48 protein-coding genes, 1 rRNA gene and 2 pseudogenes (1 of these 51 only partly in view) are annotated in these 57,671 nt (G+C 41.5%); 24 read left to right on the forward strand and 27 right to left on the reverse strand.

The genetic code is table 11. The annotated features are described in order from the left end of the window. The 5 genes from E0D95_RS02425 to pilG all read right to left on the reverse strand — a co-directional run. Window positions 1-4,557, reverse strand: partial view of a hybrid sensor histidine kinase/response regulator gene (locus E0D95_RS02425; protein ID WP_130802377.1) — the 5' portion only. Its footprint begins 93 nt before the window's first position; only the first 4,557 of its 4,650 coding nucleotides appear in the window; its start codon is at window positions 4,555-4,557; its stop codon lies off the left edge, out of view. Window positions 4,558-4,700: 143 nt separating this feature from the next. Then, the gene (locus E0D95_RS02430; RefSeq protein ID WP_130802378.1) at window positions 4,701-6,779 is read right to left on the reverse strand and encodes a methyl-accepting chemotaxis protein; all 2,079 of its coding nucleotides are present in this window, start codon (window positions 6,777-6,779) and stop codon (window positions 4,701-4,703) included. Window positions 6,780-6,833: 54 nt separating this feature from the next. Next, window positions 6,834-7,370 carry a chemotaxis protein CheW gene (locus E0D95_RS02435; RefSeq protein WP_130802379.1) on the reverse strand — a complete coding sequence of 179 codons (537 nt, stop codon included), beginning with the start codon at window positions 7,368-7,370 and terminating at the stop codon, window positions 6,834-6,836. Window positions 7,371-7,375: 5 nt separating this feature from the next. Further along, on the reverse strand, window positions 7,376-7,744 hold the full coding sequence (locus E0D95_RS02440) for a response regulator (protein WP_130802380.1): 369 nt from the start codon (window positions 7,742-7,744) through the stop codon (window positions 7,376-7,378). A gap of 30 nt (window positions 7,745-7,774) precedes the next feature. Beyond that, window positions 7,775-8,158, reverse strand: a complete 384-nt coding sequence (gene pilG, locus E0D95_RS02445) for a twitching motility response regulator PilG (RefSeq protein WP_130802381.1) — start codon at window positions 8,156-8,158, stop codon at window positions 7,775-7,777. Between the two features lie 367 nt (window positions 8,159-8,525). Between pilG and E0D95_RS02450 the strand changes: the two genes are divergently transcribed. The 4 genes from E0D95_RS02450 (at window position 8,526) to E0D95_RS02465 (ending at window position 15,256) form a co-directional block, all read left to right on the forward strand. Next, complete coding sequence (locus E0D95_RS02450; protein ID WP_228258823.1) at window positions 8,526-9,110, forward strand: hypothetical protein; 585 nt, start codon at window positions 8,526-8,528, stop codon at window positions 9,108-9,110. 64 nt (window positions 9,111-9,174) lie between these two features. Then, on the forward strand, window positions 9,175-10,308 hold the full coding sequence (locus tag E0D95_RS02455) for an efflux RND transporter periplasmic adaptor subunit (RefSeq protein ID WP_130802383.1): 1,134 nt from the start codon (window positions 9,175-9,177) through the stop codon (window positions 10,306-10,308). 26 nt (window positions 10,309-10,334) lie between these two features. Next, entirely contained in the window at window positions 10,335-13,436 is a 3,102-nt protein-coding gene (locus E0D95_RS02460) for an efflux RND transporter permease subunit (protein ID WP_130802384.1), read from the forward strand. 104 nt (window positions 13,437-13,540) lie between these two features. Next, on the forward strand, window positions 13,541-15,256 hold the full coding sequence (locus E0D95_RS02465; protein ID WP_130802385.1) for a proline--tRNA ligase: 1,716 nt from the start codon (window positions 13,541-13,543) through the stop codon (window positions 15,254-15,256). 130 nt (window positions 15,257-15,386) lie between these two features. On the opposite strand, the gene E0D95_RS02470 is transcribed toward E0D95_RS02465, so the two are convergent. The 5 genes from E0D95_RS02470 to E0D95_RS02490 form a co-directional block, all read right to left on the reverse strand. Continuing rightward, window positions 15,387-15,872 carry a DUF934 domain-containing protein gene (locus E0D95_RS02470; protein WP_130802386.1) on the reverse strand — a complete coding sequence of 162 codons (486 nt, stop codon included), beginning with the start codon at window positions 15,870-15,872 and terminating at the stop codon, window positions 15,387-15,389. Continuing rightward, window positions 15,865-17,508 (reverse strand): nitrite/sulfite reductase, encoded by a 1,644-nt coding sequence (locus tag E0D95_RS02475; protein WP_130802387.1) that lies wholly within the window; start codon window positions 17,506-17,508, stop codon window positions 15,865-15,867. The genes E0D95_RS02470 and E0D95_RS02475 overlap by 8 nt, the downstream gene beginning before the upstream one ends. Window positions 17,509-17,688: 180 nt before the next feature. Next, window positions 17,689-20,094, reverse strand: a complete 2,406-nt coding sequence (locus E0D95_RS02480; protein WP_130802388.1) for a glucose/quinate/shikimate family membrane-bound PQQ-dependent dehydrogenase — start codon at window positions 20,092-20,094, stop codon at window positions 17,689-17,691. Between the two features lie 37 nt (window positions 20,095-20,131). Beyond that, on the reverse strand, window positions 20,132-21,370 hold the full coding sequence (locus tag E0D95_RS02485; RefSeq protein ID WP_130802389.1) for a carbohydrate porin: 1,239 nt from the start codon (window positions 21,368-21,370) through the stop codon (window positions 20,132-20,134). Window positions 21,371-21,497: 127 nt separating this feature from the next. Then, window positions 21,498-22,616 (reverse strand): CaiB/BaiF CoA transferase family protein, encoded by a 1,119-nt coding sequence (locus E0D95_RS02490; protein ID WP_130802390.1) that lies wholly within the window; start codon window positions 22,614-22,616, stop codon window positions 21,498-21,500. Window positions 22,617-22,827: 211 nt separating this feature from the next. Here E0D95_RS02490 and E0D95_RS02495 point away from each other — a divergent pair, with 211 nt between their 5' ends. The 5 genes from E0D95_RS02495 (at window position 22,828) to E0D95_RS02515 (ending at window position 28,940) form a co-directional block, all read left to right on the forward strand. Next, window positions 22,828-23,838 carry an AraC family transcriptional regulator gene (locus E0D95_RS02495; protein ID WP_130802391.1) on the forward strand — a complete coding sequence of 337 codons (1,011 nt, stop codon included), beginning with the start codon at window positions 22,828-22,830 and terminating at the stop codon, window positions 23,836-23,838. Between the two features lie 165 nt (window positions 23,839-24,003). Next, on the forward strand, window positions 24,004-25,209 hold the full coding sequence (locus tag E0D95_RS02500; RefSeq protein WP_130802392.1) for an acetyl-CoA C-acetyltransferase: 1,206 nt from the start codon (window positions 24,004-24,006) through the stop codon (window positions 25,207-25,209). A gap of 277 nt (window positions 25,210-25,486) precedes the next feature. Next, window positions 25,487-27,622: a 3-hydroxyacyl-CoA dehydrogenase NAD-binding domain-containing protein gene (locus E0D95_RS02505; protein WP_130802393.1), complete on the forward strand. Its 2,136-nt coding sequence runs from the start codon at window positions 25,487-25,489 to the stop codon at window positions 27,620-27,622. Between the two features lie 158 nt (window positions 27,623-27,780). Further along, window positions 27,781-28,056: a hypothetical protein gene (locus E0D95_RS02510; RefSeq protein ID WP_130802394.1), complete on the forward strand. Its 276-nt coding sequence runs from the start codon at window positions 27,781-27,783 to the stop codon at window positions 28,054-28,056. Between the two features lie 14 nt (window positions 28,057-28,070). After that, window positions 28,071-28,940, forward strand: coding sequence for a patatin-like phospholipase family protein (locus E0D95_RS02515; protein ID WP_130802395.1), 870 nt, complete (start codon window positions 28,071-28,073; stop codon window positions 28,938-28,940). A 12-nt stretch (window positions 28,941-28,952) separates the two neighbouring features. Here the strand turns inward: E0D95_RS02515 and E0D95_RS02520 are convergent, their stop codons facing one another. From E0D95_RS02520 to E0D95_RS02530, 3 genes are all read right to left on the reverse strand, one after another. Next, the gene (locus E0D95_RS02520; protein ID WP_130802396.1) at window positions 28,953-29,327 is read right to left on the reverse strand and encodes a glyoxalase superfamily protein; all 375 of its coding nucleotides are present in this window, start codon (window positions 29,325-29,327) and stop codon (window positions 28,953-28,955) included. Between the two features lie 133 nt (window positions 29,328-29,460). Then, window positions 29,461-29,922 (reverse strand): GNAT family N-acetyltransferase, encoded by a 462-nt coding sequence (locus E0D95_RS02525; RefSeq protein ID WP_130802397.1) that lies wholly within the window; start codon window positions 29,920-29,922, stop codon window positions 29,461-29,463. Beyond that, the gene (locus E0D95_RS02530) at window positions 29,923-31,149 is read right to left on the reverse strand and encodes a class I SAM-dependent methyltransferase (protein ID WP_130802398.1); all 1,227 of its coding nucleotides are present in this window, start codon (window positions 31,147-31,149) and stop codon (window positions 29,923-29,925) included. It lies immediately after the preceding gene. Between the two features lie 101 nt (window positions 31,150-31,250). On the opposite strand from E0D95_RS02530, the gene trhA reads away from it, so the two are divergent. Then, the gene (gene trhA, locus E0D95_RS02535; protein WP_130802399.1) at window positions 31,251-31,892 is read left to right on the forward strand and encodes a PAQR family membrane homeostasis protein TrhA; all 642 of its coding nucleotides are present in this window, start codon (window positions 31,251-31,253) and stop codon (window positions 31,890-31,892) included. A 229-nt stretch (window positions 31,893-32,121) separates the two neighbouring features. Beyond that, complete coding sequence (locus E0D95_RS02540) at window positions 32,122-33,438, forward strand: MFS transporter (protein ID WP_130802400.1); 1,317 nt, start codon at window positions 32,122-32,124, stop codon at window positions 33,436-33,438. A gap of 69 nt (window positions 33,439-33,507) precedes the next feature. Here E0D95_RS02540 and E0D95_RS02545 read toward each other — a convergent pair whose 3' ends face one another. Then, a complete protein-coding gene (locus tag E0D95_RS02545) occupies window positions 33,508-34,518 on the reverse strand; it encodes a metallophosphoesterase (protein WP_130802401.1) in 1,011 nt (336 codons plus the stop codon). Window positions 34,519-34,658: 140 nt separating this feature from the next. On the opposite strand from E0D95_RS02545, the gene E0D95_RS02550 reads away from it, so the two are divergent. Beyond that, a complete protein-coding gene (locus E0D95_RS02550) occupies window positions 34,659-36,287 on the forward strand; it encodes a phospholipase D family protein (protein ID WP_130802402.1) in 1,629 nt (542 codons plus the stop codon). Between the two features lie 36 nt (window positions 36,288-36,323). Here the strand turns inward: E0D95_RS02550 and E0D95_RS02555 are convergent, their stop codons facing one another. Next, window positions 36,324-37,145: a lysophospholipid acyltransferase family protein gene (locus E0D95_RS02555; RefSeq protein ID WP_130802403.1), complete on the reverse strand. Its 822-nt coding sequence runs from the start codon at window positions 37,143-37,145 to the stop codon at window positions 36,324-36,326. A 171-nt stretch (window positions 37,146-37,316) separates the two neighbouring features. Between E0D95_RS02555 and E0D95_RS15800 the strand changes: the two genes are divergently transcribed. The 5 genes from E0D95_RS15800 (at window position 37,317) to E0D95_RS02580 (ending at window position 40,573) form a co-directional block, all read left to right on the forward strand. Continuing rightward, window positions 37,317-37,454: a hypothetical protein gene (locus E0D95_RS15800; protein WP_165443228.1), complete on the forward strand. Its 138-nt coding sequence runs from the start codon at window positions 37,317-37,319 to the stop codon at window positions 37,452-37,454. Between the two features lie 124 nt (window positions 37,455-37,578). Further along, window positions 37,579-38,913, forward strand: coding sequence for a ribosome rescue GTPase HflX (hflX, locus tag E0D95_RS02565; RefSeq protein WP_130802404.1), 1,335 nt, complete (start codon window positions 37,579-37,581; stop codon window positions 38,911-38,913). A gap of 44 nt (window positions 38,914-38,957) precedes the next feature. Next, on the forward strand, window positions 38,958-39,329 hold the full coding sequence (locus tag E0D95_RS02570) for a hypothetical protein (RefSeq protein ID WP_130804822.1): 372 nt from the start codon (window positions 38,958-38,960) through the stop codon (window positions 39,327-39,329). Between the two features lie 12 nt (window positions 39,330-39,341). Continuing rightward, a complete protein-coding gene (locus E0D95_RS02575) occupies window positions 39,342-40,010 on the forward strand; it encodes an LrgB family protein (RefSeq protein WP_130802405.1) in 669 nt (222 codons plus the stop codon). A 116-nt stretch (window positions 40,011-40,126) separates the two neighbouring features. Continuing rightward, on the forward strand, window positions 40,127-40,573 hold the full coding sequence (locus E0D95_RS02580; protein WP_130802406.1) for a DUF2147 domain-containing protein: 447 nt from the start codon (window positions 40,127-40,129) through the stop codon (window positions 40,571-40,573). A gap of 56 nt (window positions 40,574-40,629) precedes the next feature. Here E0D95_RS02580 and E0D95_RS02585 read toward each other — a convergent pair whose 3' ends face one another. From E0D95_RS02585 to pdxA, 3 genes are read right to left on the reverse strand one after another with little or no spacing between them, the layout of a single operon-like run. Beyond that, window positions 40,630-41,469, reverse strand: a complete 840-nt coding sequence (locus E0D95_RS02585) for a symmetrical bis(5'-nucleosyl)-tetraphosphatase (RefSeq protein WP_130802407.1) — start codon at window positions 41,467-41,469, stop codon at window positions 40,630-40,632. Window positions 41,470-41,477: 8 nt separating this feature from the next. Further along, on the reverse strand, window positions 41,478-42,290 hold the full coding sequence (rsmA, locus tag E0D95_RS02590; RefSeq protein ID WP_130802408.1) for a 16S rRNA (adenine(1518)-N(6)/adenine(1519)-N(6))-dimethyltransferase RsmA: 813 nt from the start codon (window positions 42,288-42,290) through the stop codon (window positions 41,478-41,480). Between the two features lie 23 nt (window positions 42,291-42,313). Beyond that, entirely contained in the window at window positions 42,314-43,282 is a 969-nt protein-coding gene (pdxA, locus tag E0D95_RS02595) for a 4-hydroxythreonine-4-phosphate dehydrogenase PdxA (protein WP_130802409.1), read from the reverse strand. Window positions 43,283-43,467: 185 nt separating this feature from the next. Between pdxA and rplM the strand changes: the two genes are divergently transcribed. From rplM to E0D95_RS02625, 6 genes and pseudogenes are all read left to right on the forward strand, one after another. Beyond that, a complete protein-coding gene (gene rplM, locus E0D95_RS02600; protein ID WP_130802410.1) occupies window positions 43,468-43,896 on the forward strand; it encodes a 50S ribosomal protein L13 in 429 nt (142 codons plus the stop codon). A gap of 12 nt (window positions 43,897-43,908) precedes the next feature. Beyond that, a complete protein-coding gene (gene rpsI / locus E0D95_RS02605) occupies window positions 43,909-44,295 on the forward strand; it encodes a 30S ribosomal protein S9 (protein WP_004992397.1) in 387 nt (128 codons plus the stop codon). A gap of 204 nt (window positions 44,296-44,499) precedes the next feature. After that, window positions 44,500-45,150: a glutathione S-transferase N-terminal domain-containing protein gene (locus E0D95_RS02610; RefSeq protein WP_130802411.1), complete on the forward strand. Its 651-nt coding sequence runs from the start codon at window positions 44,500-44,502 to the stop codon at window positions 45,148-45,150. A 12-nt stretch (window positions 45,151-45,162) separates the two neighbouring features. Next, a complete protein-coding gene (locus E0D95_RS02615; protein ID WP_130802412.1) occupies window positions 45,163-45,597 on the forward strand; it encodes a ClpXP protease specificity-enhancing factor in 435 nt (144 codons plus the stop codon). A gap of 16 nt (window positions 45,598-45,613) precedes the next feature. Then, complete coding sequence (locus E0D95_RS02620) at window positions 45,614-46,282, forward strand: hypothetical protein (RefSeq protein ID WP_130802413.1); 669 nt, start codon at window positions 45,614-45,616, stop codon at window positions 46,280-46,282. 266 nt (window positions 46,283-46,548) lie between these two features. Then, a pseudogene (locus tag E0D95_RS02625) lies at window positions 46,549-46,818 on the forward strand (DJ-1/PfpI family protein); the annotation flags it as partial. Between the two features lie 101 nt (window positions 46,819-46,919). Here E0D95_RS02625 and rrf read toward each other — a convergent pair. Further along, window positions 46,920-47,034, reverse strand: a 5S ribosomal RNA gene (gene rrf, locus E0D95_RS02630). Window positions 47,035-47,041: 7 nt separating this feature from the next. Here rrf and E0D95_RS02635 point away from each other — a divergent pair. Continuing rightward, window positions 47,042-47,254 (forward strand): annotated as a pseudogene (locus E0D95_RS02635) (transposase); the annotation flags it as partial. Here the strand turns inward: E0D95_RS02635 and E0D95_RS02640 are convergent. From E0D95_RS02640 to modA, 8 genes are all read right to left on the reverse strand, one after another. Then, complete coding sequence (locus E0D95_RS02640; RefSeq protein WP_130802414.1) at window positions 47,245-48,135, reverse strand: LysR family transcriptional regulator; 891 nt, start codon at window positions 48,133-48,135, stop codon at window positions 47,245-47,247. The pseudogene E0D95_RS02635 and the gene E0D95_RS02640 sit on opposite strands and share 10 nt — an antisense overlap. Window positions 48,136-48,307: 172 nt before the next feature. Continuing rightward, a complete protein-coding gene (salA, locus tag E0D95_RS02645) occupies window positions 48,308-49,579 on the reverse strand; it encodes a salicylate 1-monooxygenase (RefSeq protein WP_130802415.1) in 1,272 nt (423 codons plus the stop codon). A gap of 426 nt (window positions 49,580-50,005) precedes the next feature. Beyond that, window positions 50,006-51,196: an HlyD family type I secretion periplasmic adaptor subunit gene (locus E0D95_RS02650; protein ID WP_130802416.1), complete on the reverse strand. Its 1,191-nt coding sequence runs from the start codon at window positions 51,194-51,196 to the stop codon at window positions 50,006-50,008. Beyond that, entirely contained in the window at window positions 51,193-53,349 is a 2,157-nt protein-coding gene (locus tag E0D95_RS02655; RefSeq protein ID WP_130802417.1) for a type I secretion system permease/ATPase, read from the reverse strand. The genes E0D95_RS02650 and E0D95_RS02655 overlap by 4 nt, the downstream gene beginning before the upstream one ends. Next, window positions 53,346-54,845, reverse strand: a complete 1,500-nt coding sequence (locus E0D95_RS02660) for a TolC family outer membrane protein (protein ID WP_130802418.1) — start codon at window positions 54,843-54,845, stop codon at window positions 53,346-53,348. The genes E0D95_RS02655 and E0D95_RS02660 overlap by 4 nt, the downstream gene beginning before the upstream one ends. A gap of 546 nt (window positions 54,846-55,391) precedes the next feature. Further along, a complete protein-coding gene (locus E0D95_RS02665) occupies window positions 55,392-56,009 on the reverse strand; it encodes an ATP-binding cassette domain-containing protein (RefSeq protein ID WP_130802419.1) in 618 nt (205 codons plus the stop codon). 2 nt (window positions 56,010-56,011) lie between these two features. Next, window positions 56,012-56,701: a molybdate ABC transporter permease subunit gene (gene modB, locus E0D95_RS02670; protein WP_130802420.1), complete on the reverse strand. Its 690-nt coding sequence runs from the start codon at window positions 56,699-56,701 to the stop codon at window positions 56,012-56,014. 2 nt (window positions 56,702-56,703) lie between these two features. After that, the gene (modA, locus tag E0D95_RS02675) at window positions 56,704-57,483 is read right to left on the reverse strand and encodes a molybdate ABC transporter substrate-binding protein (RefSeq protein WP_130802421.1); all 780 of its coding nucleotides are present in this window, start codon (window positions 57,481-57,483) and stop codon (window positions 56,704-56,706) included. Window positions 57,484-57,671 lie beyond the last annotated feature (188 nt).

Genomic DNA, 57,671 nt, shown 5'->3' on the forward strand with positions numbered 1-57,671 from the left:
GCGTTCACGATGCTTTTCACCTGTACGCGAGGTAATCATGATAATTGGCATATCCTGATGCAATTCATGATGTCGTACCAAGTTGGTGACTTCAAAACCATCCATACGCGGCATTTCAATATCCAGCAACATCAAGTCTGGTTTGACATTTTCAAGCTGCTCGATAGCATCTACCCCATCTTTGGCCGTGACCACATCAAAGCCCTGACGCTCCAGCAAACGAGACGTAACTTTACGGACCGTGACTGAGTCATCCACAATCATCACCAAACGGCGTTCATCCGTTTGACGAGTTTTGTCTTTCGCATCCTGCATGTGTTTATTACGCTGGGTGGCCTGACTCTGACGGGCAATATTTTGTCCATCCAAAATCAGGCAGACATGACCATCACCTAAAATGGTTGCACCTGCAACAGCACCAATACTTGCAAACTGCTGCCCGATTGGTTTCACCACAATTTGTGCACGTGAACCCACCAGTTGGTCGACCAATAAGGCAACAGTTTGACCATGTGCCCCTTTAATTAAAAGCACGGGTAAAGAATGTGCCACGCCTGATAATTTTGGAACAGGTTGATTGTTCACAAATTCGGCCAGATAGCGTAAACGATATGCCGTATTGTCGATTTTAAAATAGTCATCCTGACTGTTAAAGTATTGCTCTAACATGCTTGGTGCAATGCGAACAATCCGGTCAATTTGTGCCAGTGGTAAAGCAAATTGCTGATCGCCAACTTTGACCATTAACGCATCGCTCACCGCGACCGTAGTCGGAACACGAATGGTAAACGTGGTGCCTGAACCAAATTTTGAATCCACACTGACATGACCACCAAGTGCTTTAATGCTACTTTGCACCACATCCAATCCAACACCACGTCCTGAAATTTGAGTCACAGTTGTTGCTGTACTGAATCCCGGATGGAAAATGTATTGCAATATTTCTTGTGCTTCCAGTTTTTGGTCAGCCGTCATCAACCCACTTTGTAAGGCTTTGGTCTTAATTTTTTCGACATCAATTCCTTTACCATCATCACTAAAACTGACCAGAACATCGGTACCTTGACGACTAATGTTAAGTTCGATTTTACCCGTTTCAGATTTACCCAGTTTCAGACGTTCTTCACGTTCTTCCAAACCATGATCGACTGCGTTTCGAAGCATATGTTCAAGCGGTGTGACCAAACGCTCCAGAATGGTTCGATCCAGTTCACCTTCCGTGTTATGTACCACCAATTCAGCTGGGCGGTTCAAACTACTCGCAGTCTGACGGACGATACGCTGTAAACGAGGTAATAGTCTTGAAAAAGGAACCAGTCGGGTACGCATCAGACTTTCCTGAATTTCAGCCTGAATGCGTGATTGTTGTAATAACAAGCCTTCTGTATCGCGAATTTTATCGGACAGTGTGGTTTTAAAATCGACCAAATCTGAGGCAGACTCTGCCAGTGATTTGGACAACTGGTTTAAAGATGAATACTGATCCATCTCTAGAGGGTCAAAATCACTATAACGCAGATTTTCGGTGCCATGTTTGGCAATAATTTGGCTCTCTAGTTCGCCTTCCATTCGACGCAACTGATCAGCCAAACGCTTAATCGCCAATTCCATTTCACTAAGCGTATTGCCTAACTGTCCTAAATCCATTTCAATTCGTGAACGGTTAATCGCGTTTTCACCAGACAGGTTGATCATTTTTTCAATCAGATCTGCTGACACACGAATCATTTCATTCGTATCATCAACCTGAACCGTATTGTCCCACTCGCCCAACATGGATGGTGGTTCAGTGCCATCGCCCTGTACAAATTCCATGACCTGCTCTTGTGAGAACAGATCTGTACGGGTAAGTTTAGCCGGAATTTGCGCACTGGTATCAATGAATTCAATATGTTCAAGACTGTGCTTTAAACCATCGTAATTATTATAAGAACGCTCAAAAATCGCATCTTTTAGCCATGCAAAAGCAGTGAATAATAAATGGTCGTAAACATTGGAGTTGAAATTTTTGACCGCAAATTGCTCAAAGGCATTTTCAAGATGCATGGCAATAATTGCGACTGGCTCTAAATCAGCCATTCGTGCACCGCCTTTCAAGCTATGCACACTCCGTTGTAACTGCAAAAGTAAACTACGGCTAGTACGATCATCAAACCAGCGTTTTAATAAAGCATCGGCATTTTCAAGAAGCTCCTCAGCTTCCTCACGGAATGTGCTTTCCACCAATGACTGAACATCATCCATTGCATGATCAGTATTTTGTTCAGTGTGCGCTGACTGGACTTGCTCAATCGGCAAATCATGCCCCTGACTTACACTGCTGAATTGAACATGATCCTTTACCATGATCTCTTCAGGACTTGATTTACTCTCTTGTTGTGTATCGAGAGCATCAAGAGAATGGTTTTCAACCGTATGTTCACTTAACTCAGTATGACCAAACTCAAGCTCATCTGCATTTATATCATCCAGTTCAAGTTCAACAGGGTGTTGAGGTTCTGATGGAGCGATATCAGACTGCGTCATTTCCGAAACTTGTGCTACAGCATCGCGTCCTTCAAGCACAGTTTCAATATTTTGTAGGAGCTGTAAGACCTGATTCGCAGGATAATCCAGCATACGATCCCGTAAGGTCTGAATACGATCGGCGATATCATCCTGAACCAAACGAATGCTTTGAATCAAATGCACCGATGGTTGCATCTGTTGATTAATCAGACGCTGATAAATTGTTTCTAACTCATGTGCAATCAGCCCCACATGGGTAGCCTGCACCATATTTGCACCGCCTTTTAAGGTATGCAAATAACGCATGAGGTTATTTAATGCGGTGGTATCAGTTTGTTGCTGTGACCAAGTATTCAGATCAGCATCCATACCTGCCAACAGTTCATCGGCTTCTTCCAGAAAAATATCCAGAAGGTCTGCATCAAAATGGCGATTGCTTTGTTCCGAATCGACTTGCTGATGATCCAACTGGATAAGTGCCGAGATTTGTGACAGATCAAACCTTGCCAAATCAGGCTCAGTCGTCGTGGATGCATCTGCCATATTTTGTGTTGATGCTAATGAATGCTCATCTAACAGCGTCGCGCTGCTTTGCTGTTCAAGTTCTGGAGTCTCCAAATCTTGCTCAACAAAGTCATGTAATTCATCAATAATACCCAGTTGATCCTGACCCAGACTCACACGTTGTCCTGCTGCCAAAAGATCAAAAAAATGAATGAGCTGTTGATGTGCCTTCGCAAAAACATCAAAAGCAAAATCAATATGAAGTAATGCAGGTTTATCTAACAAAGCGTTATAAGCTTGTTTAAGGTGTAACAGATAATCATGCAGCCCTTGTGCTGCACGGTTATTGCTATGTTCAATCAGGGACTGGCTTTCAGCAGTTAAAATGTGCAGATATTCAGGGAACTGTTGTTTCACCCGTTTTTCAAATTCTTCATCCGCATTGAGCAAATGGTCAATATTGAGCTGTAATAAGGCCGTTACGATGCTTTGCGGCTGCTCGGCGTCATGTGAAATTTCTTCAATATTAAAGCCATAATTATCCCACGCCTGATTGAACTTTTGATCAATCAGATCAAGCTGTTGTACAGAACCATGCTGTTGCAAAATATGCAAATAATCACGAACAAACTCGACATAATAGGTCAACAACCCCATCTCGTTCGAGGTGGAATGTAAATCATCTTGCATCAATGCTTTAAATAAGCTTTCTACTTTACTGCTGGCATCAAAAATTTGTTGAATATGTGCCATGGATGAGCTGCCGCGCAAAGTATGCAATGCACGAACAAGTTGATTGTAATCCTGATCGCTGGTCTCATCCTGTTGTAAAAATCGGTCAACGGTTTGTAAATGCTCTTCTGCTTCTTCAAAGAAAATAGCCAAAGTTTCTTCAATTAAACTTTCATCTTCTTTCGAATCAATTTCGACAGATGCTGCCTGAGTTGTTGGTTCTGTTAAAGCGGTGTGTGAAGAGTCGGTAAATTCAAGGGTTTCAGAAATCGGTGCTGCGCTTTCATCATCTTCTAAAATAGTCACCACTGTTGCAGTATTCAGATCTTCTGCCAATGAAAGCAATCCTTCCAAAGCTGGTTCGACACTGCTTTGCTGTTGCAGTTGTTGACCCAACATGATGAGAGGGCGAATATCAAGATGATGCGACTGAACCTGTTTAAAATCATCGTAAAATTTATAACGATATACATTAAAAGCCGCTTGCACATAACGCTGTAAGTCTGCGCTTAGTGGCAAAGTCGCGGCAATCACGCGGTTTAAGGTTTCTTCAACCGTCCATGCGAGCTCACTGGACGATTTTGCTCCCACCATTCGCCCAGACCCTTTAAGCGTATGGAAATGACGGCGAATATTGGCCAATAAACCAGACTCATCTGGTTGGAGTCGCCACTGAGGAATAAGCTGATCTAATTCCTGAAAAATTTCTTCTAGTTCTTCTATAAAAATTTCAAGAATTTCCGAATCCTGATCGCGATAACTGTCTTCAGGTAAACTTATGTTTTCAACAAGATGTTTTAATATTTCTTTCATAACGAAGGCTTCTTTCGTTGATCTACCCTGATGGTAAAACTTGACCTAGACCACCCTACAAATCATTGCTCTGGTCAGGTGTCATCTTGACGATGCTGTAACGGTAAGACAAACATACATGTGTCTTACCGTGGAATGAATGCTTACTCAGGGAGTTTAAAGTCAGATACAGACTCACGTAACGACTCTGCCATATTTGCAAGTTCAGAAACTGAGCGTGCCGTATCAAAAGTAGCAGTGGTCGTTTGTGACGTAATTTCCTGTACGACTGTCATGGTATTGGCAATATGGCTGGCAGATGCCGACTGAAGTTTTGCCGCATTGGAAATGTTGGCAATCAGTTTTGCAAGATTGCTGGATACATTTTGAATCTCATCCAGTGCAACCCCCGCATCTTTTGCCAAATTCGCACCACGCACGACCTCAGAGGTGGTTTGCTCCATAGAGATCACCGCCTCGTTGGTATCGGTTTGAATGGTTTTTACCAGACTCTCAATCTGTTTGGTTGCAGAAGCTGAACGTTCTGCAAGACGCTGGACTTCATCGGCAACCACCGCAAAACCACGACCGGCTTCGCCCGCCATAGAGGCCTGAATTGCAGCATTCAATGCCAGAATGTTAGTTTGGTCAGCAATATCGTTAATCAGTGAGACGATGTTTCCAATTTCCTGAGAAGATTCACCCAAACGCTTAATACGCTTCGAGGTTTCCTGAATCTGTTCACGAATAGTATCCATCCCTTCAATTGATCGGTTTACAACATCAGCACCATTCGATGCAATTTGTACAGAACGCTCCGCAACCTCAGCAGATTCGGCGGCATTGGCCGATACCTGATCAATCGACACCGCCATTTCATTAATCGCGGCTGATGCGCCTGCAATTTCCTGAGCCTGATGCTCAGAGGCTTCAGCTAACTGGTTGGTAATGGTTCGCGTATCTTGGGTATAGCGTGCAACTTCCTGTGAAGTATCGGTAATTCGTGAGACCAGATCACGTAATTGGTCAATCGCGAAGTTAATCGAGTCGGCAATTGCCCCTGTAAAATCTTCTGATACTGTCGCATAAGAACGTAAATCACCATCTGCCAAGTCTGCAATTTCATCCAGTAATCGTAAAATCGCATTCTGGTTACGGTCATATTCATCCTGCAAACGATTCACGCGCGATTTATCCATCACACGACGTAAAGACAGGAGTTTAAAGATCGTGAGCGCAAAACCAATGAGAAAGAGCAATAACAGAACCGCAGGAATGACATTTGACCAGTTTGAATCGGCTTTATCTGAAAGGTTGTTTAAAGCGGTTAACATTTCATCAGATTGAGAGAAAATCTGCGACGATGCCTGACGAACTTTTACAATCTGGTTGGCATTTTGGAACACGGTCGAGGATGCTGTTTTTAGTACTTCATCGTATTCAGTTTTAATACTTTCAACTGACTCACGTAATGAAGCATCACTCACGCGGTCTACACCCAAATCAGCACTACCATTAAGTTGCGCATTCAGATAAGCACCAAAGGTTTCAATGTCAGCACTAAAGTCATCAGCAGACGCACGTGCATTTTCTGTACCAATCAATACCGAACTAATCGAACGTAAAATACGTTCCGCAATAAACACTTGGTTTTTCGCAATGACCACCTGACTACTTGGCATATTCAGACGCGCCATTTGGTCAACCATCAGGTTATATTCAGCCTGAATTCCCGGAATCGATTCACCAATTGCAATATTGGTATCGTAGAGTTGATTAATCAATTTTTGTTGTGAGGTGATCATATCGACATTGGCCGATACATTTTTCCAAAGTTGATTCACTTTTTGATATTCTTCGGAAGATCCGCCATGCCCCTCTACAATGTCCAGATTCTCTGCAAATTGTTGTTTTGATTTTTTCAAATGTTCAATTGCGTCAGGAGAACCTGATGCAGTTGCATCCGTCGCCTGACGTGGAATGGTTTGCGATAATAGACGCAACTGTCCCAGACTACGCGTTAACTCATTATTTCTTGGGACGCTATAAAACAAATAAATTAACGTTACAACCGACAGAAATAAAAAGATGATCGCTGCATAAATAATCGGCTTGGTTTTTTCAGTTTCACCAAAGAGTCGCGCGAATTGATCAAGCTGAACCTGAATTTTGCTAAAAAAAGCAGAACCGTTTTTATGACTTACATTTTCAGTTGTGTTTTTCTTTTTGAGTTTAAAGCCCATGCAGCTTCTCCCTTTCCCCTGTATACACCCAATAAAATTAAAAGCGTACGGAAGTTAATTTATAAATCTGACTGAAGCATTCATATAGTGTGGATTTTTCAACAGCTGGCTAAATAAAAACACATGCCAATGCTGGTTATGTTGATAAAAATAACCTTGGCAATATGCTTTTAATTTTTGATCCAGCTCTTCACTTTTTGAAAAAAAACTTCGTTTATTAAAGTGCTGAATTCCCAGAACCTGATCCACAACCAAACCGACATAATGGTCATTGTGACTGATACATAACACTTTTTGACTGGGCGAAAACTGAGAACGTTGACCAGAGACAAAATGTGTTAAATCAGACACTGAAAGTAATCGTCCACGAATATTTGCCAATCCCTTTACCCACGGCTGAGCATTTGGAACAGGCGTATATTTTGGCGGATAAATCACCTCAGTGACTTCGCCAAGCGGCGCAACAAAATATTGCCCCATCATTTCAAAGGCAATACCTGACCATCGGCTTACTTCATTTTGGTTAGAGGCATAACTACGATTGCCTCGTTTTGCAAGTCGAAGTAACTCGATAAATCCATTTGCTGCCATGCCTGCTATCCTAGATTGAGATTCTGTTGAATCACTTCGATAAGCTTGCTTTCTTCAATCGGTTTGGTCAAATAATCGCGTGCTCCCTGACGTTTTCCCCAAACCCGGTCTGTTGCCTGATCTTTGGTACTCACAATGACCACAGGAATGTGCTTGGTATGTTCTCCACGACTGATTTCGCGTGTTGCCTGAAAACCATTCACGCCTGGCATGACCACATCCATGAGTACCAGATCAGGCTGCTCGGCTTGCGCCATTGTGACCCCGTCTGCCCCATTGGAAGCTTCTATCACCTCAAAACCGTGTTTTGTTAATATTTCTCTAAAGCGAAATGTTTCTGTAGGTGAATCATCTACAATTAAAATACGTGCCATTTTCTTCCCCAACGTTTTTCTTTAATTCATTTATGTATTTATATGATTTTTGATCGCATTTAATAATTCATCTTTACTAAATGGTTTAGTCAAATATTCATCCGACCCAACAATTCGGCCTTTGGCCTGATCAAATAAACCGTCTTTACTCGACAGCATAATGACTGGAATATTCTGATAATTTTGTGAATTTTTAATCAATGCACAGGTTTGATAACCATCCAGACGTGGCATCATAATATCAACAAATACGATATCTGGATTTGCTTCAGCAATTTTGGATAATGCTTCAAAGCCATCAACAGCGGTGATGACCTCAAATCCTTCACGTTGTAGCAGTGTTTCAGCAGTACGGCGAATGGTTTTTGAATCATCAATGACCATGACTTTGAGATTTTGAAATTTATCTTCCATTTAATGATCCTTTCCCCATTTTGAATATGGACGATAACAGAATATAGCCCATAACAGAGGCTTTCATTGTTTTTACAGATTATGACCTTTTTTAACATATTACTACTTGTGTGATCAATGAAGGTTTTTTGACGCTTAAACACACTTTTATTTAAAATCACCAAACCAATCACAATTTATGCCTTGTTATGATTTTTTTTTGAGTTTTTCCTATTTTTAATTGGATGATTTACAACTAATATAGGTCTGTGAAAATTTAAAAAATATAAGTAATTGAGTTGGCTTTTAATTTTTGGGGAAAAGCATGAACAATCGAGTGAATTGCCAAACGCTCGTCAAGCGATACAAGCACTTTAGCCATTTTAGCATGATCATACTCAGCTTTTTCTTTGGCTTCACTGCTACCCATGCGGCGACTGAACAACCGCGAGCTGTTTGGTATCGTTACTATGATCAAAAAGGGATCGCCAATATTAGTAGCTCGGTAACACCTGCCCATATTCGCTATGGTTATGAAGCACTTGATCGGAATATGCAAGTCATTAAACGTAGCAAACCCTACAATGTCGAAGCAGATTTACGCCAGTCAAGTCAGCGACAAGCAGCGGCACGCCAGCGTGAGCAAGATTTAAAACTCAAACGTGCCTATGGCAATACCGCCATTGCAACTGAAAAGCAGAATCAGGCCTTGCTTGGGATAAAAAAACAAATCATGGTGCAGCAAGATCAACTCAAACAATTGCAAAGCGATCGCATTCTGTTTAAACGTCAGGAAATGGAATATCTGCGTAAAGGCGAAACGACCATTCCGCAGCGTTTAAAAGATCAACTCAAACAGAATGAACAAAATATTGATGACATGAAACAAAATCTGACGGCCTTACAAAATAATTATCGTAGCACGCAAGAACATTATTCCAACATTATAAGCCGCTTAAAAGCACTGGAATAATCGCTATAATCCTGACACCAAATAAAACAATGAATGTCATTAGTTAATTTAAGGATGGGTCGGCATGCGTAGAGTGTCACGCACTACATTTTATTTTCCTGTACTGTGTTTGATCAGCTTCAGCTTTGTCTTGGCGGCATGCCACCGCTCTACACCGACAGAAAGCTCAAAAGCGGATACGACTGAGCACATTGACATGATCCAGCAGGATCTGGTTCACGTTTCAACAGGCGTTCTGGAACGTAAAACTGCCTTTACAGGTAGCATTCGAGCCACTCAACACAGTTCGATACAAGCTCAAGTTTCAGCCACAGCAACCCAAGTCAATGCCGAGGTCGGACAACAGATCAAAAAAGATCAGATTCTTGTGCGACTAAACAATCAGGATAACGCAGCCCGTTTAGCACAGGCGCAAGCCAATCTTGCCTCCGCACAAGCACAGGCCGATTTATCTCGCAATTTAATGCAACGTAAAAAAAGACTGTTGGATCAGGGTTTTATTTCACGTGTGGAATATGAACAAAGTCAGGTTGACTACAAAGCTCAACTGGAAACGGTCAATGCACAAAAAGCCAATTTAGATATTGCACGTAAGGCTGATCAGGATGGCATTATTCGCAGCCCACTGAATGGCGTGATCATCAAACGTGATGTTGAACCCGGTCAAACGGTTTCAGCAGGTCAAACCTTATTTGAAATTGTCAATCCTGAACGACTGGAAATTCAAGCCAAGCTTCCGATTGAACAACAATCTGCACTTGCGATTGGTCAAAAAATTCAATACACCATTCAAGGTCATTCAAGCCCCTTGTATGCTGTGTTAACCCGAATCTCCCCCGTTGCAGATCAAGTTAGTCGACAAATTGAGTTCTTCGCTCAACCGACCGAAAAAATTAATTCATTGAGTATTGGTGCATTTGTAGAAGGTTTTATCATCAATCAGAATCAAGTTCAGGGACAAATCATTCCTTTGGACAGCATTCAAAATATTGATCAATCCCCTTATGTGTGGGTGATTCGCCAGCAAAAACTACGTAAAATCAATATTCAGGTTTTAGAAAAACGTGTTGAAGACAACACCGCTGTCGTTTCAGGATTACAAGCCCAAGATACGATTAGTCGGGTTAAATTTGACAATGCTGATGAAAATAAGCGTGTCATCTTTTCAGATCAAACCGCTTCAAAACCAAATCCATAAGAAAGTGATTTCAGGACGCAATAACCATGTGGTTTACCCGAATTAGTGTCAAATACCCAGTCTTTACGATCATGATGATGTTTTGTCTCATGGTGCTTGGATTGGCATCTTGGCAACGCATGGGAGTAGAGGAATTTCCTGATGTCGATTTTCCTTTTGTGGTGGTATATACCAATTACCCCGGTGCTTCACCTGAAGCTGTAGAGTCTGAAATTACGAAAAAACTTGAAGATCAGATCAATACCATTTCAGGCTTAAAACAGATCACGTCACAATCCAGTGAAGGACTGTCGATGATTGTGGCCGAGTTCAATCTGGATGTTTCTTCAAGCGTGGCTGCACAGGATGTTCGCGATAAAATTGCAGTGGTCAAATCCAACTTTCGTGATGAAATACAGGATCCCGTGGTTGAGCGTTATGACCCTGCCAGTAATGCGATTCTGTCAGTGGTTTTTGAATCTGGTTCAATGTCCTTACGCGATTTTAGTTCCTATCTGGATCAACGAATTTTACCGCAACTCAGAACAGTGCCGGGTGTGGGGACAGTCAATTTGTTGGGGGATGCACAGCGTCAAATCCGTATTGAAATTAATCCACAACAGCTTCAAAGCTATGGAATTGGTATTGATCAGGTCATTAATACCCTAAAAAATGAAAATGTCGAAATTCCAGGCGGCACACTCAAACAGCCTGATTCTGAACTGGTCATCGAAATTCAATCCAAAGTGATTTATCCACATGGTTTTGGTGATCTGGTGATTGCCAATAAAAATGGCACGCCAATTTACCTAAAACAAGTCGCTAAAGTGGAAGACACTCAAGCTGAACTTGAAACAGGGGCTTATTTAAATGGTAAAGCCGCTGTGGCAGTTGATATTTTGCGAAGCTCCGATGCCAACGTGATTCAGGTGGTCGATAACACCTATAAAGTGCTGGATAAAATCAAAACCCAACTGCCTGAAGGTGCCAGTCTAAATGTTGTGGTGGATAGTTCCAAAGGTATTCGTGCTTCAATTAAAGATGTGGCTCGTACCATTATTGAAGGCGCACTACTCGCCGTTCTGATTGTTTTATTATTTTTAGGTTCTTTTCGTTCCACCATCATCACAGGTTTGACCTTACCGATCGCCTTGCTCGGAACTTTAACTTTTATCTGGGCATTTGGTTTTAGCATCAACATGATGACTTTATTGGCATTATCGCTGTGTATAGGCTTGCTTATTGATGATGCAATTGTGGTCCGTGAAAATATTGTACGTCATGCGGAGATGGGCAAAGACCATGTGACGGCTGCACTGGATGGAACCAAGGAAATTGGACTCGCAGTTTTGGCAACCACCTTGACCATTGTTGCGGTGTTCTTGCCTGTGGCGTTTATGGGCGGCATTATTGGACGCTTTTTCTATCAATTTGGGGTGACAGTCAGTATTGCAGTGCTCATTTCGATGTTTGTCAGTTTTACCCTTGACCCAATGCTATCTGCACATTGGCAAGAGAAAAAAACCAATAAGCCACCAAGTCGAATGAAGCGTTTTTTCAACTGGATTTCTCAAAAACTCGACAACTTAAGTCATGTCTATGAGTATTTGCTCAAACTTGCCTTACGCTTTCGTTTTATCACGATTTTAATTGCGATTGCATCGTTAATTGGGGCATTAGGATTATCTAAACTGATTGGTACGGAATTTGTCCCAACACCCGATAAAGGCGCAATTCGAATTAAATTTGAGACCCCTGTCGATGCTTCTCTTGAATATACGCAAGCCAAGCTCAATCAGGTCAACCAGATGATTCGTCAACATCCTCAGGTCAAATCGACCTATGGTGTCGTCAATGGCATGACGGATCGAGGGAAAAACCATGCCAGTTTAAGGGTAACCCTTAGTCCTCGAAATGAACGGAGCCAGACACTGACTGAGTTAAACAATGAATTTCGAGAACATTTAAATCGCGTGGCTGGAATCACCGTGACTTCAGTGGCGTCCGCAGATGAAACCGTGTCTGGCGGACAAAAGCCGATTATGATTTCGATTAAAGGTCCAGATCTGGATGAGCTACAAGGTATTTCAGATCGCTTTATGACTGAAATGGAAAAAATTAAAGGTGTCGTTGATCTTGAAAGTTCACTCAAGGAACCAAAACCAACCTTATCCATTCAGATTCGTCGTGTTTTAGCCAGTGATCTTGGGCTTTCGGTCAACCAGATCGCCAATACCATTCGTCCTTTAATTGCAGGTGATGATGTCACCACATGGCAAGATGAACGCGGTGAAACTTATGATGTCAATTTACGTCTGGCGGAACATAGTCGTGCATTGCCAAGCGATTTGGAAAATCTTTACCTGACCTCGTCTAAAACGGATGCCAATGGACAACCGATTTTAGTGCCTTTTGCAACTGTGGCAAAATTTGAACAAACCTTAGGGGCAGCGCAAATTAATCGCCGCGATTTAGCACGTGAAGTACTGGTTGAGGCCAACACGTCTGGTCGCCCTGCGGGGGATATTGGCAAGGACATTGATCAATTACAGAAGAACTTTAAACTGCCCGCTGGCTATAGTTTTGATACGCAAGGTGCCAATGCCGATATGGCTGAATCAGCCGGTTATGCACTTACCGCCATTACCCTGTCGATTGTGTTTATTTATATTGTACTGGGTTCTCAGTTCAACAGTTTTATTCACCCTGCTGCGATTATGGCATCCCTCCCGCTGTCTTTGATTGGGGTCTTTCTAGCGTTATTTTTATTTCAAAGCACCATGAATCTGTTTTCAATCATTGGCATTATCATGCTGATGGGACTGGTCACTAAAAATGCGATTCTGCTGATCGACTTTATTAAAAAAGCCATGGAGCGTGGAGAAACGCGTTACGATGCGATTATTCAGGCAGGCAAAACTCGTTTGCGTCCGATTCTAATGACCACCAGTGCCATGGTGATGGGTATGATTCCATTGGCTTTAGGACTAGGTGAAGGTGGCGAACAAAGTGCCCCAATGGCACATGCGGTGATTGGTGGGGTCATCACGTCTACCCTGCTCACGCTAGTCGTCGTCCCCGTGATTTTTACTTATTTGGACGATTTGAAAAATTTCTTATTGCGCCAAACCCGTAAATTAATGTCATAATCTGGGCTTTGTTGAATGAGGTGAAATCTTCATCTCATTTTTTATCGTATAATCTTGTGTTTTTATCGTGCTCATTTTAAGAGCCCACTTTTAGGACAGTTTCCATGCGCGCAAGCCGCTTTTTATTTGCAACGTTAAGAGAAACCCCAAATGATGCAGAAGTGATTTCGCATCAGCTCATGCTTCGAGCCGGGATGATTCGTAAATTGGCTTCAGGTTTATATACTTGGCTGCCGATGGGTGTACGTGTGTTAAATAAAGTTGAAGCGATTGTGCGTGAAGAAATGAACCGTTCTGGCGCGCTTGAAGTATTTATGCCCGTGACTCAACCCGCAAGTCTTTGGGAAGAATCAGGTCGTTATGTGCAATATGGCCCTGAGCTGTTACGCTTTAAAGATCGTCATGACAATCCTTTTGTACTGGGCCCAACCCATGAAGAAGTGATTACCGATCTAGCACGCAATGAACTGAAAAGTTATAAACAGCTTCCGATTAATTTCTATCAAATTCAGACCAAATTTCGTGACGAAATTCGTCCACGTTTTGGCGTGATGCGTTCGCGTGAATTCATCATGAAAGATGCTTACTCTTTCCATGTGGATCAAGCCTCTTTACAAGAAACCTATGACAATATGTATGACACCTATTGCCGTATTTTCACACGTCTAGGACTGGATTTCCGTCCTGTACAAGCTGACACAGGTTCAATTGGTGGTTCAGGTTCGCATGAGTTTCATGTACTGGCAGACAGTGGCGAAGATGATATCGTGTTTTCAACCGAATCCGATTACGCAGCAAACGTAGAAAAAGCCGAAGCCGTTTTAGTCGGTGAACGTGCTGCGCCAACACAAGCCTTGACGATTGTAGACACGCCAAATCAGAAAACCATTGCCGATGTGTGTGCCTTCTTAAACGCAGATCCAAAGCAATCGGTAAAAGCATTACTGGTACAAGGCAATGCTGATGAAACAGGCAAAGTGCCTGTGATTGCCCTGTTCGTACGTGGCGATCATGAGCTGAATGAAATTAAAGCTGAGCATCATGCATTGATTGCTGCGCCTTTAACTTTTGCCACTGAAGCTCAGTTGCAAGAACTTGGTCTAACTGCTGGCTATGTTGGCCCACAAGGTTTAGTTGAAAAAGGCGTGACAGTGATTGTTGACCGTGCTGCATCTGTCTTGTCTGACTTTATTGCGGGTGCTAACGAGACTGATAAACATGCTGTAGGTGTGAACTGGGAACGTGATGCACAATTGAGCGAAGTTTATGATCTGCGTAATGTGGTCGATGGCGATCCATCTCCAGATGGCAAAGGCGTATTACAAATCAAACGAGGGATTGAAGTCGGACACATTTTCCAACTCGGTCAAAAATACTCAGAAGCGCTGAACTGTACGGTTTTGGGCGATGATGGCAAACCGTTAACCGTCACGATGGGTTGTTACGGCATCGGGGTGACACGTGTTGTTGCTTCTGCAATTGAACAAAATTACGATGACAAAGGCATTATCTGGCCTTCTGCGATTGCTCCATTTGAAATTGCGATTGTGCCGATGAATGCACATAAGTCACCCAAAACACTGGAAGCGGCAGAAGCCCTCTATGCTGAATTACAGGCGCAAGGTTATGATGTGCTTCTGGATGATCGTAATGAACGCCCGGGCGTTAAATTCTCCGATCTTGAATTGACTGGGATTCCACATCGTATTGTGATTGGTGAAAAAGGCTTGGATGCAGGTACTTATGAATATAAAGGCCGCACTGATGCCGAGTCAGTCAATTTGTCTAAAGAAGAACTCTTGGCAAAGTTAAAAGCTTAATTTTATTTTAAAAACCAAAACCGTATCCTAAAATATCAGGGTGCGGTTTTTTTATGATCTAAAAACAGCTCAAACAAAAAAGCCAAACCGAAGTTTAGCTTTTCAATCAAATCAAATCAAATTGAATGGATTATGCGCCGGTTTGATATTCGGCTTGCGTTACTGCTGTTGAAGCTTGATACGGATGTTTAAAATCATTTAAACCTGCCGCAGCCTCATGAATATCTTTACCTTCTTTAACCACAAAGCTATCAAAACCAGAGCGTTTTAAATAGTTCAGGACATCTTTAAAAATATCCCCAACCGCGCGCAATTCACCTTGATAACCTTGACGGCGTAGCAACGCTGCAAAAGAATAACCACGACCATCATTAAAGCCTGCAAATTCAATCAAAATGGCATCTAAATCAGACAATGGAAATTCGTGTGTTTCAGGAGAATCATCTACGGTGATATACAGCGCTTTTTTGCCCTGAATATTGCTCAGTTGATCGAGTTGTGCGGTGGTAACCACCACATCACCTTGAGGTACAGTACCGTCCTCGGCGATGAGTTGGTAAGTATTGTCAGCAATCGTGCCATCTTTAAACAGCACCTGTAAGGCTGGATTAAGCATATGCACGCTCCTTAAATGGTTGAATGCCGACACGACGATACGTATCAATAAAACGTTCTTCGCTAGTACGTAAATCGAGATAGGTATTCAAAATTTCTTCAATCACATCAGGAATAACATCCGCAGCGAAAGATGGCCCTAAAATATCGCCAATCGAAGCATCATGATCAGAATTACCACCTAAAGTGATTTGATAGAATTCAGCACCTTTTTTATCAACACCCAAAATCCCGATATTACCGACATGGTGATGACCACAGGCATTCATACAGCCTGAGATATTTAAATCCAGTTGACCTAGATTATAAATGGTATCTAAATCTTCAAAACGGCGGGTAATTGCTTCTGAAATTGGAATCGATTTGGCATTGGCCAATGAACAGAAATCACCACCCGGACAGCAGATAATATCGGTCAAGAAACCAATATGCGCGCGCGCCATGTCATTTTGCTCAAGCGTTTGCCACAATTCAAACAGATCTTTTTGCGGCACATCTGCCAGTGAAATGTTTTGTTCGTGCGTGGTACGTAACTCACCAAAGGTATATTTGTCTGCCAAATCCGCAATCAGATTCATCTCTGCGGTGGTCATGTCACCCGGTGCAACCCCTGCACGTTTTAAATTAATGGTGACAATACGATAGCCTTTGACTTTGTGGGCATTGGTGTTGACATTAAACCATTGTTTAAATTTAGGATGTTCAGCAAATAACGCCGTAAAATCCTGATCTTCAAGATCTTGATAGTCAAACGGTGTAAAGACCTCATCCAGTTTTTTCAAGGTTTCTGGCTGGATTTTGAGGCTTTCACGGGTATGCGCAAATTCAGCTTCAACTTTTTCAGCGAAAACTTGTGGGGTTAAGGCTTTCACCAAAATTTTGATTCGCGCTTTATATTTATTATCACGGCGACCATGCAAGTTATACACACGCAATACCGCTTCTAAATATGCAATTAAATCTTCACGTGGCAAAAATTCACGAATAAAGCTACCAATCACTGGGGTACGACCTAAACCACCACCCACTTTGATTTTATAACCCATTTCCCCTGCTGCATTTTTAACAATATACACGCCAATATCATGAAATGACGTTGCGGCACGGTCTTTTTCTTCCAATGCAGACACTGCAATTTTGAACTTACGTGGTAAAAACGCAAACTCAGGATGGAAAGTACTCCATTGACGGATCAATTCACAGGTCGGACGCGGATCTGCAATTTCACCTGCCACTACCCCTGCATATTGGTCAGTGGTGGTATTACGAATACAGTTACCACTGGTTTGAATGGCATGCATTTGTACAGTAGCGAGTTCCGCCAGAATATCTGGTACATCTTCTAAAGCAGGCCAGTTCAACTGAATATTTTGACGTGTTGAGACATGTGCATAACCACGGTCATATTCGGTTGAAATTTCAGCAATTTTACGCAGTTGCGTAGAATTCATTAAGCCATACGGCACGGCAATACGAAGCATGGGTGCGTAACGTTGTACATAAAGACCGTTTTGCAGACGCAATGGACGGTATTCATCTTCAGTAAGCTTTCCAGCAAGATAGCGTTCTGTTTGATCGCGGAACTGAGCAACACGTTCATTGACCAGTTGTTGATCGAAATCAGTATATAAATACATGGCGTATGGCTAGTAGATTCATGGTAAAGGCGAATAGCATAACGAGCTTTGTTTCATCAACAAAATGCTTTTTTTGGATATTTAATAACGATTTTATTGATAAGACATTTTCTTAGTCGATTTTAATGAAAAAGCCCAGAATTGATCTGGGCTTTTCCGTTTATTTCAGATCGCTAAAGATTATTTCGTATCAGGTAAAGCATACGCCACCAGATAGTCACCCATCTTGGTGCCAAATGAACCATGCCCACCTGCCATCATCACCACATATTGCTTCCCATTGATTTCATAGGTCATGGGTGTTGCCTGTCCACCCGCAGGTAACCGCGCCTCCCAAAGCTTTTTACCATTACTCACATTAAATGCGCGTAAGTAATTATCCTGAGTTGCCCCCACGAACATGACATTGCCTGCTGTAGAAATAGAGCCACCTAGACCCGGCACCCCAATTTTCACAGGCGGTAACTGGAATAGATTTGGCAGACTGTCACGAATGGTACCAATCCGTTTTTTCCAAACCACTTGGTGCGTATTTAAATCCACACCCGCCACATAACCCCATGCTGGTTGCTTACATGGCAAGCCAATTGGAGACAGGAAGGCACTGATTTCAACACCATAAGGTACGCCATACATTGGCTGAACACCTTGTTCTGTTCCTGCACCTTTGGCAGTTTCTGCACGGTTTGGATCTTCTGGAATCAGACGACTGACAAATGGTAGACCAATCGGATTCATCACTGCGACCTGACGATCAGGGTTGACTGAAATACCGCCCCATTCAAATACCCCTAAATTACCCGGAAATACCAGCGTTCCATTTTCCGATGGTGGAGTATAAATACCATCATAATTCAGACGCTTAAACTGAATACGACACACCAGTTGGTCAAACATGGTACTGCCCCACATGTCTTTGTCTGTGAGTTTGTTTTGTGGCGCCAAATTTAGATCGGAAAAAGGTTGTGTTGCTGAATAATGTTCACCTTTGGTTTGTGGCCCACGTTTCACAGTCTGGGGTACAGGACGTTCCGTAATCGGTACAATCGCTTTACCATCACGACGATCCAATACAAAGACATTGCCTGTTTTGGTGGTGACATAAACCGCAGGCACCATTTGACCTGATTTGTCTTTTACATCGGCCAATGTCGGTTGTGATGGTACATCCATATCCCACAAATCATGATGGGTGGTTTGGAAATGCCAGATGAGCTTGCCTGTTGAGGCATTAATTGCCAGTACAGAGTTGGCATAACGCTCTTTCAGTGGGGTACGGTCACCGCCCCAGATATCAGGCGTACCGACACCGGTTGGAACAAAAACCACATCGGCTTTGGCATCATAAGCCAGTGGCGCCCATGCATTTGGTGAGTTATGTACAAAAGTCTGACCCGGTGCAGGAATGGCATTTGGATCTTCAGCACCTGTATCAAATACCCAAAGCAACTTGCCTGTATTGACATCGTAGCCACGAATCACGCCCGATGGCTCTTTGCTTGAGTAGTTATCAGTCACGGAACCCGCAATCACGATGGTCGTACCCGTCACCACAGGTGGTGAAGTTGGGTTATACCCCCCCGGATAGGCATAAGGCATATCTTTTTGTAGATCGACCTGACCATTGGTGCCAAAGTCAGAACACGCTTTACCTGTGTCTGCATTCACCGCAACCAGACGACCATCGTTGACTGGTAAAATGATTTTGCGTGGACATTCAGTTGAACTTGAGGTTTTATGTTGCAAACTGCTTGCAAAACCTTGGGTATTTGCAGCATCAAAATAAGAAACACCCCGACAAGTTAAATGCTGATAGCTTTTATCCGCTTTTAACTTCGGATCAAAACGCCATTTTTCTTTACCTGTTGCTGGGTCTAAAGCAATGAGCCATTGGTGTGTAGTACACATATACATGTCATTGCCAATTTTGATCGGCGTCACCTGATTGGTAGTTTCACCAGAATCATTTGCAGTTTTCAAATCGCCTGTACGAAATGTCCAAGCCACTTTAAGGTCTTTGACATTTTGTTCATTGATCTGATTCAGTGGTGAATAACGAACGCCTGCTTGAGTACGTCCATACGCTGGCCAGTCCTGTTCAGCCACGCCCTCCACTTTTTGTGCAGTTGCAGGTTGTTGATTTTGAATGATGCCATTAATTTCTTGTGGATCATTAAAAATCGAATATACCATCACCGCAATGGCAATCAGCAGTGTAGATGACAGGACAATCTTACTTGGCGCAGTATTCACCATACCGCGAGTAATGGCAGGAATCAGTAACCATAGACCGAATAAGCCTAAAATATCCAGACGTGGTGCCAATGCCCAGAAGTCTGTTCCGACTTCCCAGATTGCCCAAATGGTTGTACCCAGCATGAGTGCTGCATATAACCAGAGTGCTGAAGTGGAACGCTTGCCCAGCAAAATAGCAAAGGCAATGAACAATAGTCCTATTACCACATAATAAAAAGACCCACCTAAAAAGGTAAGCCAGAGACCTCCAGCGAGCAGAATCAACCCAAATACCATGGCAATAATCACGGTAAATGTTCTGAGTCCTGAGTGTGAAGATGGTTGAGTCATGATACCACCTCTATTCATTGATGTTTTTATAGAAAAATTAGAAAGCTGTTTGTAATTTAATGCCGGCTACCCATGTGTTATCGCCATTTTTATAAGCACCCACATGGCGTACATATTGAATATTGGGACGAATCGTCAGCCAGTTATTGGCATGAATACCGTAATACAGCTCGGTATTGTATTCTTCATCCTGATCGGTGTTTAAATCACCATTCACCTCAATCCGCGCAAACCCAATCGCCACATCATCCTGTGGACGTTGTTCAAATGGCCCTTTATAAACGAGGCCGATATTCTGCATATTTTTAACCGTATTGGTATCAGAATCATGCAGCGTGAGGTTAACAAACCCACTTAGCCCACGATCGGATTGATCATTAACACGAGTCAGTTGCTGTTTGGCAACCAGCCAACCGCCCTGTTTATGTGAAGTGTGTTGAGGATTGTTAATTTCTGCGGCATCTGCGGTGCTGTAATAATAGCCTAGACGATATTCGCCATTGAGTGCTTGCGCACCGAGTTTTGGCGACCAAACCACTTCAGCAGGAATAATGGCACCATGCGAACCATCAGTACTTAAATTAAAGCCTTTACCGCGTTCCAGATTTTCAGGATTGTATTCATACACGCCAATCTGGGTATATAAGTCGGGCTGCCAGTTATATTTGACACGTAATGCCCACTGACTGACAGGCCAGTTATACCATTGGTCACCGACCCAATTCCCGACTTGAGAACCGCATAAGGCAAGGTTTTGAAAATCACAGTCAAAGCTATTGAAATCTTCACCTTCACCAAAACGACCAACTTTAATATCCAGTGCCTGATCAAAAAATTTCTTTTTAATCCACAAATCTGTTAAACGCCAAGTTTGCCCACGTCCCCAGATTTCCTGAGTTGAACTTAAATGTCCATCTAAAGCAGGAGAAGTCTGGGAAAGTGAATGCCCATTACGTTCAGTCACGGTGATTTGCGCTTCGGTATCCTCCCAACCTGCAATTTTGCCTAGATCAAGATGCGCGCCGAATGAAAACTGATCGGCATATTCTGTACCATGATTCGAAGTTTTCTTTGAATCCAATACATTTGCCAATTCACCCGTATAACCAAAACTAAAGTCATAACCTTGTTGCTGTAACTCAGTACGTTTTCCATTCCAGTCGCCAAACATCCACGGACTTGAAGAATCAAATGCGGAAGCAGCATGTGTGGTTTGAAAAAGACTCAGTGTTAAAACAGATAAACAAGAAACAACTAAAGATGAATTAATTGTCATGTTTAGGTAACCTTTTTATTGATATATTTATACGTGAAAGATTACGCCAATTCTGAACATAACAATTTATTTAAAATGTTAATTACTTGTTTATCATTACTTTTATGCTGATTATCCGTTTAATTGATCACCAACTCCCCTCACCAAGCCCCTGTCCAATAAAATCATAGCGTGGCTGCGACCTTGAAAATTTAATTGGACAAGCCAATTGAGGTTCAGTTTGATCACTCTGCTCAGACAAAGGAACATCGACCACCCAAGCTCGCTCGGCAGCAAGAGGCGAATGTAAGGCCTCCTCAAGTGTCAAAACGGGTTCAACACAGACATCGAGTGCAGCGAATACTTGATGCCAATGGGCATAATCCTGAGTTTTAAATTGATCTGCCAATGCCTGTTTAACCAGTTGTCGATCATCAGGATGAAAAGATGCCCCTTTTTCTAATAAAATTGGCAATTGTAAGGCTGTGGCGAGTCCTGCCATAAATTGCGGTTCAAGACTGCCAACCGCAATGTAACGACCATCTTTGGTTGAATAATAGTCATAGAAACTGCCACCATTTAACATGGCTTGTTCAGGTTGCTGTGCCACGTCTGCGGCCAGACTTGCTGAAGCCGCCATATTGTTCAGTCCGACCACACAATCGGTCATGGAAATATCAATATATTGTCCCTGCCCACTTTGGTTTCGCTCTACCACTGCCGCCAGAATTCCGATCACCGCATGTAAAGACCCACCTGCAACATCAGCAATCTGAATACCCAGTGGCGGCGGCCCACTTTGGCTACGACCACTATGTCCCATAATGCCAGACAAGGCTAAATAATTAATGTCATGTCCAGCCCGATCCTGATAACTGCCTGTTTGTCCATAACCAGTAATGGAACAATAAATCAAACGAGGATTAAGCTGCGCGAGAGTGGCGTAGTCCAGCCCTAATCGCTGCATCACATTTGGGCGAAACTGTTCGACCACAATATCAAATTCTGAAATTCGGGATTTGATGAGATCAATACTGGCAGGGTCTTTTAAATCCAGTGCAATCGACTGTTTATTACGGTTGAGATAACTATGAGATGTGGCTTGACCATTGGCATAGGGTGGCATAATTCGAACCAGATCAGGACGAGTCGGTGACTCGATATGAATCACCTCTGCGCCCATATCCGCCAGATACATCGTTGCAAAAGGTCCGGGCAATAAAGTTGAAAAATCCAGTATTTTTAATCCGTTTAATGCTGTTGTCATGCTTATTTTCATCCTAAAACTATTGTATTTTTAGCGATCTTAGGGATATAAAAGAATCAAAACAATGTCATGTTCAGCCATTTACCTTGATCATTTCGGCAATTTAACATGTGAATAGTGATTTACAGTTGTTGTAAATCGCCAATTGAACATTTTTTAAGGTCATTTAGGTCAATCAAAAGTGAACATAAAAGAGACTGAAGGATTTAACATGAGTCGCGATACCATTAGCATTCATTTCGTGAATGCGGCTTTGACTGGTGTTAAACGCCTCGGCATGGATGTCGAAACCTTACTTTCCCATGTAGGTATTGAAGCCGAATTGCTCCGTCAACCCAAAGCACGTATTTCACCTGAACAATACACACGTTTTATTAAAATGCTGTGGATGGTGACGCAGGATGAACATGTTGGTTTTGATGTTCAGCCCCGTCGTTTAGGCACTTTTGCCATTATGTGTCAGTTGATTATTCATGCAAAAACACTAGGCGAAGCTTTAGATTTATCTTCTCAATTTTATAAGCTGTTTGGTGATGAATGGTCGGTTACGTTAGAACGTGATAAACATGAAGCGCGCCTAGTGCCCATGATTCCCAAAACACTTGACCCAGATCATTTTATTACTGAAAGCATGCTCATGATCTGGCATGGTCTAGCATCATGGTTAATTGAACGCCGCTTGCCACTGGAACGTGTTCACTTTGGTTATCCTCGACCTGCGCATGCCGATGAATACGATGCATTGTTTTTTGCACCTGTCATGCAGTTCGACATGCCACGCACTGAAATTACCTTTGCAGCGGACTATCTGGATTTACCAATTCGTCAAAATGAGAAAACGCTGGAAGAATTTTTAAAAGCTGCCCCTGCCCAGCTTTTAGTGAAATTTAAAAATACCAACTCCCTGACTTCGCGTATCCGTGATGTACTCAAAAGCCAGATTGGTGAAGAAATGCCAACGCTGAATGATGTGGCATCCATGCTTTATCTTTCTCCACAAACGCTACGTCGTCGACTCGCCACTGAAGGCAAAAGCTATCAAGGTGTGAAAGATGCTTTGCGTCGTGATGCTGCGATTCATTTATTATTAAACCCAGACCTAACCCTAGAAGATGTCGCACAACAGGTAGGTTTTAGTGAAACCAGTACCTTTCACCGTGCATTTAAGAAATGGACTGGGGTAACACCGGGTTTATATCGTCAGTTACATGGGTATCATTAAATCTCATTGATTATAAATGTAAAAAGTCTGAGCCTAGCTCGGACTTTTTCTTTTTAAAATTGGCAAAAATCATCATCGAGTAGATGACCTTATCGTCATTGTGTTAGCACCAAAAACCATTACACTCAAGACATAAAAATATTTAAGGTCATAAAAGGAATAATGATGAGCGAGGCGTATATCATCGATGCCATCCGCACTCCACGTGGAAAAGGAAAAAAAGATGGTTCACTTTATGAAGTCAAACCAATTACGCTGGTCACCACTTTACTCAATGAACTACAACAACGTCATCAATTCAACACCTCAAAAGTCGATGACATTGTACTGGGTTGTGTCACCCCAATTGGTGATCAGGGCGGTGATATCGCCAAAACTGCTGCGATTGCCGCAGGCTGGAATGACGACGTGGCAGGTGTGCAAATCAATCGCTTCTGCGCATCAGGCTTGGAAGCCGTCAACTTGGCAGCTCAAAAAGTCCGTTCAGGTTGGGAAGATATTGTCGTTGCAGGTGGCGTAGAATCGATGTCACGTATCCCCATGGGTTCAGATGGTGGGCCTTGGGCACTTGATCCTGAAACTAACTTAAAATCGTCTTTTGTTCCCCAAGGTGTTGGCGCAGACTTGATTGCAACTCTGGATGGTTACAGCCGCGCAGATGTTGATGCTTTTGCAGTCGGCTCACAACAAAAAGCGGCGGCAGCACAGGCAAATGGTCATTTCGATAAATCTATTGTCCCTGTCAAAGACCATACAGGGGTCACGATCTTAGAAAAAGATGAATTTATCAAAGGAAACACCACAGTTGAAGGCTTGGCTAAATTAAATGCCAGCTTTGAAATGATGGGACAAATGGGCTTTGATGCCGTTGCTTTACAAAAATATCCTGAAGCGCAAAAAATCAACCATGTCCATCATGCAGGTAACTCATCAGGCATTGTTGATGGTGCTGCGGTGGTGTTATTGGCTTCTGAAAAAGCAGTTAAAGAACAAGGTCTAAAACCTCGTGCCAAAGTATTGGCAACCGCATTGGTCGGTACTGACCCCACCATTATGTTGACTGGTCCTGCGCCTGCGGCGCGTAAAGCATTAGAAAAGGCAGGCTTAAGCATTGATGACATTGATCTGTTTGAAGTGAATGAAGCCTTTGCAGCTGTGGTGATGCGCTTTATCAATGAACTGAATGTTCCAGTTGAGAAAGTCAATGTCAATGGCGGTGCGATTGCGATGGGACATCCATTGGGTGCAACAGGTGCGATGATTCTAGGCACTTTATTGGATGAGTTAGAGCGTCAAGGTAAAAAACGCGGTCTAGCGACTTTATGTGTCGGTGGTGGGATGGGGATTGCCACGATTATTGAGTTGGTGTAAAGCACTCAACACCTCCCTGAAATATGAGACTCGGAAACGTCATTCGCAACCTGCATAGCATCTACAATGTATTGTTTCTGCGATAAATTGTATAAATGAAAGAATTGAACAGGTTTTGCGAATGACAATGGTTTTGCCTACTTTTGCCGAAACAAAAGTAGGTCGAACTGAAGGTTTATCCTGAAACTAGATGAGAGCTTAATAAGACTCTGCGGTGCTTATCTTTACTTCCGCAGATTGCTTACGATTAAGCTCATAAAATATTGGACGATGATGTATGAGCGCAATTAAATACGAAAAAAACGCGGATAATATAGTCATTCTTACCCTTGATTCATCGGGTCAATCTGCTAACACCATGAATGCAGAATTTAGAGATTCTTTAAATGAAGTCAGCCAAAAGCTTAAAGCTGAAAATGATCTGAAAGGCATTATTTTCCGTTCAGCCAAGAAAACATTTTTTGCAGGCGGTGACTTGGATGAACTGATTCAGGTACAACCTGAACATGCTACTGAATTTTTCAACATGATTGAAAAGCTCAAAGGCGATTTACGCGCGATCGAAACTTTAGGTGTGCCTGTAGTTGCTGCCTTAAACGGTACAGCGCTCGGCGGTGGTTGGGAAATCGCTTTAGGTTGTCATTATCGTATTGCCATTAATGATCCAAAAACTAAATTTGGTTTACCTGAGGTGACTTTAGGTTTACTGCCGGGTGGTGGCGGAATCGTGCGTATGGTACGTTTGCTCGGCTTACAGAATGCATTTCCCTTCTTAATGGAAGGTAAGCAATTTAGTGTCGATAAAGCAAAATCTCTTGGTTTGGTGCATGACACTGCTGAAAATGAACAAGAGCTGTTAGATAAAGCAATTGCTTGGGTCAAAGCTAATCCGAAAAGTCAGCAGCCGTTTGATGTCAAAGGCTACAAAATCCCGGGTGGCAGTCCAAGTACGCCAGCGGTTGCGCAAGTGCTTGCAATTGCTCCTGCGATGCTGCGGGACAAAACCAAAGGCTGCTACCCTGCCCCAGAAGCGATTATGGCAGCAGCAGTAGAAGGCGCGCAGGTAGATGTCGATACCGCACTACGCATTGAATCCCGTTACTTTGCTCAACTCGCAGTTGGTCAAATTTCAAAAAATATGATCGGCACATTCTGGCATGGTCTAAATGCAATTAAATCAGGTGCAAGTCGCCCTGCTGATGTTGCAAAATGGCAAGCCAAGAAAGTCGGGGTGTTAGGCGCGGGCATGATGGGTGCAGGGATTGCCTACTCAACCGCAATTAAAGGCATTCCTGTTGTTCTGAAAGATGTATCCATTGAAAATGCTGAAAAAGGCAAAGCTTACTCACAAAAATTATTGGATAAACGTGTCTCTCAAGGTCGTATGAGCGCAGAAAAACGTGACCAAGTGTTAGCGCTGATTACTGCGACCGCGAATGCAGCAGATTTGCAAGGCTGTGATTTAATCATTGAAGCGGTATTTGAAAATCAGGAACTCAAAGCCAAGGTGACTCAAGAAGCTGAACAATATTTAGCTGAAGGTGGAATTTTTGCCTCAAATACTTCAACTTTACCAATCACAGGCTTAGCAACAGCCAGTAAAGATGCCAAAAACTTTATTGGTCTACATTTCTTTAGTCCTGTCGATAAAATGCAATTGGTCGAAATCATCAAAGGCAAACAAACTTCTGCTGAAACGTTGGCAAAGGCCTATGATTTTGTACAACAAATTGCGAAAACGCCAATCGTGGTCAATGACAGTCGTGGCTTCTTTACCAGTCGTGTCTTCGGTACATTCATTCAAGAAGGTATGCGCCTACTTGCTGAGGGCGTACATCCAGCAAAAATTGAAATGGCGGCACTCAAAGCAGGGATGCCTGTGGGCCCACTTGCCATTCAGGATGAAGTCTCTTTAACTTTGACTGAACATGTTGCAAGCGAAACCCGTAAAGCGCTACAAGCGGAAGGTAAAGATTTACCGAAAACTTCTGTCGATGAGGTGGTTCATACCATGATTCATGAACTGAACCGCAAAGGCAAAGCAGCAGGCGCAGGCTTCTATGATTATCCTGAAAATGGCAAAAAACATTTATGGGATGGACTCAGCCGTTGGACGAAGGAAAATTCGATTTCTGAACAAGATATGATTGATCGTTTCTTGTTTGTTCAAGCACTTGATACCTTACGTTGTTATGAAGAAGGCGTTTTAGAATCTGTGATTGATGCCAATGTCGGATCGATTTTTGGAATTGGTTTTGCACCATGGACAGGTGGTGCGATTCAGTTCTTAAATCAATATGGCATTGAACAATCGCTTCAACGTGCTGAACAGCTCGCTGCACTATATGGTGAACGTTTTAATCCACCACAATTATTAAAAGACAAAGCCGCGCAAAAGCAAATCATTTCATAAATGGTTGAACGTTATGGCGCATGTAATATCCAAGTTAACATGCGCCTTTTATCTTATTGTATTTTATAAACTTTAGATTAAATTCCGCCTTCTTTTTCAATTTTGTGCTATAACAGCCACTTATTTTTCTTTGTTTATTTTGACGGTTGGACTCATTTATGAGTAAATCATCTTCTGGCAATGATTCTGAATCCACAGCTTTAGGCTGGAAATTTATTATCATTGTGGCAGCCATAACCACCATTTTTTTTACTTTTTTATATTTGGCCATGTCCAGTGAACCTGACTATATGCCGAATCAGGAAGCGAAAAAAGGTCACTATCAGCTTAAAACGACACCACAACAAGCCGCTGAAAATCAGCAAAATCAGGAAACCCCGATTCAGCCATCAGTACATTCTGATCAATCTTCGCAACATCAAGCTCAGCCTTAATTCTGGAAAATATCATGTCAGCAATACAACGTCAGGCACTTATCGTTGAAGGCGGTGGTATGCGCGGTGCTTTTACTGCGGGTGTACTCGATGCCTTTTTGGAACAACAATTTAATCCGTTTGATCTATATGTCGGCGTGTCTTCGGGCTCCACCAATCTTGCCAATTATCTGGCGGGTCAAAAAGGTCGTACGCTTCAGTTTTATATTGATCACTCTCTCCGTCCAGAATTTATTAGCTATAAACGCTTCTTAAAAGGTGGTGATTTGCTCGATTTGGAGTGGATGTGGCACGTTGGCGAAGCAGAATACCCACTTGATCAACACAAACTTTTTGCTCAAAATCCTGATTTTTATATGGTACTGACCCATGCACAAAGCGGGCGGGCTGAGTATTTACGTGCAGGTCGAGATAATCTGCTGGATGCTTTAAGGGCATCGAGTACCATTCCTGTATTGACTCGCCAACCTGTTCAAATTATGGGTGAACCGTATTTTGACGGCGGTGTTGCCGATGCATTACCTGTACAGTGGGCAGCGCAACAAGCAGATGTCAGCAAGCTGATGGTGATTCGTACTCGTCCGCAGCAATATTTTAAAGCCAGTAGCCGAGGCGATCAGTTTCTGGCGAAATATATCGTAAAGAATCATCAGGGCTTTGCCTTGAGTCTAAAACAACGCTGTTATCGTTATAACGATTCGGTCAGTTTTTTACGTCAACCCCATTCAACTCAGCATCCGCAACAGATTTTAGAAGTTTGTGTTCCTCAGCAAAAAGGACTGGCCAATCGCCTGTGTAAAGACCGCAATAAGTTGCAATATACCTATCAAGTCGGTTTAGAAACAGGCTTTGCTGCGATTGAGCAATGGAAAAAATTGCCCTAAACGGTTAAAAGATCAGGCTTCTGCCTGATCTTGCCAAAAGACCAAACGATTGGAAAATGGATCACTGACCGAAAGTTCTAAATTGCCCCACGGCATTGTTTCAATCTGTGGTTTAGCAAATCTGGCATTTTGATTGTTAAGCTGCTCAGCGAACCTTTCTAAATCTGGCTGATGCAAACGCACTAAAGCACCCGGACTACAGTCGCCATAATGTTCCGTTAAATGTAAGCAATATTGATCTTTTGAAATTTGCAGATAAAACGGAAAATTTTCTTCAAATTGATGCATCCAATCCAGTTGAAAACCTAGAAAATCCAGATAAAAAGCTTTGGCTTTTTCGACATCGAATATGCGCAACACTGGAATAATCGTTTGATTTGGATTCATTTTCTCAAGCTCATTTTATTAAAAATACAATCGATTCCTTTCATAGATTGCTTTTATAATCTCTTAAGTTTTATTTATTTTTCAAATAGATAAATAAACGAGACCAATAAAAGCAATCTAAAGTTCATCAACCTCAATGAGATGTCACTTCACTTAAAGATAGAAACATCTCACTATGCGGAATCCCGCAATCATCATAAATTTCGCCACGTTGCGTAAAGCCTAAACGCGCATAAAAACCTGTTGCATAGACTTGCGCAGACAATTTTAAATCAGGCAATTTTTGCTGTTGGGCATGATCGATGATGGCTTGCATCAATTGATTTCCGATATTTAAACCTCGATAGGCTTTTAAAACAGCCACTCGCCCAATACTACGATTTGCAAGCAAACGTGCTGTCGCAATCGGTTGGGTATCCTGATAAACCACAAAATGCTGCGAGATTTCATCCTGATCATCCCATTCTTCTTGCTCAGGAATCTGTTGCTCCTCAATAAACACCCTCGTCCGAATGAGTTTGGCATCGTGTTGTAAGCTGTTCCAATCGCCTGTTTGCATATCCAGTTGTAAATCACGCGTAGTTTTATCCATCATTTAACATTTACACCCAACATTCTCAATCGCAATTTGGTCATTTAAAAGCAATTCTAGCGTTTGTTTTTCAATGCCATACATTTGCTTGAGCGCCTGAATCTGCTGCAAAATCTGAGCATCTGGCTGGTCAATCTCTTTACGTTTGGTCGCCAGAATCATTTTATTTTTACTGGTATGCTCTAAAGAGACAAACTCAAACACCTTGACCTCATAACCATAAGCTTTGAGTAATAAAGCACGCAGTGAATCGGTCAGCATTTCAGCTTGTTGCCCTGCATGAATGCCAAACTGTAACATCGGCTTTAACACGGCTGGACTGTGTAATTGTGGTCGTAATTCTTTATGGCAACACGGCGCGCACATAATCATGGAAGCGTTTAAGCGAATACCTGTATGAATCGCAAAGTCAGTTGCAATATCACAAGCGTGTAAAGCGATCATCACATCCAGATCATTGGTCTGGTAGGTTCTGACATCACCTTCAAAAAAATCAAGCTGATCAAAGCCTGCTTTTGCCGCTACATCCTCGCAAAATTCAACCAAATTGGAACGTAACTCAACGCCCGTTATTACAGGCTGAGTGTTGGTCTGCTGCTGTAAATAATCATATAAAGCAAAAGTCAGGTAGCCCTTGCCCGAACCAAAATCCACAATTTTGATCTGATCTTTATTCAGGTCAATCTGTTCATAAGCATGCGAAAAAATTTCAATAAATTTATTAATTTGCTTCCATTTTCGTGCCATGGCAGGAATCACTTTACCATTATTTTCCGTAATACCTAAATACTGTAAAAATGGACTGGCCTGATCTACAAAACGCTCTTTTTCACGATTATGTTGTTGAGTCGGTTTTGGATGATTTGACGCTTGTGGGCTGAGTTGCTGAATATTCAACATGGCTTTTTTCTTGTTCTTTTTGAGTTGAGCCTCAACATTCAGCGCAAATAAATTGGATTGTTTACATAAAGGGATAAGTGCTTGAATCACATAAATTGACTCATTTAACTCATAATTTTTAGTCACATCTTTGGTTTTATAATGATATAGAGCACTGAGTTTGGTGTGTTGCTGTAACTCAACCAAGCGAAAGGTGATTTTTTCAAGTTCCACCTCACTACCTTGATATTGACTCAAAATCAGTCGTTCAAACTGCTGAGCTTGAATGGTTTGTTGTATCAATTCAATAAATTGCTGTTCTTGAGGAGCATCAATTGCCAAAGTGGACATAGTCAAAACCTTATTTATTTGCAGCTCTAGTTTAAAACGTCTTACTTTAAAAACAAAATTGAATTACTATACACTTGTACTTTTAATAAAATGATCTAAAAATGTCACAACTCCCTGTCCTTGATTATGATCCGATTGAAGAACAACTCAATGCATGGAGTCATGCTGCTGGCGCTGTACTCGCCATCATTGCCTCCATTTTTTTATTGATCAAGGGACATGACTTACACACAGGTCAATGGATTGGCTTATGGGCCTACTGTTTCAGCCTGATTTTAGTGTTTAGCAGTTCTGCGCTGTATCATTTTGCTAAAACCAAAGAAAAACGACATTGGTATAAAAAACTCGATCATACCGCGATTTATTATCTGATTGCAGGAACATATACTCCTTTTCTGATGATTGCCATTCCAACCCAAAAAGCGCACTACCTACTGATTGCACTCTGGGTCATTGCTTTGATTGGAACACTTTTCAAATTAATTTTCATTCATCGCTTTCAAAAAATTTCGCTCATTGCCTATTTACTCATGGGATGGACCGCTGTTCTGCTTATTGATGATATGCAACGATATTTAAGCAAAGATGCCTTATTCTTTTTAGTGACTGGCGGGTTAGCTTATACGATCGGAGCATTGTTTTATGCGCTAAAAAAGGTAAGATATACCCATGCAATCTGGCATGTTTTTGTATTGATGGGCGCAGGATTACAATTCCTCGCGATCTATTGGTACGTGATCTAGTCTATTTTGAATGCCATGGTCAGCGACCCTGATCGGTATTGAATATTTGGACTAGATTTCTTTCATCAGTCCTTTTTATTGCTCCTTGGGGGAGAAAAAATAAAGAGGGTTTAAACAGTGATGAAAGAAATCAACTACTCGTTATTTTTTTAAGAAATTACGCCTTTTTTAAAAAGATTACGCTTTTAAAAACTAATTTTTTTATTTTTACGAAGTGTAAGGTTCCTTTATGGCGTCATCCTCTACCTCTGCAACCACAGCACCTGCTGTTGCCAGTAACTCAAAATTCCGTGTCTTAACTGCGAGTCTCGTTGGAACAACGATCGAGTTTTTTGACTTTTATATTTATGCCACCGCGGCAGTACTCATTTTTCCGCATCTATTTTTCCCAGCAAGTAGTGGCAGTGCTGCCATGCTACAGTCGCTTGCAACTTTTGCCATTGCCTTTATTGCGCGCCCGATTGGTGCTGCACTGTTTGGTCATTTAGGGGATCGTATTGGTCGTAAAGCAACATTAGTTGCAGCCTTGCTCACTATGGGAATTTCAACCGTCTGTATCGGTCTACTACCCACCTATGCTCAAATTGGAATTGTTGCGCCATTATTGCTCGCGCTTTGTCGTTTGGGTCAGGGCTTAGGACTCGGTGGTGAATGGAGTGGTGCTGTACTGCTCGCAACCGAAAATGCCCCAGAAGGTAAACGTGCATGGTATGGCATGTTCCCACAATTGGGTGCACCCATTGGTTTTATTTTAGCCGCAGGTTCATTTTTAACGCTTGGTGCATTAATGCCAGATGAAGCATTTATGCAATGGGGATGGCGTATTCCATTTATTGCCAGTGCAATTTTGGTACTGGTCGGTTTATATATCCGTTTAAAACTGCATGAAACGCCTGCTTTCCAAAAAGTATTGGATAAGCAAAAAGAAGTCACTATTCCGTTTACTGAAGTTGTCACTAAACACAGTAAACAGCTGCTACTCGGTACAATTGGTGCAGTTTGTACTTTTGTGGTGTTTTATCTGACCACTGTGTTTGCATTGAACTGGGGAACGACACATCTGGGTTATGCACGTGGACAATTTCTGGAAATGCAATTATTAGCAACCTTATGCTTTGCTGCATTTATTCCACTTTCTGCCATTCTTGCTGAAAAATTTGGTCGTAAAATTACCTCTATTGGGGTTTGTCTTGCAGCGGCTATTTTTGGTTTGTTCTTTGCTGATTTGCTTGCATCAGGCAGTACCTTAATGGTGTTCCTGTTCCTGTGTATTGGCTTATCCATTATGGGACTCACCTATGGCCCGATTGGTACTGTACTTTCAGAGTTATTTCCAACCTCAGTGCGTTATACAGGTTCAGCACTTACCTTCAACTTAGCAGGTATTCTAGGCGCATCTTTTGCACCGTTAATTGCCACCAAGTTAGCTGAAACTTATGGCCTACAGGCAGTCGGTTATTACTTAACAGCGGCTTCAATTTTATCGCTGATTGCGTTCTTATTGATCCGTGAAACCAAAAATGAAGATGTGAATAATCAAATTTAATCGCATTTGAGAAAAAGACCAGCGTTTGCTGGTCTTCTTATTTCGATGTCTAAAATGAAAATTTTTACTCTAAATTAACTCAATAATATCAATGGTTGGTGGTACGCGAAATCGAAAAGGAATCCCGACCATGCCTGTACCTACAGTCACAAAAACATCGGCATGTTCATGCTCATAAAAGCCTTTTTTATGACCTAAAATCGAGACTCTTTTCATAATGTAATTGGTGATCCAAGGCAGTTCCACTTGTCCCCCATGCGTATGTCCAGAGAGCATTAAAGGTCGCATTGGAAGCTCTGGCACCATATCCACCGTATCGGGGTTATGCGATAAAATCAGCCAAGGTTTATCCTGCGGCAGTTCCGGCATAAATCGCATATCTGTTTTACCTGCCCATAAGTCGCCAATGCCAATCAAACGAAATTCATCAAACTCTACAATTTTGCCTTCAATGTCAATCACATCATTGACCTCTAAGGCATGTTTGAGTAATTCCTGAATTGGAGGACCAGGATATTGTTCATCATGATTTCCCGGAACAGAATAAACAGGTACCTGTATCTGCCGCAACATGTGTAATTCTTCAGCCAATTTATGTTCAGGTTCATAAGTCCAATCGCCTGCCACCACCACAATATCAGGCTGAGCTTGGTTCAACTTTTTGACAATCATGTCTAGCTGACGTTCGTGCCCAGAGTACAGTCCGATATGTAAGTCAGCAATTAACGCAACCTTGAAAGGCTGGGAAAATGGTTGATCAGGATTTAAACGATACTGATGATGATGCACATGCACCAAATGTGGCTCAATAAAACGCGCATAAATTAAAAAAGTACTGAGTAAAAAGACAAAAATCGCCTGATGTAGCGAAAAATACCCTGACCAACCTGCATAGACACTAAAAATAATCAGCGGGAAAAGTAAATAAGATAAATAGAACACCAATAGATGAATAAATGCTTTAAACGGATGAATGGTTTCCGTGCATGCCTGACTCCGCCAAGCTTGGGAAATCGCCCAGATTGCAAGAACAACAAAAATCAGATAGAAATAAAAAATAATCGAATTAAAATCCAACATAGATCTTCTCAAATAGACTCAACATCTTTGGTCTAGGCATCAACAGTGAAGCAGTGTGGCGAAATGCCTTGCTATTTCGGTTATTTATCTTTGGTCACGCAAGAATTATACTCTAGGCCACATTATTGTATGTATGCATTATGGCGAAATCACCCAATTTACCAACACAATACAGCAGTTTTATCACAAAAAATGATACAAGGAATGCATTGTTCCTTAGTTTAGGCTGTAGTCTGTTTTTAAGTTTGGGCGGATGTAGTACCCTTCCCAAAGCGGGTCCAGAAACCATCCAACTTTCCAGCCAAATTGACACCTCAAATACTTCAATTGCTAAAGTGGTACAGCCCTTACGTCAACAGAATCCAGAGCTGACGGGTTATCACTTGCTGTATGATCCACTCGAAGCGCTCACCGCACGACTCAGACTGATTGATAAAGCTGAAAAAAGTCTGGACTTACAGTATTACATCTGGGACAACGACCGCGTTGGAGCATTGGCTTTACATGCGATTATTCGTGCTGCGGACCGCGGCGTAAAAGTTCGTTTATTAATTGACGACAATAACGCAAAGAAAATGGAAGGTGTTTTGCTGGCCTTGTCACAGCATAAAAATATCGATGTCAAACTGTTTAATCCCTATCGTTTTCGTCAATACCGTGCCATTGATATGGTACTGGACTTAAAACGGATTAATCGTCGGATGCACAATAAAAGCTTTATTGCCGATGATCAAATTGCCTTAATTGGTGGTCGAAACATGACCAATCAATATTATAGTAGCAGTGACAATTATCAGTTTTCCGATGTCGATGTGATGCTGGTCGGCTCTGCGGTCGATGATATCGTGGATTCTTTTGATGATTACTGGAATGACAAATATGCGTATTCTGTCATCAATATTGTCAATCCAAATACGCATTATTTACGTTATCCAGAACTCAAACGCCAATTAGATGAACATTACGAACTGGCGAATGTACAAAATTATTTGAATTTGGCTGCGCGTTCACATGCCTTTGATCAATGGTTTAATGGGAGTATCCAGTTTGACTGGGTGCAGGCAAAAGTGGTGAAAGACTCTCCAGACAAAATTCGCGCCAAGGCCAAAAAAGAACAACATCTTAATTTTCAATTGATCAAAAATTTGGAAAAACCAGAAGAAAATATTGATCTGGTTTCAGCGTATTTTGTGCCCGAAAAAGAAGGTGCTCAACATTTAAGTCAATTGGCACAAAACGGTGTGCAGGTTCGGGTACTCACCAACTCTTATAAAGCCAATGATGTCCCCGTCGTGCATGCTTTTTATGGGAAATATCGGCAACAATTACTGGAAAATGGTGTGCAGTTGTACGAGTTTTTACCCAGTATTGACGATGAACCCGATAAAAATACAGAGGAACTTTCTAAAAAAGCCGAGATTAGTCTAAAAGGACTCAGTCGCTCGAGTCTACATGCCAAACTCATGACCTTGGATCAAAAACAGGTGTTTATTGGTTCGTTTAACTTTGACCCTCGATCTGCCTATTTAAATACAGAAATTGGGGTGATTTTAAATAGTCCGACCTTAGCAAAAAGTATTCATCAAACCATGGATCAACAGCTGACCCACTATGCTTATAAGCTGGTACTGGATGCTAACCATAAAATTAACTGGTACCGACAAACACCGACCAGCACGAAAATTTATAAAAAAGAACCCCGCATGAAATGGTGGCAACGTATAGGGATTAAAATGGTTTCATGGCTACCAATTGAAGGTTTTATGTGATCAAACCTCGACCTCAATCGAACCATTATATTTGCCTTATTCTTGAGTCTTTACAGCATATTTTAACACGCGCGCATGCAACTCTTTAAGACCTTGTTCCATCTTTTGCTGTACTTCGGCAGTGAGACTACTCACAGTATGCCCCTGTACTTCAATTTCAGGTAGGGTCAATAAATGTGCAGTCACTTTTGGCATCTCCAGAACACGTTGTACATGTTCAGCAAACGTCATTTCTCCAATAAATGGTGCAACCGTATCCAGCTCTCCCTGCTGATTGACATAACAAATTACACAGACTTGTACAGGTCGTTGCGCCTCAATTGCTGCGCCTAAAATACGCCCATGCACCCGTTTTATACTTTGTCCATCTGTGGTGGTTGCTTCAGGGAAAAAAAGCACGGGGATATCTTGTTTTAAAAAGTCAGTAATTTGCTCACGAATTCGTACTGAATCTCCCGAACCGCGCTTAATAAACAGCGTTCCCCCACCTTTGGCAAGTTTACCTAAAATAGGCCAGTTTTCGACTTCAGCTTTGGCCAAAAAGAATACGCGCGCACCTGAACCCAATACCGCAACATCCAGCCATGAAATATGATTACTCACCCACAATGAAGGATTGCGTGGAATTGTGCCATGCACCTCAACATCAAGATTAAATACCTTGCACAATTGACGACAAAAATACTGAACATAACGCGTGTTCAATGGATTATTGGGATTTTTATACAGTTGATGACGGTAAACCAAATAAAAGCCTTCACCAATCACCCCCAAACCAGTGGCTAATTTTTTACTATATAAAAAAACTTTTTCTACAGGATTTAAGCCTGCTTGAGTCACAGTATTTGATTGAGTCATACACACTTCATTGTTGTTAAAATTACCATTGCGACTCATTCTATACCGAACTTGATCGAGTTGCATTGATGATAAAAATCGAACAACAACATTTAAAATTTCAATTTCCCGTCATTATTAATATTGATTATCATTTACTTGTTCAATTGAAATCATTAAGGTGTAAATATCATGCATACTTCTCCATTGAAACAACATCAGCACTCAATTGCCTCAATCACAAATGGCTTACGTCAGATTCTAGGTTGGTCCATTTTATATGCAGGCGCGCTCATTTTACTTGCGCAGCAATTTAATACGCTGGTTTAATAAATCCTGATTGAATCAACCGTCATTGAATCAATAGATTTATACGCGCGATAACAGGATTAGAGTCGCGCCAAAGGACGGTTTATCTTAGAATGAACCTTTCGTTAAACGAGTTTAAACATCTGTGGAAAATTCAGGACAAGTACAATCAAGGGAACGCGTCATTTTGGTCAGTGTAGCTGTGCATATGCTCGATGATCTGGATGTTGAGGAGTTCCGTCTACTTGCCACATCCGCAGGTGCCACAATTTTGCAACATCTCTGCGTACAACGTCAGAGACCTGATCCTAAATTTTTTATAGGTTCAGGTAAAGCCGAAGAAATCGCACAACAGGTGCAAGATTTAGAAGCCGAACTGGTCATTTTTGATCACTCTCTTTCACCTGCACAAGAACGTAATCTGGAAAAAATCATGAAATGTCGGGTGATAGACCGCACAGGATTAATTCTGGACATTTTTGCGCAGCGTGCCCGTACCCACGAAGGGAAATTACAAGTCGAGCTCGCTCAACTCAAATATTTATCGACCCGCCTCATTCGGGGTTGGGCTGCTGGTTTTGAGCAGCAAAAAGGGGGCATTGGACTTAAAGGGCCGGGCGAAACACAACTTGAAACGGATCGTCGTTTAATTAAAGTACGCATTACCCAGTTAAAAGATAAATTGGTTAAAGTCCAGCATACCCGCATGCAAGGTCGTGCTGCGCGGCAAAAAGCGGCTATTCCAACGGTTTCTTTGGTCGGTTATACCAATGCCGGCAAGTCCACCTTATTTAATATTTTAGCCAATAGCGATGTGTATGCAGCCGATCAATTGTTTGCCACACTAGACCCTACCCTACGCCGTCTGGATTGGGATGGTATCGGGGCAGTCGTACTTGCCGATACCGTCGGTTTTGTACGTGACTTACAACATGATTTGGTTGAATCCTTTAAAGCGACCCTAGAAGAAACGCTTGAGGCAACTCTTTTGTTACATGTGATTGATAGCCATAGTCCAGACATGCTGGAACAAATTGAAGCAGTTGAAGGTGTACTCAAAGACATTGGTGCGGATGCGCCTGTTTTAAGGGTATATAACAAAATTGACCTGAGTGGAGATGAACCCAAGATTATCTATGCAGAGCCTCATTTGCCCGATCGAGTCTATGTCTCTGCTCATTCAGCGCAAGGGCTCGACTTACTCCAACAAGCAGTTCAAGAATGTTTAATGGGGCAACTACAACAGTTTGAACTGGTTTTGCAGCCTGCCTATGGCAAGTTACGCACACAACTCTATTCACTCAATGTGATTCAAAATGAACACTATGATGATGCAGGAAATCTTCATTTAAAGGTTGCCATCGCTCCGCATAAACTTGAACAATTAATTCGACAGGCGCATTTACCGCTTGAAGAAATTTTGGGTGAACGTGCTAGCCAGTTTAAACGACCACTCGAAGCATTTGAAATCAAACCCTAGATCGGTTAAAACGTGAATATTCAAATGATAAATAGATGAGCAGCATGGATAGGTTAAAACAGATTGACTGGTTGGCATGGCTTGCAACCATTGCACTGATTATTGGATTTCGCGAAGGTGCAGTGCTGGTGATGCGCGCCTTTAATCATGCTGAACTCGGCAATCTAGTCGGTCTTATCAGCTTACTGCTGGTGCTATTGGTCTGGAGAAAATTTAAAAAACTCCCACATCGACTGGTGGATACCAATAATAAAATCATGAAAGAAAGTGGATTTGCCTTTTTGCCGATTTGTGCAGGTTCACTGATCATGCTGGTGCATATGGGCAATGAAATTCCATTATTCTTGTTGGTTCTGGTGATCAGTACGCTGCTTCCGCTATGGATTTATGCCAAAATGGCCAAGCACTGGCTTTAAGGAGATCGAAAAATGCTGACCGTTGTTTATGGTTTTTTGATTACGCTCATCGCCTATCTTTGTGCCAAACCTTTAAATAAACGTTTACCACAAGTGCCACTTTTAGTGTTTGCCATGTGTATTGTTGTTGCCCTCCTTGCTTTAGTGGGTATGCCCTATCAAGACTATTTAACTACCGTCAATCCTTTGTTTAATCATTTACTTGGCTATGTCACAGTTGCATTGGCGATTCCACTTGCCGCCATGCGTTATGATGATTTACCGCTCAAATCCATGATCGGGATTCTGGTATTTGCCAGTGTGAGTGCGGTGGCCTTACCCATGGGGCTTGCTTATTTGTTGCACATGTCTGAACCCACCATCTTGGCGTTCGCCACCCGTGCTGTTACCACCCCAATTGCCTTAAATATTGCGACCTTGTTGCATGCACCTTTGACGATGGTCACGCTCATTGTGATTTTATCTGGTGTGATTGGTGCTGCATTTTCTCCTTTTATTTTGCGACATATTAATGATGAACGTGCCAGTGGTCTTGCATTAGGTCTAGCAGCACATGCCATTGGCACTGCGCAAGCTTGGCAAAGAGGAGCAGTAGCCGGTCGTTATGCTGCGTTTGGAATGGCAATTAATGGTGTATTTACCGCAATCTGGTTACCCACTTTTATTCTCTCTATCCAATAATTTTTGACTTAATAATCAAAAATAAGCATTGAATACGATATAAATTAAACCTAAGATAAAAACAGTTGTCATTTAGGACAAAAAAGTTATCTGATTACTCAAAAAAGGATTTTAAAATGAGAAAACTAAAATTAGTCGCAGCACTAATGTTGTCTGGATTTAGTAGTCTGGTATTTGCACAAGATATCTCAGGGATCTGGCAAAACATTGACGACAAAACAGGATCACCTAAAGGTCTGATTGAAATTCGTCAGGATGCAAATGGCGCGTATATCGGTAAAGTCATCAAAATTACTCCTCGTCCGGGATATACTCCAAAAGAAACCTGCGTGAATTGCCCGCCACCTTATACAAACAAACCTATTTTGGGAATGGATGTATTAACTGGACTCAAACATGACAAAGACCTAGATTATAAAAATGGTAAAATTATTGATCCTTTAAGCGGCAAAATTTACAGTATGAAAGCTAAATTAAGCCCGAATGGTAAACGTTTACAGTTGCGTGGCTATGTCGGTGTTTCTGCCCTTGGTCGTACTCAAATCTGGATTCGCCAAGAATAAAAGTGCAATTTTGCAAAGCCAAAAGTCACCCAAGGGTGACTTTTTTATTTTGATGTCTAACCGAGAGGGTTGTCTACCTGAAAAAGCAGTTGATCTTCTAAGCGATAAGCAATCAATTGATTTCCCCATACTGCTCCGCCATCGACATTCTGGATTTTTGGATTAATTGTTCGGCCTTGTAATGCTGCCCAATGGCCAAACACAATTTGATGCGTTTGCGCGCTTAAGCTCTCAAATTCAAACCACGGACGAAAGCCTTCAGGCATTGGGGCTGTTAATTCATCTTTAAAACTAAATTCCAAACGACCTTCAGCATTGGTTAAGCGCATACGAGTCAAATAATTGGTAATGGCACGTAACCGCGGCATGCCCGTCAAATCATCCGACCACAACGTGGGTTCTTCGCCGTACATTTCCGCCAAAAAAGCATCAAGCTGATTTAAATCTTGATTTGCAACCTGCGCTTGTAGTTCTTGGGCCAATTGCGCGGTTTTTTCAGCCGTCCAGATACAAGGAACTCCAGCATGAGTCAAAATCGTGTGATCATTTGGAAATAAACACAATGGCTGGCGACGCAACCAATCAATCAGCTCATCGCCATCTATCGCATCAATCACCTGTTGGGTATTGTCTTTAGCCTTGATTTTTTTGAAACCGCGAGCAGTCGCAATTAAAGTTAAATCATGATTACCCAGCACAGTATGAGCTGCACCACGCTCTGCTAATTTTTTGACAAAACGCAAAGTGCCGACTGAATTTTCTCCACGTGCAACCAAGTCGCCTGCAAACCAAATCACATCCTGATCTGGATCAAAGCGAATTTCTTTGAGCAAGGCTTTTAAGGCTTCAAAACAGCCTTGTACATCTCCAATCACATAGTTATAACGTTTAGACATTTTTAAAACTACCCAACCATATGATCAGATAAAGCCACGAATTGTGCCAAGCTTAAAGTTTCGGGACGCGCCATTGGATCGACCCCTGCTTTTACAAACCCTTCTTCATCCAACATGCCTTTTAAACTATTTCTTAAAGTCTTTCGACGTTGGGTAAATACATGTGAAACGAGACGAGACAAAGCTTTTTCATCCTGAGCCACAATTGGTTTTTCAAGATAAGGGACTAAACGAAATACCGCACTGGTCACTTTGGGTGGTGGATTAAATGCGCCAGCAGGCACTTCAAACAAAAATGTAGGTTGACAATAATATTGAATCATCACCGACAAACGACCATATTCTTTGGTATTGGGTGCAGCAGTAATTCGCTCGACCACTTCTTTTTGTAGCATAAAATGCATGTCTTTAACTTTGTCACCAAATTCCAAGAGATGAAAAAGTAATGGCGTCGAAATATTATAAGGTAAGTTCCCGACCACACGTAGTGGACGACCGTCCTCTGCTAACTGGCTAAAATCGTATTTCAGTGCATCTGCTTCAACAATAGTTAAACGTTCTGGATGCGGTACACGCTCAGGCAAACCAGCCGCTAAATCACGATCCAGTTCAACAACGGTCAGCGCATCACACTCTCCAATCAGTGGTGAGGTAAGTGCGGCTAAGCCAGGACCAATTTCAACAATATTTTCGCCGGGGCGCGGATTGACTGATCGCACGATTTTGGCAATCACACGTTGATCATGTAAAAAGTTTTGACCAAAACGTTTACGAGCTTTATGCCCTTCTTCTTTCGGGTTTAGGGCATTAATTTGATACATAAAAACGTTCCAACATAAATCAATTATTGACGCGCCAGATCTAGCGCCAGATCAACCGCAACATGCAAACTTGAGCTTTTCGCCAAACCTGTCCCTGCGAGTGATAACGCAGTGCCATGATCAACCGAAGTGCGAATAAAAGGTAAACCCAATGTAATATTGATGGCTTCACCAAAGCCCTGTGATTTTAACACAGGTAAGCCCTGATCGTGATACATCGCCAAAACTGCATCTGCCTCTTTTAAATGTTCAGGCGTAAATAAAGTATCCGCAGGCAGACTTAAACTCATATTGATGCCTTTTTGACGATAGCTTTCCAGCACAGGATTGATGATTTCAATTTCTTCGCGTCCCAAATAACCATCTTCACCAGCATGAGGATTTAACCCGCAGACTAAAATTCGTGGCTGCTCAATTTTAAATTTGCTGGTTAAATCGTGCAGCAGAATATCAATGACCTGATGCAATCGATCCGCTGTAATCGCATCTGCAACGGCACGTAATGGCAGGTGTGTCGTTGCCAAAGCAACACGCAAAGTTTTGGTGGCTAACATCATCACCACACGATCAACCTCAGAAAATTCTTGATAAAATTCGGTATGTCCACTAAAGCGAATGCCAGCATCATTGATTACAGATTTTTGTACTGGTGCGGTTGCTACCCCAACACCTTTACCCGTCATGGCATACTCAGCAGAACGTCGAAGTTGTTCAATCACATAAGCTGCATTTTTGGAGTTTAATTCGCCAGACATGACAGGAGCATTTAACGGAACATGTTCGATATAAAGCTGACCTGTTTCGCAAGACTCAGTTTGTCCGTGGTACGCGATGAGTTCAACGTCTACTTCCAACTGTTGCGCACGTTGTGCTAACAGCTGTTGATCGCCCAATACCACAATCGGTCGCTCATCGACACGTTCAGCCAGACTTAAACAGATATCTGGACCAATGCCCGCTGGTTCTCCACTGGTGATATATAAAGGACGCACACTCTGCCTCACTTAGCCCTATTCTTTATGGCATTCAGTATATTCAATTTTGAGTCAATCACGGGTAAAATATTGTCGCCGATTCACAATTATTTCTTGTGAATCCATCTATATTCGTATAGAATTCGGTCTCCTTTTGTTTGGACTGATTCCACCGTCCAAACCAACTATAATAGGTAGTGGTAATGAAAACTCTCAGCGCTAAGCCTGCTGAAGTACAACACGACTGGTACGTTGTTGATGCTTCTGGCAAAACTTTAGGTCGTCTTGCGACTGAAATCGCTCGTCGTTTACGCGGTAAACACAAGACTTCTTATACGCCTCACGTTGACACTGGCGACTACATCGTTGTGATCAATGCTGAACAAGTTCAAGTGACTGGTAACAAAGCACTTGATAAAAAATACTATCGCCACACTGAATTCCCAGGCGGTTTAAAAGAAACTAATTTCGAAAAATTAGTTGCTCACAAACCTGAAGAAATCTTCCAACGCGCTGTAAAAGGCATGTTGCCAAAAGGTCCTCTTGGTTATGCAATGATCAAGAAGATGAAAGTGTACGCTGGTAGCGAGCATCCACACGTTGCTCAACAGCCACAAGTTTTGGACATCTAAGGGATAAAGCACATGGCAACTAATTATGGTACAGGTCGCCGTAAGACCGCAACTGCACGTGTTTTCTTATCAGCTGGTACTGGTAAACTCGTTATCAATAACCGCACTTTAGAGCAATATTTCGGTCGTGAAACTGCTCAAATGGTTGTTCGTCAACCACTTGAGTTGTTAGAAGCAACTGAGAAATATGACCTTTATATCACTGTTAAAGGTGGTGGTATTGGTGGTCAAGCTGGTGCAATCCGTCACGGTATTACTCGTGCCTTGATCGCGTCTGACGAAACTTTAAAACCAGTTCTTCGTCAAGCTGGCTTCGTGACTCGTGATGCGCGTGAAGTTGAACGTAAAAAACTTGGTTTACGTAAAGCACGTAAACGTCCTCAATTCTCTAAACGTTAATTCGTTTTTGGATTGGACAAAACCCTGGATTTTTCCAGGGTTTTTTATGCATTGTCATAGTACCCTCTCTATTGGAAATCCTATTTAAGTTCTTGGATTTATCATTTTATTCTAAGTAACGAGATAAAACTTATTGAAGTGCGTATTATCTTTTTAGTGTGAATTTTAGTATGCTAGTCCATTCTATTTTTTAATTTTTGAGATATGTCAGTCGAAACTACATCTGTTCAAGGAATCACGCTTTATAGTCATGCAGATGATTTTCGCTCACACTGGATTCGTTTTTTATTGGCAGAGAAGCAAATCAAGCATCAACTGGTTCTCGTGGACTATGATGATGAAGATCTCGCCAGTTTAAATCCTTATAATCAGCTCCCCACTTTATTGGAAAATGATTTAAAACTATTTTCCACTTCTATTATTTCTGAATATATTGATGATCGTTATCGTCAAAACAAACTTTATGCAGACTCTCCCGCAGCACGTGCTGAGCAACGCCAATATATCTGGCGATTTGAACAAGACTGGTTTAAACAAGCCGATCTCATGCTGAAACATGCCGACACTCTCGATATTTCTCAGCAAAAAAAAGCACAGCAAGAATTTAAAGATACACTGATTGCACTTACGCCTTTATTTCAACATTTTCCCTATTTTATGTCAGAAAACTTTAGTATTTTAGACTGTATGCTGGCCCCTATGTTTTTAAGACTAGAAAGTATGGGAATCAAATTAGCTCCACAACAATCCCGCCCTATTTTGCTCTATTGTAATCGTGTATTTAGTCGTCCTGCTTTTGTTAAATCCATGACACAACAGGAAAAAATACGTTATAGTGCCCTTGTAAGTCGTTAAGAGAAATTTGTCATGTCCGATCAAGAAATCAATTTAAGTCCCACTCGTCCTTATATGGCACGTGCTATTTATGAATGGATCTGTGACAATCAGCTAACGCCTTATCTAATGGTCGATGCAACTCAACCTTATACCAGTGTACCTGAGCAATTTATCAAAGACGGGCAGATTATCCTGAATATTGCCCCGCATGCCGTCCATCAGTTTCAAATGAGTAATGAAGCTGTCACCTTCTCGGCGCGTTTTGGTGGTGTGGCACGAGATATTTATGTTCCCATGTCTGCATTAATTGGACTATACGCACGTGAAAATGGACAAGGTTTATTCTTTGACCCTGACGAATATGCCAATGTGCAAATGACTGAAGATGCTTTAAAATCAAATACTCAAGACCAAGTTGAATCAGAAACACCTAAGAAAAAATCAAGTTTACGATTATTAGATTAAATTTACGGAGTGTCCGATGGCTTTTGATTTAGTACATTATTTTGCTGAGCAGACCGAAATTCAAAAGCCTCAGCTATTTTCACAATATTCGCGTGAACAACGCAGTACTGCTATCTTTGAATTGAATGCCCTGACGCTAGGTAAGCTAATTCAACTTTGGCGTAGCGATAAAAATAAGTTATATCAGGAAATTCAAAATATTGATCCGCTTTATTTACAGGGCATTGCTCGACATCTAGTCACTTCTACGCACAATCAATCAAAATTGAGCAGCAAAGAGCTAGAGACTGCCTTGATGGAGGTTCTTGAGCTACAATTTTCAGAAATCAAACAGCTAGATGAAACGGGTCATTTTGGTCAGACTGGATTGGGAGAGTTACTCAATGGGCAACTTGAGCATTTGTCTGGTCAGGCTGATGACTGGGTTTGGTCAACTAATCAACTTACAGAGCTCATTGGCTCAAAACCTCAAAATACAGAGGATATCTCCTTAGATGAAACAATGAAGGAATTTAATCAAATGGTTCATACTGCACAAACTCCTAATACCACACATGATGATCATACTACCGAGGTCGTAGTTGAGTCACAACCCGTGCCATTTTGGTCAAAAATAGTAGCCCCTTTAATTGCTTTAGCAATCTTATTATTTTTATACACTCAGTATAGTAACTTGATTCATTAAGTTTATTTAATGAATTTTAAAATAGATTAATACTGTTTTACTGAGATGCATAATTAAATCGATTACGCATCTTTTTTTATTTTCTCTATAATAAGAAAGACACTTCTTCTAATTTTCTTGTACATTCATGTAGTTTTATATCTATATGCTGACTCTACTTAAAGGATTAACCAGTAGTAAGTAGATAGCTTTTATTCTACTTGGCTTAAGTAAAGATCCAGCACTACGAATGAAATAACAAAGCATTACATTAGATGAAATCCTATTCACAAACTATCATTCAGCATTTTACCGATCACGCTAAACCGATTGCTGCAATCTGTCACGCACCTTGGACCTTAATTGATGCAGAACGCATTAAAGATAAAAATCTAACCTCTTATAAAAGCATACGCCTGGATCTGGAAAATGCAGATGCGCATTGGGTAGATGAAGCCGTCCATCGATGCAACACAGGGGGGTGGGTACTGATTACCTCTCGTAATCCAGATGATATTCCTGACTTTAATCAGGCGATATTAAAAGAACTGGATTAGAAAAAAAAGAGAGGATGCTTTATCTTATTCTATTTTTTGTATTTTTCTTATCACAAAAAAAAAGCACCCCAACATTTGAGTTGAGGTGCTTTAAATTTAAAAGCTGGCGATGACTTACTCTCACATGGCCAATGCCACACTACCATCAGCGCGAAGAGGTTTCACTTCTGAGTTCGGGAAGGGATCAGGTGGTTCACTCTTGCTATTGTCGCCAGCAAACTAAAAAGGCACATGCGAAAATATGAATGGTTTAATTAGGCAATATTTACCTAAAGGGATTGATTTAAATCAGGCAGATCAGCATTATTTAAATCAAGTTGCCATGTCACTGAATACTCGTCCTAGAAAAGCGTTAGATTGGCTTACACCATTAGAGAAATTTGCTCAGCTTGTTGATTATCATAAGACTTTTCAAACTGTCGCACCTCATGTTTGAATTCGCCCCTTTTTACACGTCTGTATAAACCATTGTCTTGCAACAGGTTCATTACTTTGTGAAAACCAGTGAATCCCGACAAAAAAACCTGCCATATCAAAAGGTAGCTCAATCGCATGGACATTGGCCTGATTCAAATACTGTGCCGCAGCGCGCATGGGTAAGGTGACTACCAGCTCTGTTCGGTCCAGTACCCCTTGTAGCACCCCAAAATGCGGAACTTCAAGTGCAATATGACGTTGATAACCCAAAAGTTTGAGTACATGATCAACCTGAGTATGGCCCGTAGTGGATTTAATCGCCACATGCGATTCTGCCAAATAATCCTGTAAGCTGATCTGCCCCTGAATGCGTGGATGATGACAATTCACCAATGCCACATAACGCTCCTGAAATAGGGTTTCATACTCTAATCGATGAAATTCGAGATGGGTGCTATTAAAGACAGCCGCATCAATAAATCCTTCGACTAGCCATTTTTCTACCTGATCAATTTTAATTTCTTCAATTTCAAGCCTGATGTTGGGTGCGTGACGTTGTAAATATTCAACTAATACAGGTAGTAAGCAAATTTCACCAATATCTGAAAGCCCTAGACGAAAGACTTTATTAGACACCGCTGGGTTAAAATTTAATGCTTCATCAATTGCGATTTCTACATCAGATATTGCTCGTTTAAAAACAGGATAAAGTTCATGAGCCAGCTTTGTCGGCTCAACACCATATTGTGTACGTTCAAATAGTGGATTGTTCAACTGCTGCCGTAAACGATTTAAATTGTAACTGACTGACGGCTGACTTAGATTTAAAATATCTGCTGCTTTGGTGATATTTTTAGTTTCATAAACACAAATAAAGATACGTACTAAAGCCAGATCCATGATGAACTTCCATTATTTTTAGTCATTTTAAAGTGAAATCAAATATTCTCCCTCTGATTAATCGGTTGGGTTAGAAATATTCTAAAAATTCAAGCAATTGCAAATTGTCGAAAAATAATAAGGAAGAATAAAGTGAGAATATGCGTTTATATCATATTCTCACTCTCTCGTCTCATGAGGCACACTGTATATTCATTTGAGTCTTGGCAAAGACAATATCTCGCTCAATTGGATACTGCCATAACCAGTCAAAACGATGAATTAAATGCTCGCCAATCTGTTCAAAGCTTAGATAATCGGATGAATACAATTCATAAATTTCACCCGACTCACGTGAAGTACGTTGTACCTGACAAGCACGTGGTTTACGCAAATCTTCATAAACTTGCGAAAGTTTAGGCAGTACTGGTATGGTTAAACTTTCTTGTTCAAATAGCGCAGCTAAAATTACTGCATCTTCAAGTCCTTGACCCGCACCCGCACCCTGATGTGGCAGCATGGCATGCGCGGCATCCCCCATCAGAATCACTCGACCAGAAGCACTTTGGTAGCTGTCTAATTCAGCTAACTCATGTAAAGCCCAGATAGTTGGTTTTTCAATCAGCTTCAGTAAAATCTGACAACTTTCACTCCAGTCGGCAAAGTCTGCAAGCATGGTCTGTGAGTCAACTGCTTGAGTCCATGCTGTGCCTTGTGGCAATGTCTTTTGACTACGATCAGACTTAAACGCAACGATATTAATTTGTTCGCCGCGTCGAATCGGGAAAGTCAAAATATGTTTGTCTTTGCCTAATAACATTTGTGGAACATCTGCTATTTGCACATCCAGACCGGCTTGTTCAATCGCTTGTTTAAAATCCTGATATTGGATAATGCCACGATATGCCCATGTGCCTGAAAATTGTGGATGCGCTGTGGGTAAATTCTGACTGGCCAATACATAAGCCCGCACTGCCGAATGAATCCCGTCTGCACCAATCACATAATCCGCGTGTGCCGATGTTCCATCCTGAAAATTTAAAATAATGTGTTCGGCAGTTTCCTCAAGTGAAGCCAGTTTTTTATTGAAATAACATTGTTCACGTGGAACCTGTTTTAAAATACTGTCCAGAAAATCCGCACGATGTACCGAAGACTGACCGACTTGAGGTGCAATTGAACTGGATAGATATTCATCGTTATAGCCATTTCGCCATTGAAACCAGACATCCTGAAAAGGTTCATTTACCTGATCTGCAATAGCATGGTATGCATCAGCCAAATTCAAACATTCAATGGCTTTGACAGCATTTGCACCAAAAGAGATACCCGCACCTATTTCAGAAAATTGTGGCGCAGCCTCATATAAAATGACGTCCAAATGTTTATATCGAAATAAATTTGCCGCAAGTGCCAGACCTGCAATACCGCCACCTACAATAGCAACACGAAGTTTCTTGTTCATTTCTCAAATCCTTTGAGTTTTACCTTGTAAGAAGATTGTGCGAGATCATGAACGAGTAATCCAATTGAAAGTTTTCTATTGTAGTTATTAAAAATTTAAATATTTTAGTTAAATCATAAAATTAAAAAGATAAGTCCTTATAGCTTACATCAGATCCTCAACTGAAATTCAACAATGTTTCATGAAGTGAAATATCAGATGAGACCAGACCAAATGATATCTACATTATATTTTTATAAAGTAGCGATTGATGTATGAAGAATCTAAAAAAACCAATAGTTGTTTTAAATAAGCGTAAGTTCAAATTCTTGAGAAAATTTAGCCATAGAAAAGCACCCTTCAAATTAGACTTTAAGTGACCAACTTTCAGAGTGCAGTTCAACAGCGAGGATTCAAATTAGCTAACTTATATCGCTGTTTATTACCCTACCTTTCTCTTAAAGCCTCTTTCGCCTTATTAAACGGTTTCAATAAATAATCCAGAACCGTTTTCTCTCCAGTACGGATATCCACGGTCGCCACCATCCCCGGCGTGATACTAAACGACTTACCATCCTTGTTATAAAGCTTGTCAGAATCGGTACGGATATAGACTCGATAATAGAATTGGTCCTGTTTGACTTCATCTCGAATCGTGTCCGGAGAAATCACCGTTACCTTGCCTTTTAATCCACCATAAATCGAGTAGTCATAGGCAGTGATTTTCACCAATGCATCCTGCCCCGGATGAATAAAGGCAATATCTCGTGGTGAAATTCGTGCTTCGATCAGTAATTGCTCATCCAGTGGAACAATGGTCATCAACTTGCCGTTTTGGGGAATGACACCACCCTGTGTAGTCACCGCGATTTCTTTCACCACACCACGCACAGGTGCTTTAAAAGTAGTACGATTTAAGGTGTCCGTTCGTCCACGTACAATTTGCATTTGTTGTTCTGTGTCAGTATTGGCTTTTGACAGTTCTTCACGTGATTTAACGTAGTACTGGTTACGTGCATCGTTGATTTTATTTTGCAGATCATTGGCTTCACGTTTTAAACGCAGTACTTCGACTTCACTGGCCGCTCCTTTGGCGACCAAAGGCTCAGTCATCACCAGTTCTTGCTGAACCAGTTGTAGTGCCTGTTTTAATCCTGAAATTGACTGTTCCAGATTTTCACGTCTGGAGTTATACAGGGCTGTTTCTTCCTGTACCAGTTTTGGATCTTTTTTGACTTCTTCTGGAAAAACCAGTGCGGTGCCATTCACTTCTGCTCTTAAACGCGCTGCCGTTGCTTGTGCAGATATCAGTAGCGATTGTGATTCGCCCACATTAGACTCAAAGCGTGTCGGATCAAGTTGTGCCAACACTTGCCCTTTTTGTACGATATCGCCTTCTTGCACATCAAGTTTAGTCAGGATTCCACCATCCAGTGATTGAATGACTTGTTCTTTGGAGGATGGAATGACTTTACCTGTTCCTGTGGAAACTTCTTCAAGTTGAAACAGCCATGCCCAAGCCAATAGGATCAGTAATCCGATTCCAATAATCCAGATCACTAAACTGGCTCGTGGTAGTGGTGGTTCTTTGTAGGACACTTTTAATGAGCGTTTTGGCAGTTGTAGTTGATCACTCATGGACGTGCTCCTTGCCCTTGTTGAAGCTGCTGGTTGTTCTGTGGGTTTTCACTTTGTCCGTTGAGGATCTGATCCCGTGGACCATCCATTACGATTTTGCCTTCATTGACCACAATTATACGATCCACTAGTTCCAGTACCGCTCGACGGTGCGTTGCAACAATCAAGGTCCGGTGTCCTAACCATGATTTCAGGTGATCAATCAGCATTTTTTCAGCAACATCATCTATTGAAGCTGTTGGTTCATCTAGCAGCAAAATATTGGGTTGGCGGATCAGTAAGCGTGCCAACAATAGAGCCTGACGTTGTCCACCTGAAAATCCAACACCACCCTCTAAAATAAGGTGATCCAGTCCTTGTTTTTTCTCTTGTACAAAGTTGAATGCACCGGTCATTTTCAGGACTTTAATGATGTCTTCATCATTGGCCAAAGGTGCACCAAGGATCAGGTTTTCCCGAATGGTGCCATAGAACAGATGTGCATTTTGATTCAACAAGCCAATATCACGTCTGACATCGGCTGGATCAATCAGGTTTAAATCCAGACCATCCAGTGTGATTTGCCCTTGTAAAGGTGTTTGCATACCCGAAAGGAGTTGTAGTAATGTCGATTTACCTGCGCCATTACGTCCTAATATGGCAATTTTTTCACCCGGCTGAATATTGAGTTTAGCAATCATTAAAGTGGGCTTGGGATCATCCTGCCCATATTGAAAAACCACACTTTTCAGATCGTACTCCCCATAAATCACAGGTTTATGTACCAGTTGCGCTTGATCAGGCTGATCAACTGGTTTTTTCATGAGTTCATCAAGGCTGGTTTTAGCGACTTTGGCTTGTTGTAATCGCCCCAATACGCCTGTGATTTGTGAAATCGGCGCTAACATTCTGGACGATAAAATCGAACAAGCGACCAAAGCACCTGTGGTCATATCGCCTTTGATCACCGCAAAACATCCCACCAAAACCACAATGGCATAGGTTAAGCCTTGTATTTTCTGAGTCCATGCGGTAAGTACGCCAACAATTTTACGCTGACGCATGCTGATGTCCGCAGACACTTCATTCATATGGTTCCACTGGTTTTGAAAGCGTGATTCGGCACGAAGTAATTTGATATCTTCAATGCCCTGTATCGCTTCAACCAAAATGGCATTACGAATGGAGGATTCACGCATGCCTTCCTGGGCCAGTTTGGCCAGTTTCTTTTGTACCAATAAGCCTGGCACAATCATGAGTGGAACAACCAGAACCATGACCCAAAATAAGTTGCCACCAATCAGCCAGAAAATCACAAGGAACAGGAAGAAAAATGGTAAATCGGCTATGGCGCTAATCGTGGTCGAAGTCACCAATTCGCGTACGCCTTCAAGTTCGCGAATTTGTGAGATAAAGGTGCCTGTGGATTTTGAGCGTTCTTTATTTTTGATGCGCAGTGCATGCCCAAACACGCGATCTGAAATTTTAAGATCCGCTCGTTTTCCAATAATGTCAGACAAGTAAATTCGGGCAACACGTAGTACAAATTCGAAAATGGCGGCCAATAGTACCCCACCCGCCAAGACCCAAAGCGTTGGATAAGATTGGGATGGCACCACGCGGTCATAAACTTGCATGGAAAAGATGATGGTTGCCAGAGCCAATATGTTGGCAATCAGTGAGGCAAACATGATATCGACGTAGCGCTTCCAGTCTTTGAGAACAATCGACCAAAACCAGCTAGCCTCATAAGGTTTGATGTATTCATCTACTCGAGCATCAGGTATGGACGTTTCTGGTCGTACGATGTAGATGTGTTTAATCAGGGTATTCAGTTGTTCAGCAGCAAAGCTTTGTGAAAGTCCTTGTTCACCGCTAAACTGGATACTGACATTGCCTTCGTTGTCAGCAGTGTCAATCACTCCTACTTGTCCATCATAGAATTCGGCAATAATCGGTAATCGCCAAGGATTAAGTAAATCTGTGCTGAAATTCAGTTTGCGGTAGTTCAATCCCATCTGCCGACAGATCAGCAATAAGATATCATCGATCTGATGATTTTGATTCCAGTCTAGTTGGAGTCGAATACGTTCTTCTGATGGCACAATGCGATAGTGTTTGGCGATGCTGAGTACGGCCTGCAACCACGGTTGGTAATTATATGCTTGACTCATGGCTGGACCTCGAATCCCTGAATTGAAATATTATTAAGTTTGTAGGCCTGACGTGTTCGTCCCGTGGTCTGGATAAATTGCACCAGACTGTTGTAAATATCGTAGCGCGCCATTTCAAGTTCGTTATTGGCAGAATGGATTGCCATTTCTGCATTGAGTAGATCCAGTACGGAACGTGTGCCGAGTTTATATTGTTCTTGATACAGTTCTCGGGTTTTGACCGTAGTCGCCTGTCGTTCTGATAACACTTGAATTTGTCTTTGTTTGTTTTCGATATCTTCACGCGTAGTACGCAATCTATCCAAAACATCCAGATAGACCGCATTTACTTTGGAACGTGCTGCTTCTTCTGCATAGCTGGCTGAGCGAGTCTGCGCTGCAACAGCACCGCCTTGGTAAAAGTTACTGCTGGCTTCAAGCATGATCGAGTTATAGAAGCCATCGTCTTTATTGTTATTGGGGTTGACACCATTCAATGCCTGACTGAGTGACCCTTTTACCGATAAAGTCGGATATAAACTCAATTGGGTTTGTTTCTTTTGTGATTTGGCAACTTCAACTTCTGCCTGTGCGGCAATCATTTTGGGGATGGTATTAAATTCTGGGTCCTGATATAAATCCGAAGATTGCACCAGATCTATTGGGATGCTCCAATTTTTATTGGAAATATCAAAGCCAATCAAGGTTCTTAATCGTTGCTGATATTGTCTTAATAAGGATTGTTGGGCTATTAGACTCGACTGCGCAGATTGTAGGTAGGACTGGGCTTGAATCGGATCAGCCTGACTGCTGATCCCCGCATTGGCACGTAAGTTGGCGATATCCAGAATACGTTGAATCCCACTTATTTGTTGTTCACCAATCTGGCTAACACGTTTGTAACGTTCTATATTTATTGCCGCAGAGGCAACTTGATAGGCAATGTCATCGATACTGACTAAAACATTGGCCTGCTCGACCACCTGTTTAGCTTTTTGGGTATCCACACTGGATTTGACTTTGCCAAAGTCATACAGGAGTTGGGTTGCACTTAAGGTCAGTAATTGGCGACCTCTTTCTCCAGAAGTCATATCGCCTGTACTGATTCCGCCTGTCAGTTGTGGATAATATTGGGCTTTGGCCACATCGATATTGGAGTTCTGCGCAGCTAATGTCGCAATGCTCTGGCTAATTTCAGGATTGCGTTGCAGCGTTATTTTTATTGCATCAAGTATACTAATTTCCTGTAAGCGTGAAGAATTGGCTAAAGCAGTGAATCCTTTAGTAGGAAGATTTGCCGACCCAATGCGCGGTAATTCGTCAACTTTAGAGCGGTCAAACTCAAAGTTGCTGAGTTTACTAAATTCAACAACTTTATAATCTTGATCAGATGAATCTGAGAAAAAATCCAAAAATTTCTTTGTCTTACTATTATTTCCATCTTCTTTTGCATGTGTTTGAAGACTTGTAACACCACACGCTAATGTAGCGATTAATACGAATAACGGATAATTCATTATTGATTATTCCAAATCATTTGGTCTAATTTTTTTAACATTTATTGCACTTCATCGTGAATTTGACAAAAATTAAGTGATCTACATCACTATGTATAAGTTTAGTAGAGCTTTTGTTTGAATTAAATAAATTTTTGATCATTTTACAGAATTCTTTAAATCAGCAGAATTTCATTGTGATTAAAGAGTTATAAATACACCCAAAATTCTAAGCAAATTAAATCAAGTTGATCAATCAAATGAGCAGATCTTATGACTTTTCCACATCTCCTTCAAGAAGTCGAGTTTTATAAATATTTCATTTAATAAAATATAAACCAATGAAAAAATTAAAAAAATATCTTAGAGAATTTAAAACTGAGCTAATGTCGAAATCAAAATTCGCCTTATAAATTTTTCCTTTTCTAATCATTTATAAGTCCTGCTATCACAGTCCTCCCCAATCAATATGATGAAATCATTAAATTAAACAATGCTTGACTTAGGATTACATTAGCTTTGTCTAATCCTCTAGCCTTTCCAACAGATTAAAGCTCTGTAAAAACTTTACAAATACCAAATAGTGCTTGTTAACTGTTCAATTTCTTGCATGTCATGACTCACATAGAGCATAGGAATATGCGTTTGCTTTTGTACCTGTTGAAAAAACGGAAGAATCTCGGTTTTATGTGCTGTATCTAAAGCAGACAAAGGCTCATCTAATAACAATAAATTAGGGGAATACAGCAAAGCCCGCCCTAATGCGACGCGCTGTTTCTCCCCCCCTGAAAGTTTACTTGGCATACGATTGAGCAAATGATTTAATTTAAGTAACTCAATAATGTAATCTTCCTGAAAAAGTTGTTGATCCGGCGTAATTCGAGTTAAACCAAATCTTAGATTTTTATGTACTGACATATGAGGAAATAACTGCGCATCCTGAAACACCAGTCCGACTCGACGCGATTGCGTAGTTAAATTTATATTTTTTTCAGCATTAAACCATGTTTGATTTTGAATGTTGATATAACCAGATTGAGGTGTATGTAAACCCGCAATTGCATGTAATAAACTGGTTTTTCCAGAACCTGATGCACCAAATAAGCCTACAACTTGCTCATCTGAAGCAAAAGATGTCGTAATCTTAAATTTACCTAATTGCAACTCGATATGACAATCCATCATCTTCATCGTCCTCGTTGCTTCTTTTGGTAGCGATGAAACCACTGCGCAAACCATAGCGCAAAAAATGCAACACTCAGCGATAACGTAATCAGTCGCCAAAGTTGCGGTTCAGTGTCAGGTTGCTGCATTAAACTATACATTGCCAAAGGCAGAGTTCTGGTTTCTCCTGCGATATTACCGACAAAAGTAATGGTCGCACCAAACTCACCTAAACTTCGACAGAAGCATAGAATCGCACCAACCAAAATACCGCTATTGGCTAAAGGAAGTGTCACAGAAATAAACGTTGAAAAAGCAGAAGCTCCTAAAGTTTGAGCTGCCATTTCCAGACGTTGGTCAACCAGTTCTATCGCCAAGCGAATCGACTGAACCAGTAAAGGAAAACCCATTACTGCTGATGCCAAAACTGCACCCTTCCAGTTAAATGCCAGACTCAAACCAAGTGGTGCAAGATATTGACCAATCATGCCCTGATTACCAAAGACTTGCAGCAAAAGATATCCAGGCAATACAGGAGGTAAAACTAAAGGTAAAAATACCAGTGTTTCAAATAAAGATTTTCCCCAGAATTCTTTACGCGCGAGTATCCAGCCTATGGTCAAAGCTGGAATTAAGCTAAAGATCATACTAAACGTAGCCACTTGGCAGGAAAGTTTTAGTACTTCAATTTCTTCGGCAGAAAGTGAAAACATGGTTATTTTGCAGCATTTAAAACAGTAAAGCCGTAATTTTTAAATACCGTATTGGCTGCTTTGCTTTGCAAAAACTGATAGAACTTTATAGAAGCAGGGGTGTTTTTAATCAAGGCTAATGGATAAATAATGGGTTGATGCGTATTGTCTGGAAACACCCCCACAACTTTCACATCTTTACTGATCGCGGCATCTGTCGCATAGACAATACCCAGTTGGCATTCACCCCGTGCGACAAAATTCAGTGCTGCACGAACATCTTCAGTTTCAACCAGACGAGGTTGTATTTTGTCCCACCAACCTAATGAGTTCAGTGATTGCTTGGCGTATTTCCCCACAGGGACACTTTTGGTATCGCCCGTACAGAGTTTACCTGTAAAAGCCGTACTGGGATCATAAGCTTTGTTCATCTTCATATTGACTGTCATATTTTTGGGTGCAATCAACACCAACTTATTTCCCAAAAGATTAATTCGTTTATTATTCACAATCAGCTTTTTATTTTGTAAATAATTTGCCCATTGTTCATCTGCCGAAATAAAAATATCAGCAGGTGCGCCAGCTTCAATCTGTTTGGCAAGCGTTGATGAACCCGCATAAGAGGTTTTAATGTCTATATGATTTTGTCGCTCAAATATTTTTTCCAGATCTGCCATCGCATTGGTCAAACTAGCAGCTGCATAGACAGTGACGGACTCCGCAGCCTGTGCTTGAAAACTGAATAAAGCAGTTACACCGATGAACACTGTTAATAGTTTGGTTTTTGTGTTTCTTAGTAACATCGCCAGTGCCCCAAATAATGATCAATATGTTTTCAGAAATATATCGATAATTTATCTAAATCACAATGCGTGACTGAGTCATTTTACCCAATCCTATTCAAGCCAATAACTTGTAACCACCACAATCAATCTAAACATTTTAAATCGTGTATTTTTTCTATTTAAAACATCGAAAAAACGATTAACAG

The organism is Acinetobacter ihumii (assembly GCF_900625095.1).
Classification (GTDB): Bacteria; Pseudomonadota; Gammaproteobacteria; order Pseudomonadales; family Moraxellaceae; genus Acinetobacter; species Acinetobacter ihumii.

Bases quoted from the DNA above. Each gene is read 5' to 3' on its own strand.
- E0D95_RS02430 (WP_130802378.1), bottom strand. From the start codon at position 6,779: ATGGGCTTTAAACTCAAAAAGAAAAACACAACTGAAAATGTAAGTCAT.
- E0D95_RS02435 (WP_130802379.1), bottom strand. From the start codon at position 7,370: ATGGCAGCAAATGGATTTATCGAGTTACTTCGACTTGCAAAACGAGGC.
- E0D95_RS02440 (WP_130802380.1), bottom strand. From the start codon at position 7,744: ATGGCACGTATTTTAATTGTAGATGATTCACCTACAGAAACATTTCGC.
- pilG (WP_130802381.1), bottom strand. From the start codon at position 8,158: ATGGAAGATAAATTTCAAAATCTCAAAGTCATGGTCATTGATGATTCA.
- E0D95_RS02450 (WP_228258823.1), top strand. From the start codon at position 8,526: ATGATCATACTCAGCTTTTTCTTTGGCTTCACTGCTACCCATGCGGCG.
- E0D95_RS02455 (WP_130802383.1), top strand. From the start codon at position 9,175: ATGCGTAGAGTGTCACGCACTACATTTTATTTTCCTGTACTGTGTTTG.
- E0D95_RS02460 (WP_130802384.1), top strand. From the start codon at position 10,335: ATGTGGTTTACCCGAATTAGTGTCAAATACCCAGTCTTTACGATCATG.
- E0D95_RS02465 (WP_130802385.1), top strand. From the start codon at position 13,541: ATGCGCGCAAGCCGCTTTTTATTTGCAACGTTAAGAGAAACCCCAAAT.
- E0D95_RS02470 (WP_130802386.1), bottom strand. From the start codon at position 15,872: ATGCTTAATCCAGCCTTACAGGTGCTGTTTAAAGATGGCACGATTGCT.
- E0D95_RS02475 (WP_130802387.1), bottom strand. From the start codon at position 17,508: ATGTATTTATATACTGATTTCGATCAACAACTGGTCAATGAACGTGTT.
- E0D95_RS02480 (WP_130802388.1), bottom strand. From the start codon at position 20,094: ATGACTCAACCATCTTCACACTCAGGACTCAGAACATTTACCGTGATT.
- E0D95_RS02485 (WP_130802389.1), bottom strand. From the start codon at position 21,370: ATGACAATTAATTCATCTTTAGTTGTTTCTTGTTTATCTGTTTTAACA.
- E0D95_RS02490 (WP_130802390.1), bottom strand. From the start codon at position 22,616: ATGACAACAGCATTAAACGGATTAAAAATACTGGATTTTTCAACTTTA.
- E0D95_RS02495 (WP_130802391.1), top strand. From the start codon at position 22,828: ATGAGTCGCGATACCATTAGCATTCATTTCGTGAATGCGGCTTTGACT.
- E0D95_RS02500 (WP_130802392.1), top strand. From the start codon at position 24,004: ATGAGCGAGGCGTATATCATCGATGCCATCCGCACTCCACGTGGAAAA.
- E0D95_RS02505 (WP_130802393.1), top strand. From the start codon at position 25,487: ATGAGCGCAATTAAATACGAAAAAAACGCGGATAATATAGTCATTCTT.
- E0D95_RS02510 (WP_130802394.1), top strand. From the start codon at position 27,781: ATGAGTAAATCATCTTCTGGCAATGATTCTGAATCCACAGCTTTAGGC.
- E0D95_RS02515 (WP_130802395.1), top strand. From the start codon at position 28,071: ATGTCAGCAATACAACGTCAGGCACTTATCGTTGAAGGCGGTGGTATG.
- E0D95_RS02520 (WP_130802396.1), bottom strand. From the start codon at position 29,327: ATGAATCCAAATCAAACGATTATTCCAGTGTTGCGCATATTCGATGTC.
- E0D95_RS02525 (WP_130802397.1), bottom strand. From the start codon at position 29,922: ATGATGGATAAAACTACGCGTGATTTACAACTGGATATGCAAACAGGC.
- E0D95_RS02530 (WP_130802398.1), bottom strand. From the start codon at position 31,149: ATGTCCACTTTGGCAATTGATGCTCCTCAAGAACAGCAATTTATTGAA.
- trhA (WP_130802399.1), top strand. From the start codon at position 31,251: ATGTCACAACTCCCTGTCCTTGATTATGATCCGATTGAAGAACAACTC.
- E0D95_RS02540 (WP_130802400.1), top strand. From the start codon at position 32,122: ATGGCGTCATCCTCTACCTCTGCAACCACAGCACCTGCTGTTGCCAGT.
- E0D95_RS02545 (WP_130802401.1), bottom strand. From the start codon at position 34,518: ATGTTGGATTTTAATTCGATTATTTTTTATTTCTATCTGATTTTTGTT.
- E0D95_RS02550 (WP_130802402.1), top strand. From the start codon at position 34,659: ATGGCGAAATCACCCAATTTACCAACACAATACAGCAGTTTTATCACA.
- E0D95_RS02555 (WP_130802403.1), bottom strand. From the start codon at position 37,145: ATGACTCAATCAAATACTGTGACTCAAGCAGGCTTAAATCCTGTAGAA.
- E0D95_RS15800 (WP_165443228.1), top strand. From the start codon at position 37,317: ATGCATACTTCTCCATTGAAACAACATCAGCACTCAATTGCCTCAATC.
- E0D95_RS02570 (WP_130804822.1), top strand. From the start codon at position 38,958: ATGGATAGGTTAAAACAGATTGACTGGTTGGCATGGCTTGCAACCATT.
- E0D95_RS02575 (WP_130802405.1), top strand. From the start codon at position 39,342: ATGCTGACCGTTGTTTATGGTTTTTTGATTACGCTCATCGCCTATCTT.
- E0D95_RS02580 (WP_130802406.1), top strand. From the start codon at position 40,127: ATGAGAAAACTAAAATTAGTCGCAGCACTAATGTTGTCTGGATTTAGT.
- E0D95_RS02585 (WP_130802407.1), bottom strand. From the start codon at position 41,469: ATGTCTAAACGTTATAACTATGTGATTGGAGATGTACAAGGCTGTTTT.
- rsmA (WP_130802408.1), bottom strand. From the start codon at position 42,290: ATGTATCAAATTAATGCCCTAAACCCGAAAGAAGAAGGGCATAAAGCT.
- rplM (WP_130802410.1), top strand. From the start codon at position 43,468: ATGAAAACTCTCAGCGCTAAGCCTGCTGAAGTACAACACGACTGGTAC.
- rpsI (WP_004992397.1), top strand. From the start codon at position 43,909: ATGGCAACTAATTATGGTACAGGTCGCCGTAAGACCGCAACTGCACGT.
- E0D95_RS02610 (WP_130802411.1), top strand. From the start codon at position 44,500: ATGTCAGTCGAAACTACATCTGTTCAAGGAATCACGCTTTATAGTCAT.
- E0D95_RS02615 (WP_130802412.1), top strand. From the start codon at position 45,163: ATGTCCGATCAAGAAATCAATTTAAGTCCCACTCGTCCTTATATGGCA.
- E0D95_RS02620 (WP_130802413.1), top strand. From the start codon at position 45,614: ATGGCTTTTGATTTAGTACATTATTTTGCTGAGCAGACCGAAATTCAA.
- E0D95_RS02640 (WP_130802414.1), bottom strand. From the start codon at position 48,135: ATGGATCTGGCTTTAGTACGTATCTTTATTTGTGTTTATGAAACTAAA.
- salA (WP_130802415.1), bottom strand. From the start codon at position 49,579: ATGAACAAGAAACTTCGTGTTGCTATTGTAGGTGGCGGTATTGCAGGT.
- E0D95_RS02650 (WP_130802416.1), bottom strand. From the start codon at position 51,196: ATGAGTGATCAACTACAACTGCCAAAACGCTCATTAAAAGTGTCCTAC.
- E0D95_RS02655 (WP_130802417.1), bottom strand. From the start codon at position 53,349: ATGAGTCAAGCATATAATTACCAACCGTGGTTGCAGGCCGTACTCAGC.
- E0D95_RS02660 (WP_130802418.1), bottom strand. From the start codon at position 54,845: ATGAATTATCCGTTATTCGTATTAATCGCTACATTAGCGTGTGGTGTT.
- E0D95_RS02665 (WP_130802419.1), bottom strand. From the start codon at position 56,009: ATGATGGATTGTCATATCGAGTTGCAATTAGGTAAATTTAAGATTACG.
- modB (WP_130802420.1), bottom strand. From the start codon at position 56,701: ATGTTTTCACTTTCTGCCGAAGAAATTGAAGTACTAAAACTTTCCTGC.
- modA (WP_130802421.1), bottom strand. From the start codon at position 57,483: ATGTTACTAAGAAACACAAAAACCAAACTATTAACAGTGTTCATCGGT.